Origin of the sequence: Halobacillus aidingensis, from assembly GCF_900104185.1 — a bacterium.
Taxonomy (GTDB): domain Bacteria; phylum Bacillota; class Bacilli; order Bacillales; family Halobacillaceae; genus Halobacillus; species Halobacillus aidingensis.
The window spans coordinates 1-57,671 of the sequence record NZ_FNIZ01000009.1 but is presented as its reverse complement, the minus strand read 5'-3'; the positions used below and the strand labels follow the sequence as shown (position 1 = coordinate 57,671).

Annotated in this window: 56 protein-coding genes (1 of these 56 running past the window's edge); 30 read left to right on the top strand and 26 right to left on the bottom strand. The window is 42.5% G+C overall.

Annotation, left to right across the window (positions count from 1 at the left end):
- The 4 genes from BLS23_RS10515 to BLS23_RS10500 form a co-directional block, all read left to right on the top strand.
- Nucleotides 1-933, top strand: partial view of an amidohydrolase gene (locus tag BLS23_RS10515; protein ID WP_089652516.1) — the 3' portion only. 663 nt of this gene lie to the left of the window's left edge; 933 of the gene's 1,596 nt are visible here — the last part of the coding sequence; its start codon lies beyond the left edge, outside the window; it ends in the stop codon at nucleotides 931-933.
- A gap of 82 nt (nucleotides 934-1,015) precedes the next feature.
- Nucleotides 1,016-1,564, top strand: coding sequence for a histidine phosphatase family protein (locus BLS23_RS10510; RefSeq protein WP_089652515.1), 549 nt, complete (start codon nucleotides 1,016-1,018; stop codon nucleotides 1,562-1,564).
- Nucleotides 1,565-1,733: 169 nt separating this feature from the next.
- Nucleotides 1,734-1,973, top strand: a complete 240-nt coding sequence (locus tag BLS23_RS10505; RefSeq protein WP_089652514.1) for an indolepyruvate ferredoxin oxidoreductase subunit alpha — start codon at nucleotides 1,734-1,736, stop codon at nucleotides 1,971-1,973.
- A 216-nt stretch (nucleotides 1,974-2,189) separates the two neighbouring features.
- Nucleotides 2,190-2,930, top strand: coding sequence for an SDR family oxidoreductase (locus BLS23_RS10500; protein ID WP_089652513.1), 741 nt, complete (start codon nucleotides 2,190-2,192; stop codon nucleotides 2,928-2,930).
- Between the two features lie 36 nt (nucleotides 2,931-2,966).
- On the opposite strand, the gene BLS23_RS10495 is transcribed toward BLS23_RS10500, so the two are convergent.
- A complete protein-coding gene (locus tag BLS23_RS10495; protein ID WP_089652512.1) occupies nucleotides 2,967-3,242 on the bottom strand; it encodes an acylphosphatase in 276 nt (91 codons plus the stop codon).
- A gap of 75 nt (nucleotides 3,243-3,317) precedes the next feature.
- On the opposite strand from BLS23_RS10495, the gene BLS23_RS10490 reads away from it, so the two are divergent.
- From BLS23_RS10490 to BLS23_RS10410, 16 genes are all read left to right on the top strand, one after another.
- Nucleotides 3,318-4,280, top strand: coding sequence for a P1 family peptidase (locus tag BLS23_RS10490; protein ID WP_089652511.1), 963 nt, complete (start codon nucleotides 3,318-3,320; stop codon nucleotides 4,278-4,280).
- A gap of 13 nt (nucleotides 4,281-4,293) precedes the next feature.
- On the top strand, nucleotides 4,294-5,175 hold the full coding sequence (locus BLS23_RS10485) for a gamma-glutamylcyclotransferase family protein (protein ID WP_167356068.1): 882 nt from the start codon (nucleotides 4,294-4,296) through the stop codon (nucleotides 5,173-5,175).
- The gene (locus BLS23_RS10480; RefSeq protein ID WP_089652509.1) at nucleotides 5,172-5,996 is read left to right on the top strand and encodes an alpha/beta hydrolase; all 825 of its coding nucleotides are present in this window, start codon (nucleotides 5,172-5,174) and stop codon (nucleotides 5,994-5,996) included. The genes BLS23_RS10485 and BLS23_RS10480 overlap by 4 nt, the downstream gene beginning before the upstream one ends.
- Nucleotides 5,993-7,042, top strand: coding sequence for a C45 family autoproteolytic acyltransferase/hydrolase (locus BLS23_RS10475; RefSeq protein ID WP_089652508.1), 1,050 nt, complete (start codon nucleotides 5,993-5,995; stop codon nucleotides 7,040-7,042). Before BLS23_RS10480 ends, BLS23_RS10475 begins: the two co-directional genes overlap by 4 nt.
- 75 nt (nucleotides 7,043-7,117) lie before the next feature.
- Nucleotides 7,118-10,705, top strand: a complete 3,588-nt coding sequence (locus BLS23_RS10470; RefSeq protein ID WP_089652507.1) for a dynamin family protein — start codon at nucleotides 7,118-7,120, stop codon at nucleotides 10,703-10,705.
- A gap of 157 nt (nucleotides 10,706-10,862) precedes the next feature.
- On the top strand, nucleotides 10,863-11,360 hold the full coding sequence (locus tag BLS23_RS10465; RefSeq protein ID WP_089652506.1) for a superoxide dismutase family protein: 498 nt from the start codon (nucleotides 10,863-10,865) through the stop codon (nucleotides 11,358-11,360).
- Nucleotides 11,361-11,610: 250 nt separating this feature from the next.
- A complete protein-coding gene (locus BLS23_RS10460) occupies nucleotides 11,611-11,811 on the top strand; it encodes a cold-shock protein (protein WP_027954344.1) in 201 nt (66 codons plus the stop codon).
- A gap of 76 nt (nucleotides 11,812-11,887) precedes the next feature.
- On the top strand, nucleotides 11,888-12,100 hold the full coding sequence (locus BLS23_RS10455; protein ID WP_089652505.1) for a cold-shock protein: 213 nt from the start codon (nucleotides 11,888-11,890) through the stop codon (nucleotides 12,098-12,100).
- A 60-nt stretch (nucleotides 12,101-12,160) separates the two neighbouring features.
- The gene (locus BLS23_RS10450) at nucleotides 12,161-13,501 is read left to right on the top strand and encodes a DUF2252 domain-containing protein (RefSeq protein ID WP_089652504.1); all 1,341 of its coding nucleotides are present in this window, start codon (nucleotides 12,161-12,163) and stop codon (nucleotides 13,499-13,501) included.
- Nucleotides 13,502-13,582: 81 nt separating this feature from the next.
- Nucleotides 13,583-15,199 carry an ABC-F family ATP-binding cassette domain-containing protein gene (locus BLS23_RS10445; protein WP_089652503.1) on the top strand — a complete coding sequence of 539 codons (1,617 nt, stop codon included), beginning with the start codon at nucleotides 13,583-13,585 and terminating at the stop codon, nucleotides 15,197-15,199.
- Nucleotides 15,200-15,528: 329 nt separating this feature from the next.
- Entirely contained in the window at nucleotides 15,529-16,347 is an 819-nt protein-coding gene (locus BLS23_RS10435; protein WP_089652501.1) for a 3D domain-containing protein, read from the top strand.
- A gap of 127 nt (nucleotides 16,348-16,474) precedes the next feature.
- A complete protein-coding gene (locus BLS23_RS10430) occupies nucleotides 16,475-17,470 on the top strand; it encodes a zinc-binding dehydrogenase (protein ID WP_089652500.1) in 996 nt (331 codons plus the stop codon).
- A gap of 142 nt (nucleotides 17,471-17,612) precedes the next feature.
- Nucleotides 17,613-17,999: a helix-turn-helix transcriptional regulator gene (locus BLS23_RS10425; protein ID WP_244157174.1), complete on the top strand. Its 387-nt coding sequence runs from the start codon at nucleotides 17,613-17,615 to the stop codon at nucleotides 17,997-17,999.
- 18 nt (nucleotides 18,000-18,017) lie between these two features.
- A complete protein-coding gene (locus BLS23_RS10420; RefSeq protein ID WP_089652498.1) occupies nucleotides 18,018-19,010 on the top strand; it encodes an LLM class flavin-dependent oxidoreductase in 993 nt (330 codons plus the stop codon).
- A gap of 255 nt (nucleotides 19,011-19,265) precedes the next feature.
- A complete protein-coding gene (locus BLS23_RS10415) occupies nucleotides 19,266-19,352 on the top strand; it encodes a YjcZ family sporulation protein (protein WP_008640034.1) in 87 nt (28 codons plus the stop codon).
- 116 nt (nucleotides 19,353-19,468) lie between these two features.
- Nucleotides 19,469-20,341, top strand: a complete 873-nt coding sequence (locus BLS23_RS10410; RefSeq protein ID WP_089652497.1) for a CvfB family protein — start codon at nucleotides 19,469-19,471, stop codon at nucleotides 20,339-20,341.
- Nucleotides 20,342-20,429: 88 nt separating this feature from the next.
- Here the strand turns inward: BLS23_RS10410 and BLS23_RS10405 are convergent, their stop codons facing one another.
- On the bottom strand, nucleotides 20,430-20,918 hold the full coding sequence (locus BLS23_RS10405) for a YusW family protein (RefSeq protein ID WP_167356067.1): 489 nt from the start codon (nucleotides 20,916-20,918) through the stop codon (nucleotides 20,430-20,432).
- 154 nt (nucleotides 20,919-21,072) lie between these two features.
- Here BLS23_RS10405 and msrB point away from each other — a divergent pair, with 154 nt between their 5' ends.
- From msrB to BLS23_RS10385, 4 genes are all read left to right on the top strand, one after another.
- On the top strand, nucleotides 21,073-21,657 hold the full coding sequence (gene msrB / locus BLS23_RS10400; RefSeq protein ID WP_089652495.1) for a peptide-methionine (R)-S-oxide reductase MsrB: 585 nt from the start codon (nucleotides 21,073-21,075) through the stop codon (nucleotides 21,655-21,657).
- A 118-nt stretch (nucleotides 21,658-21,775) separates the two neighbouring features.
- Nucleotides 21,776-22,747, top strand: coding sequence for an ABC transporter substrate-binding protein (locus tag BLS23_RS10395; protein WP_089652494.1), 972 nt, complete (start codon nucleotides 21,776-21,778; stop codon nucleotides 22,745-22,747).
- A gap of 158 nt (nucleotides 22,748-22,905) precedes the next feature.
- Entirely contained in the window at nucleotides 22,906-23,460 is a 555-nt protein-coding gene (locus tag BLS23_RS10390) for a nitroreductase family protein (RefSeq protein WP_089652493.1), read from the top strand.
- 319 nt (nucleotides 23,461-23,779) lie between these two features.
- A complete protein-coding gene (locus BLS23_RS10385; RefSeq protein WP_089652492.1) occupies nucleotides 23,780-24,715 on the top strand; it encodes an exonuclease domain-containing protein in 936 nt (311 codons plus the stop codon).
- Between the two features lie 13 nt (nucleotides 24,716-24,728).
- On the opposite strand, the gene BLS23_RS10380 is transcribed toward BLS23_RS10385, so the two are convergent.
- Entirely contained in the window at nucleotides 24,729-25,268 is a 540-nt protein-coding gene (locus BLS23_RS10380; protein WP_089652491.1) for a C40 family peptidase, read from the bottom strand.
- 139 nt (nucleotides 25,269-25,407) lie between these two features.
- Between BLS23_RS10380 and BLS23_RS10375 the strand changes: the two genes are divergently transcribed.
- A complete protein-coding gene (locus BLS23_RS10375) occupies nucleotides 25,408-26,391 on the top strand; it encodes an LAGLIDADG family homing endonuclease (RefSeq protein WP_089652490.1) in 984 nt (327 codons plus the stop codon).
- A gap of 883 nt (nucleotides 26,392-27,274) precedes the next feature.
- Here the strand turns inward: BLS23_RS10375 and BLS23_RS10370 are convergent.
- The 3 genes from BLS23_RS10370 to BLS23_RS10360 all read right to left on the bottom strand — a co-directional run bounded on the left by BLS23_RS10370 (nucleotide 27,275) and on the right by BLS23_RS10360 (nucleotide 31,389).
- Complete coding sequence (locus BLS23_RS10370; protein ID WP_089652489.1) at nucleotides 27,275-28,438, bottom strand: glycosyltransferase family 4 protein; 1,164 nt, start codon at nucleotides 28,436-28,438, stop codon at nucleotides 27,275-27,277.
- Nucleotides 28,439-28,451: 13 nt separating this feature from the next.
- Nucleotides 28,452-29,600, bottom strand: coding sequence for an NAD-dependent epimerase/dehydratase family protein (locus tag BLS23_RS10365; protein WP_089652488.1), 1,149 nt, complete (start codon nucleotides 29,598-29,600; stop codon nucleotides 28,452-28,454).
- Nucleotides 29,601-29,895: 295 nt separating this feature from the next.
- The gene (locus BLS23_RS10360) at nucleotides 29,896-31,389 is read right to left on the bottom strand and encodes a flotillin family protein (protein ID WP_089652487.1); all 1,494 of its coding nucleotides are present in this window, start codon (nucleotides 31,387-31,389) and stop codon (nucleotides 29,896-29,898) included.
- 200 nt (nucleotides 31,390-31,589) lie between these two features.
- On the opposite strand from BLS23_RS10360, the gene BLS23_RS10355 reads away from it, so the two are divergent.
- Entirely contained in the window at nucleotides 31,590-33,545 is a 1,956-nt protein-coding gene (locus BLS23_RS10355; protein ID WP_089652486.1) for an AMP-binding protein, read from the top strand.
- 122 nt (nucleotides 33,546-33,667) lie between these two features.
- Here the strand turns inward: BLS23_RS10355 and BLS23_RS10350 are convergent, their stop codons facing one another.
- The 13 genes from BLS23_RS10350 to BLS23_RS10290 all read right to left on the bottom strand — a co-directional run bounded on the left by BLS23_RS10350 (nucleotide 33,668) and on the right by BLS23_RS10290 (nucleotide 50,210).
- Nucleotides 33,668-35,197, bottom strand: a complete 1,530-nt coding sequence (locus BLS23_RS10350; RefSeq protein WP_089652599.1) for an acyl-CoA carboxylase subunit beta — start codon at nucleotides 35,195-35,197, stop codon at nucleotides 33,668-33,670.
- 15 nt (nucleotides 35,198-35,212) lie between these two features.
- Nucleotides 35,213-35,995, bottom strand: a complete 783-nt coding sequence (locus BLS23_RS10345; RefSeq protein ID WP_089652485.1) for an enoyl-CoA hydratase — start codon at nucleotides 35,993-35,995, stop codon at nucleotides 35,213-35,215.
- Nucleotides 35,996-35,998: 3 nt separating this feature from the next.
- Nucleotides 35,999-36,907, bottom strand: a complete 909-nt coding sequence (locus BLS23_RS10340) for a hydroxymethylglutaryl-CoA lyase (RefSeq protein WP_089652484.1) — start codon at nucleotides 36,905-36,907, stop codon at nucleotides 35,999-36,001.
- A 13-nt stretch (nucleotides 36,908-36,920) separates the two neighbouring features.
- Nucleotides 36,921-37,133: an acetyl-CoA carboxylase biotin carboxyl carrier protein subunit gene (locus BLS23_RS10335; protein WP_089652483.1), complete on the bottom strand. Its 213-nt coding sequence runs from the start codon at nucleotides 37,131-37,133 to the stop codon at nucleotides 36,921-36,923.
- A 12-nt stretch (nucleotides 37,134-37,145) separates the two neighbouring features.
- Entirely contained in the window at nucleotides 37,146-38,501 is a 1,356-nt protein-coding gene (locus tag BLS23_RS10330) for an acetyl-CoA carboxylase biotin carboxylase subunit (protein ID WP_089652482.1), read from the bottom strand.
- Nucleotides 38,502-38,518: 17 nt separating this feature from the next.
- Nucleotides 38,519-40,159 (bottom strand): AMP-binding protein, encoded by a 1,641-nt coding sequence (locus BLS23_RS10325; RefSeq protein ID WP_089652481.1) that lies wholly within the window; start codon nucleotides 40,157-40,159, stop codon nucleotides 38,519-38,521.
- A 22-nt stretch (nucleotides 40,160-40,181) separates the two neighbouring features.
- A complete protein-coding gene (locus BLS23_RS10320; RefSeq protein WP_089652480.1) occupies nucleotides 40,182-41,324 on the bottom strand; it encodes an acyl-CoA dehydrogenase in 1,143 nt (380 codons plus the stop codon).
- 69 nt (nucleotides 41,325-41,393) lie between these two features.
- Entirely contained in the window at nucleotides 41,394-42,026 is a 633-nt protein-coding gene (locus BLS23_RS10315; protein ID WP_089652479.1) for a TetR/AcrR family transcriptional regulator, read from the bottom strand.
- A 284-nt stretch (nucleotides 42,027-42,310) separates the two neighbouring features.
- Nucleotides 42,311-44,767 (bottom strand): DNA topoisomerase IV subunit A, encoded by a 2,457-nt coding sequence (gene parC, locus BLS23_RS10310; protein ID WP_089652478.1) that lies wholly within the window; start codon nucleotides 44,765-44,767, stop codon nucleotides 42,311-42,313.
- 15 nt (nucleotides 44,768-44,782) lie between these two features.
- Nucleotides 44,783-46,738: a DNA topoisomerase IV subunit B gene (parE, locus tag BLS23_RS10305; protein WP_089652477.1), complete on the bottom strand. Its 1,956-nt coding sequence runs from the start codon at nucleotides 46,736-46,738 to the stop codon at nucleotides 44,783-44,785.
- Between the two features lie 453 nt (nucleotides 46,739-47,191).
- The gene (locus tag BLS23_RS10300; protein ID WP_089652476.1) at nucleotides 47,192-47,605 is read right to left on the bottom strand and encodes a CoA-binding protein; all 414 of its coding nucleotides are present in this window, start codon (nucleotides 47,603-47,605) and stop codon (nucleotides 47,192-47,194) included.
- A gap of 11 nt (nucleotides 47,606-47,616) precedes the next feature.
- On the bottom strand, nucleotides 47,617-49,143 hold the full coding sequence (locus BLS23_RS10295; RefSeq protein WP_089652475.1) for an ABC transporter permease/substrate-binding protein: 1,527 nt from the start codon (nucleotides 49,141-49,143) through the stop codon (nucleotides 47,617-47,619).
- Complete coding sequence (locus BLS23_RS10290) at nucleotides 49,140-50,210, bottom strand: ABC transporter ATP-binding protein (protein ID WP_089652474.1); 1,071 nt, start codon at nucleotides 50,208-50,210, stop codon at nucleotides 49,140-49,142. The genes BLS23_RS10295 and BLS23_RS10290 overlap by 4 nt, the downstream gene beginning before the upstream one ends.
- 262 nt (nucleotides 50,211-50,472) lie before the next feature.
- Between BLS23_RS10290 and plsY the strand changes: the two genes are divergently transcribed.
- From plsY to BLS23_RS10270, 4 genes are all read left to right on the top strand, one after another.
- Nucleotides 50,473-51,054, top strand: coding sequence for a glycerol-3-phosphate 1-O-acyltransferase PlsY (gene plsY, locus BLS23_RS10285; RefSeq protein WP_089652473.1), 582 nt, complete (start codon nucleotides 50,473-50,475; stop codon nucleotides 51,052-51,054).
- A gap of 176 nt (nucleotides 51,055-51,230) precedes the next feature.
- Nucleotides 51,231-52,163, top strand: a complete 933-nt coding sequence (folE2, locus tag BLS23_RS10280) for a GTP cyclohydrolase FolE2 (protein ID WP_089652472.1) — start codon at nucleotides 51,231-51,233, stop codon at nucleotides 52,161-52,163.
- A gap of 8 nt (nucleotides 52,164-52,171) precedes the next feature.
- Nucleotides 52,172-52,426, top strand: a complete 255-nt coding sequence (yidD, locus tag BLS23_RS10275) for a membrane protein insertion efficiency factor YidD (RefSeq protein ID WP_089652471.1) — start codon at nucleotides 52,172-52,174, stop codon at nucleotides 52,424-52,426.
- 62 nt (nucleotides 52,427-52,488) lie between these two features.
- Nucleotides 52,489-52,779: a HesB/YadR/YfhF family protein gene (locus BLS23_RS10270; protein ID WP_089652470.1), complete on the top strand. Its 291-nt coding sequence runs from the start codon at nucleotides 52,489-52,491 to the stop codon at nucleotides 52,777-52,779.
- A gap of 7 nt (nucleotides 52,780-52,786) precedes the next feature.
- Here the strand turns inward: BLS23_RS10270 and BLS23_RS10265 are convergent, their stop codons facing one another.
- The 7 genes from BLS23_RS10265 to BLS23_RS10240 all read right to left on the bottom strand — a co-directional run.
- Nucleotides 52,787-53,104 (bottom strand): hypothetical protein, encoded by a 318-nt coding sequence (locus tag BLS23_RS10265; RefSeq protein WP_089652469.1) that lies wholly within the window; start codon nucleotides 53,102-53,104, stop codon nucleotides 52,787-52,789.
- On the bottom strand, nucleotides 53,104-53,529 hold the full coding sequence (locus BLS23_RS10260) for an acyl-CoA thioesterase (protein ID WP_089652468.1): 426 nt from the start codon (nucleotides 53,527-53,529) through the stop codon (nucleotides 53,104-53,106). Before BLS23_RS10260 ends, BLS23_RS10265 begins: the two co-directional genes overlap by 1 nt.
- On the bottom strand, nucleotides 53,529-55,793 hold the full coding sequence (locus BLS23_RS10255) for an AAA family ATPase (protein ID WP_089652467.1): 2,265 nt from the start codon (nucleotides 55,791-55,793) through the stop codon (nucleotides 53,529-53,531). Before BLS23_RS10255 ends, BLS23_RS10260 begins: the two co-directional genes overlap by 1 nt.
- Nucleotides 55,794-55,918: 125 nt before the next feature.
- Nucleotides 55,919-56,164, bottom strand: coding sequence for a small acid-soluble spore protein Tlp (tlp, locus tag BLS23_RS10250; protein ID WP_374189734.1), 246 nt, complete (start codon nucleotides 56,162-56,164; stop codon nucleotides 55,919-55,921).
- A gap of 143 nt (nucleotides 56,165-56,307) precedes the next feature.
- Nucleotides 56,308-56,451 carry an FbpB family small basic protein gene (locus BLS23_RS21390; RefSeq protein WP_160912244.1) on the bottom strand — a complete coding sequence of 48 codons (144 nt, stop codon included), beginning with the start codon at nucleotides 56,449-56,451 and terminating at the stop codon, nucleotides 56,308-56,310.
- Between the two features lie 51 nt (nucleotides 56,452-56,502).
- Nucleotides 56,503-57,075: a TlpA family protein disulfide reductase gene (locus tag BLS23_RS10245; protein ID WP_089652466.1), complete on the bottom strand. Its 573-nt coding sequence runs from the start codon at nucleotides 57,073-57,075 to the stop codon at nucleotides 56,503-56,505.
- Between the two features lie 314 nt (nucleotides 57,076-57,389).
- Nucleotides 57,390-57,671: transposase (locus BLS23_RS10240; protein WP_143015253.1), on the bottom strand; the 282-nt coding region annotated here is incomplete at its 5' end.

Sequence of the window (57,671 nt, the reverse complement as noted above, 5' to 3'; positions counted from 1 at the left end):
ATTAATTTTATCGGATCTTATGAACGGTTGTGGCAGGCTTACACAGAGCTTGAACAAGAAGGAGCATTACCTATCGATGCTCAGCTTCACCATTATGTATTCAATATCAATGACATGAAAAAGTATATTGAAGAAAATGATATTCGCACAGGACAAGGGACACCTCAAGTAACGGTAGGTTCTTTCAAAATCTTCTTAGACGGTACCCAACGGCTTTATACGGCGGCCATGAGGAACCCTTATCCTGTTGAGCCAAGTGCAGACGGCCGTTTGATTTATACACAAGAACAGCTCGATGAGATGGTCAAATATGCAAGCGACAATAATATGCAGGTTGCTATGCATGCGATCGGCGATCGAGCTGTTGAGCAGGCGATCACAGCGCTTGAGAAATCCAAGGAGGGTACGAAACGTTTACGACACCGGATCATCCATGCCCAGACGCTTGCCCCCGATCTGATTGCCAGGTTGAGAGAGTTGAAACCTTACATTGAAACACAACCTTCTTTCCTTCTGGATGAATGGAGTGAAAAAGGGAAATGGACACCGGAAAGCCTTCTGCCTTATTGTGATGCGTATCAAAGCCTTTTGAAAGAACATATTCCATTAACGTTGAGCTCTGACCTTCCCATCGGTGCGCTGAACCCTTTCACGACCATATTTACGGCTGTCAATCGGACAGACCTTAATGGAAACCCTGAAGGCGGCTGGATGCCGCAAGAAAGATTGAGCCTAGAGGATTCTTTCAAAGGATTCACACAAACTCCAGCTGAGCTCGAATATAAAGAAGAGGAAAAGGGTAAAATAGAACTTGGTTATCAAGCTGATTTTTTAATCCTAGACAAGCATCCCGAGGAAATAGAACCAGAAAAGTTGAAGGATATAAAAGTACTGGAAACGTGGCATAGAGGAAAGTGTGTCTATCGGAAGTGATGTCTTCTACAACTTTCCTTGTCAACACTCGTTCCATCAGCCATAATGGACATAAGTGATGGAAAGGGGAGGATGGGTAGCAATGGAGAAATTATTTTTAGTGCGTCACAGTGAAACAGAAGGTCAACATGAAGATTCCCCGCTGACAAAGACGGGCATCAGGCAGGCCCAAATGCTCGCGACTTTTTTAGAGAATTACGGGCACAGCATCGACCGCATCCTATCTAGTCCGTATTTGCGGGCGATTGAAACAATCAAGCCTTTTGCCAGAAAAAATAATGTAACCATCGAAATGGATGACCGCTTAGAGGAGCGTGTCCTCAGCCGTGAACCATTGGATGACTGGGAAGAAGTCCTTCATGATACATTCGTCGATCCTGAGCTGAAATTAACGGGAGGAGAATCCTCTACAGAAGCAAAAAAACGTGTCCTTTCTCTGATTGACGAACTTGAAAATGAAGATTGTGGGAACGTTCTCCTTGTTACTCATGGGAACTTGCTCGCCTTATTACTGCAAAAATATAACCGTGAAATCGGTTTTTATGAATGGAAGCGTCTCTCCCGTCCAGATGTTTTTCTTGTGCAAAAACAAGGCGGAGAATATACTGTCGAACGTATTTGGGAAGACTGACTTCATTCTTTCCCTTTTTTTCAGTTCGATGCGAAAATGGTCGAACGACTACAGGAATTGCGATTTTTTATCAAAATCGTTATAGTATATTGTGGTGTTTATCTTAGCCAATAAGGGTGAATAGTATTTTATAAGCACACGAAATTCTATAAAAGGAGGAGAAATAGATATGGCCTTTGTAATCACATCCCCTTGTAAAGATGAAAAAGCTGGAGAATGCGTGGATGTGTGCCCAGTTGATTGTATCGAAGAAGGGAAAGATATGTTCTATATCGACCCTGCGATTTGCATAGATTGTGGTGCGTGTGAAGCGGTGTGTCCAGTTGAAGCGATTTATATCGAGGACGAGGTACCAGAAGAAGAAACTCCATACATCGAGATTAACCGTAAGTTCTTTGAAGAACAATAAGTATCATAACCAGACCGTCTCTTTCCCAAAGAGACGGTCTTTTTCATACCACCCTTTACTTTCCTTCTTTCACTAAAGCTCCCGACTGTGGAAGACTCAGATTCGAGTTAACCGGGGTTCGTTTGCCGTATTTGGATTCAGTTGGTTCTTTGGTGAATAATTATTCTTTATGAAGGGTAGATAGAAAAGGAATGATTACAAGGGAGGACATAATTCATGACAAATCTAAAAAATCAGACAGCGATTATAACAGGTGCAAGCAGCGGAATCGGCAAAGCGATTGCCCATCATTTAGCAAATGAGGGTGCGAATGTCGTTTTAGCAGCTAGAAGAGCAGAAAAATTGAATGAACTGGCAGAGGAAATTACTGAACAATACAATGTCGAAGCAAAAGTTATAGAAACAGATGTGACGAAACGAGAAGATGTAGAGAAGCTCGTTTCCGAAACGAAATCAGCGTTTAATACGGTGGACCTTTTCATTAATAATGCTGGAGTCATGCTGCTCTCCTTCTTAAAGAATGACCATGTGGATGAATGGGAACAGATGGTTGATGTTAATATAAAAGGGGTTTTATACGGCATCCACGCAAGCTTGCCTACGATGATTGAACAGGAGTCCGGTCATATCGTCAATGTTTCTTCTGTTGCGGGTCATGAAGTTTTTCCATCCAGTACCGTTTACAGCGCGACAAAATATGCTGTGAAAGCTCTTTCGATGGGAATGGAAAAAGAACTTTCTAAATCGGGAGTCCGGGTGACGAACGTTTCACCTGGGGCGGTGGATACAGAGCTGACTGACCACATTACGGACGGAGATGTTATTGAAATGTTCAAAAACCGTAGTATGGATCCATTGGAAGCCGATGACATCGCCCGTGCAGTCGCCTATGCCGTGACTCAGCCGTCATACGTGAATGTAAATGAAGTCATCGTTCGTCCCATGCATCAAAAGTAAATGGAAAAAAAGATGACCGCAGGGGTGCGGTCATCTTCATTGTACGACTTTAAATTTTTTATAGTCATTGATCTGATCATTATTTTTAACGTCGAGAGCTTCCACTTTACTAAATGGCGTAGGGCCCTCATCGATTTTTTTTATGAACTCCTGTAATTTTCCATGTTCTCCTTCCGCTTCAATAAGAACGGTACCATCTGGCTGGTTTTTCACCCATCCTGAAACACCGATCTGTTCAGCGATCTGTTTGGTAGCAGCACGGAAACCGACTCCTTGAACGCGGCCGTGAACAGTTATTTGATTGTTCTCCATTCTTCCACCTCCTCATCTATCCTCTTGTTTCCCCATAAATAGAATTCGGCAAACCTTTAGAAGGAGTGGATTTATATGAAAGAGATCGATATCACGGAAATTGAGGGATTTGTTTTTGGTCAAAAAGAAAGTGAAGATCATCACACAGGGTGTACAGTCATCCTGAGTCAAGATGGCGCCACGGCAGGTGTGGATGTCCGGGGCGGGGCACCTGGTACGAGGGAGACCGATGCGTTGAAATCCGAAAATCTTGTTCAGCAGGTTCACGGCCTATTTTTGTCTGGAGGCAGTGCCTTTGGCCTGGATGTTGGAGCAGGAGTGATGAGATATTTGGAAAAGGCAGGAATCGGTTTTGATGTAGGGGTGACTCGAGTACCCGTCGTCCCAGGTGCCATTTTATTTGATTTAAGAGAAGGTGACCAAGGGATGCGCCCGGATGCTAAAATGGGGTTTAAAGCTGCAGCATCCGCCTTTGAGCATTCCCATTTGAAACAAGGGAATTATGGTGCTGGTGCAGGGGCAACTGTTGGAAAAGGAAAAGGGCCTTCTTTTAGTATGAAAGGCGGATTGGGGCACTATGCCATTCAGATCGGAGACGTGAAAGTGGGAGCTGTCATCGCCGTTAATTGTTTTGGTGACGTCATCAACCCTGAAACTGGCCAAATCATCGCCGGTTTGCAGAAAGACGGAAAGTTTTTAAATAGTGAAGAAGTCATGATGAGTCAAATTATGGAGGGGCAGACCAATCGCTTTCGTGGGAATACGACCATCGGGGCCGTTGTTACGAATGCGAAGGTAGATAAACCAGCAGCAAATAAACTTGCGGACATGTCGCATAACGGGCTCTCCCGCACCATCCGTCCTTCCCATACGTTCGTTGATGGAGATACGATGTTTTTTGCGGGAGCAGGAAAAGTAACATGTGACTACAACAGCCTGGGAGTCATGGCTGTAAGAGCTGTTGAAGGAGCGGTCCTAAATGCAGTGACTCATGCAAAATCAACAAAGAGTTTCTTATCAGCTAAAGATTTACAGTAGGAGGAACATTGAAATGAAGGTTTTTGTTTACGGTTCACTTTGCAAGAATCAGGAAAATCATTATTATATGAAAGAAGCGACGTTGCTTTCTGAACAGGCTTTTGTGAAAGGAACGTTATATACGGGTCACTCTTATTATCCCCTTCTGCTAAAAGATGCACAGGAGATCACCTATGGAGAATTGTACGATATTCCATCGTCTTTACTAGAGGAATTGGATGAATTAGAAGGCTATTCCAAAGAAACGGAGGACCCTTATTTCGTGCGAGAGACGTGCGAAGTTTCCACACCTCGTGGAGTAAAGGAAGCGTTTGTTTATTATTGGCCGCGTGAAGCACAGGGGGAAGTGGTCCACAATCACGATTGGAAAGTCCATCGGTACATTCAAAGCGACCATCTCTACTATTTTGCTTACGGGTCATGTATGGACAATTCCAGATTATGCGACCATGGAGTTGACCATTTATTTACTACAATTAAAGGGAAAGGAAAGCTCAGCGATTACAGGCTCGCTTTTTCCACTCATTTTGAAGACGGTTCGAGAGCCGACATTATCGAAGATCCCGGGGCTCACGTGGAAGGCGTTGTCTATGAAGTCGGAAAAGAGGCACGTGAGTATTTATATCAAAGGGAAGGGGTAGAAACGAAAGTCTACAGACCAACGATTGTCCATGTGGAAGGAGACGACGGAATCACCTTCCAGGCCCTTTCGTTTACGGTCATTGAAAAGCGTGCTGAAATCGCACCTCCTTTTCATTATGCTGAAGAAATTCATCGCGGAGGATCGAAATACCTGTCAGAAAATTATATGAAATCCATCGAATATAAATTTTTGGAAGAATGGAAAGTGCCTGAATTCAGAGCGTACCTGCAAAGAAAGGGATGGAAAGAATGACAGAGACCAAATGGTCCAGTTATATAGCCAGGGATTTTACTCGTTTGCAATATGCGGTTCTTAAGAAAAGAGCCTCCTCCAAGGAAGCGATTATTATCGTACACGGAATTACGGCCGAGTTTCATCATCATGAAGCGTTTGCTGATGAATGTCTACGCGACGCTGATATTTATTTCCCTGTGTTGAGAGGTTACGACAAGAGTCCCAAGAGAGGGGACATTGATTATATAGGGCAGTATGATGATGATTTATTCGATTTCATCCATTTCATTGAAAAGAAAGGATATGAAAAAGTTACCTTGGTTGGACACTCCATGGGATGTGCCAACCTATTGAGATTAATTCAAAAAAACAAGAGGGCTGCCAGCGAATACTTGTTTATTGCTCCCTTCTTTCATCCTGCTTTACCGGTGTACCATGAGGATGCGACAGAACAGTCCACTGATCGAACTGATGTGGATTATACAGTATTTGACAAAAAAGTCATGCTTCTCATGACTTTGTATAAGATGAATATCCATCGATTCAATGACAGGACAGTTGCGGAGATTCCGGACGAATTCAACAAAAGTGAAAAACTAACCTTGAGTTTCCGGCTCCTTGCCTCGAGGTTTCTCGAAAAAATTCCTCCAGAATTGCTGAGTGATATAAAAGATAGAGCATCCATTTATGTTGGGAGTAAGGATGAAGTTCTATTACATGACGAGTTCAAACGTTACGTGAAAGAGCACTGGAATGTTGAGGTCCACATCATTCAAGAAACAGATCACAACCATATCCTTCATCATCCTCAGTTACATGAGGAATGGGCGAGAAAATGAAACCTTTTTATTCCCAGTTGATCGCGTTTTGCGGTCGTTATGATGACTTTGGGTATGAACAAGGAGAACAATTAAAACGTACGCAGTTATATAAACATCATGAACAAAGACGGAAACGCTCGAGGCTTCGATACGATGTGGACATTCAAGTTGTTAAAGAACAAATGGACCTTTACTGCAAAGGCCTCTTCGATGAGCTTAGGGGTCTTGCTGAAGGATTACAATGGCCGCTTGATGAAGTCATTCATGAATACAGTGGGTATCAGCAGGATTGGGAAGGTTCAGGCTGTTCCATTTTAACGGGAAACGGGTACTTTGCCAGAAATTACGATTACCATCCCAAAACGTATGAGGGTCGTTTAGTTTTGTTTCAGCCCAAAGATGGCTATGCGAGCATTGGCCCATCCCAACGCATCATAGGACGCACAGACGGGATGAACGAACACGGACTTTGTATTGGATATAATTTCGTAAACAGAATTCACCCGGAAGACGGGTTTATTTGTTGTCTGCTGACTAGGATGGTCTTAGAAACATGCAAAACAACCAGCGAAGCGGTTCTCTTATTGAAGAAACTCCCTCATAGACATTCGTTTAACTATGTCGTTTTCGATGCAGAAGGCACATCAAAAATTATTGAGGGCTCTCCTCGCGGGGTCATCGTGAAAGAGGGGGTGGCTTGTACCAATCACTTCACAGAAATTGCCCAGGAAAACCGCAGGCATCTGTCCAATTCACAGGAAAGACTGGATGATCTGAAAAGTCGTCAAGCTTATATCCTTGATGAATTAGAGGCTTTTCATTTATTGAATGACTCATACGGTCCGATCTTTTCTCATGGGTATAAACAATGGACCGGTACGATTCATACAGCTTGTTACAGTCCTGAATCATTAACTCTTCATTTCGGACTCGGTGGAGATACAGTACCATCCGTGATTTCATTACGGGATTGGCTGAATGGAAGAACAGCTCTTCCAAATAGAGTTTATGGGGAATTGAACACGGATGCAGCGATTCCCTATATGGATGACCCATCGTTTTGAGTATCTCCCTCTTGAGGAAACATAGCTCTTAAGAGTAGAATGAGGGAGGACATTGTACGGTAAAGGAGACGAGACATGAGCCATTTGACGGATATAAGCATCGATAAAATTCAGAATTTATACGCTTTTTTAAAAGATCAAGGAGATGAAGAACAACAAGAGAAGGTATTGGATTTATATGAAAAGTTGATTCATGAAGAAATGATGATTGGCTTTGCTGGTCACTTTTCAGCTGGTAAGTCGACATTGATCAATACGTTATTAGATAATGACCTTCTCCCTTCAAGCCCCATTCCCACTAGTGCGAACATTGTCCGGTTGAAGACAGGCGATCCCTATACGCTTGTTCATTTCCAGGATGGAACGGTCGTCCGGTATGATGCGGATATCGATCTGGAAACGATTAAAGCGCTCTGTAAAGATGGGGAGAAAATTACAGGACTTGAAATCTCACAACCAGGGCAGTCTTTGCCTCCTCATGTATCGGTCGTCGATACACCCGGGGTGGATTCAACGAATGACGCCGACCGATTGATTACCGAATCATCTCTTCATTTGATGGATTACATGTATTATGTCATGGATTATAACCATGTCCAGTCTGAAGTGAATCTTATGTTTTTATTGGAAATGCAGCGGCGTAAGACACCTTTTTCAGTGGTCATTAACCAGGTGGATAAACATGTAGAAAGAGAGCTTTCTATTGAAAACTATCAAAAAACGGTAACGAACGCCTTTGAAAAGTGGGGCATTACCCCTGAAGAAATCTACTTCACATCCTTGAGAGATTATTCCCTTCCTTTCAATGAGATTCAAGCGTTGAAGGAAGACTTTCGTATTCTCCTTTCGAAACCCAAACTTGAGAGACAAGCGGAAACACAAGTGGGATGGATTGCCGATGAAGCGGTGATGCATTATTCGGATCTTCTCGAAGATGAGATGGCACAACTTCGAGAAGAAAAGGAAAAGTGGGAGGAAATAATCGAAGAAAGTCCTTTCCATTCCAAACAACTAGAAAACCAACAAGCTCTCCATGAAAAAGCAGAAGCAGATTTTCAGGAGAGAGTCAGTCAATTCATTTCGAACGCCTACCTTATGCCGAGCGCTCTTCGTGAATATGCAGAGGCTTATTTAGAGTCCGTACAACCGGACTTTAAAGTGGGAATTCTTTTTACACAAAAGAAAACAGAAGAAGAACGGTTGGCAAGAGAACAGGCGTTTCACACGAAGCTCACAGAGTCTGTGGAGAAAAACCTGTACTGGCCGCTTCGTGAACGAATGCTTCAGTTGATGGAACACTATTCTGTCAGTGACCAGAAGCTTCTTGAACACGTGCAAAAGGAGACCTTCCATTATCCGAGGGAGCGGTTATATGCGCTTGTCGAACGAGGGGCGTCTGTCACAGGTTCTTATGTTTTACGCTACACCGATGATGTATCCAAAGATATCCAAAAGGAAGCGCGGCGTTTCATACAAGAATGGAAGCGTTTATTCCTCGAAGCAATTGCAGCCAATCAACAAGAAATGGTCGAACAGCATAAAGAAGTTTTTGAAGCGGCTGATAAAAAGCAAGAAATGGATAAACAACTAGAAGTTTTAAATGAAAGGATCAAAGAATACCGTTACAGTCTAGAAGAATACCTGAAAGAAGAAACCACGGAAGAAAATACGTTATGGATCAGGGATGCATGGAAGAAGCGGAAAGAGAAGATGATCCGTAGGAGTGCGGATGAAATTCCTGCTGAACATTCGATCGTTGAAGAAGAGGAGATTGATCCTCGTCCTACGCCTTCTAAAAAGAGTGGATCTTCCATCGAACAGGCGCTCCACAGGGCGGATGAAACACTGAAAAACATCCATTCACTAGAAGGTACAAAGCGACTCTATGCTCAATTAGAGAAAAAACGGAACCGTCTGGATGACAGACATTATACCATCGCCCTATTCGGAGCATTCAGTGCGGGGAAATCCAGTTTTGCGAATGCTTTGCTTGGAGACCTGGTCCTGCCTGTTTCACCCAATCCGACCACGGCGACGATCAATAAAATATCTCCATCCAATGAGGAGAAACCGGATCGCTCGATTGATGCTTATGTGAAGATGGAAGCGGAGATGCTTGAAGACTTATCTCCTATTCTGGAGGACCTTGACCTCAGGGCTCATACACTTCAAGATGTACACACGAAAACTAAAAACTTGAAAGAAAAAGACTGGCAGGCGCTTGATCATAAGAAACATTCTTTTTTACGTGCCTTCATAGACGGTTATCCGAGTATGAAACCGAATCTAGGGAAACGTATCGATGTTTTATGGGATGATTTTTCTACGTATGTTTCTAAGGAAGAAAAATCCTGCTTTATCGAGTCTATGGAACTTTTCTATGACTGTCCGTGGACGGAAGCGGGAGTTACTCTCGTTGATACACCTGGAGCAGATTCCGTCAACGCGCGTCATACAGATGTGAGCTTTGAATACATCAAGGATTCTGATGCTGTTTTATTTGTCACCTATTATAACCACCCATTCTCACATGCTGATGAGACGTTCCTTAAACAACTAGGCCGTGTGAAGGACAGCTTTACTCTTGATAAAATGTTCTTCCTCATTAATGCAGCCGATTTAGCCTCATCTGATGAGGAACGGAAACAGGTGGAATCTTATGTGAGAGCGCAATTGAATGAATTCCAAATTCGTCATCCGAAACTTTTCTCTATTTCGAGTTTGCAAGCACTGGAAGAAAAGATGGAAGGCAAGGATATGGATTCAGGCATTCAAGCGTTTGAAGAAAGTTTTCACTCCTTCCTTCATGAAGATCTTGCACAGATGATGATTCATGCGATTGATGAGGATATTAAGAGTATAAGGCAAGTCGTCGAGAACTTCATCGCTGCAAGTCAGCTAAGTGAACAAGAACGCCTTGAAGAAATAGAGAAGAGTAAAGAAGAACAACATCACATTTCCGGAACCCTTGAGAAGAGCTTCGACCAGGGAGCGGAAGATGCCATCCATAACAAAGCAGGTAAACAGATTCACTACGTACATGAACGAATGATGTTGAATTTCAATGATTTGTTCAAGCGACATTTCAATCCAGCGACCATTCAAAACCATGGAGATGCCAAAGAGTCATTGAAGGCTGCTCAGATGCAGCTCCTCGATGAATTGAGTTTTGAAATGCTTCAGGAAGTCAAAGCAGTCTGTGTCCGTATGGAGCGCTTCATGGACCAGTTAGTGAATCAGACGAAAGAGCGGATCGAAAGTGATCTATATAAAATTCGTCCGACCCTTCAACTGTCAATGATCGAAGAAGGAACATTTCCTCTTCCAATCCTCAGTGGACATGTTGACATGGAGGAAAAAGAAAAAGCAAGCCTGCGAAAATTGTTCAGAAACCCTAAAGCGTTTTTTGAAAGAAATGAGAAAGAAGAGATGAAGGATTCCATGTCAGCCATCATTTCCAGAGAATTGAAAGCTCAATTGGAAACACTCGAATCATTAGTTGTCGATCATTATACAGAGTTATGGCGGAGAAGATACACGGAATGTATGAATATATGGAAAGAAGATGTATTGGATCATTTTACCCAGCTTCAGTCTCACCTTGAGAGACCAGAAAACACCCAGGACCTTGAACACATCCTTTCTCAAATTCCGAAGTTCTAATTCACTGAACCAACACATAAGGTAATACATCAGCATCCCCCTCTTCTAAGGATTTCTTCCTCCTCCTCGGAAAAGGGGGATTTGCTATGCACTGACTCCATTGGTCTAAGGGCGAAGCGGAGGTCATAAGAATAGACAGAAAGGAGGATGTTGTTTATTGTATATCCAAAACGGTCCGTATAGACAAACGTATGCTTCTGAAACGGCACAGGCAAAATTTTTAAGTAGTCCACTTGCTCCCAACTTGAAAGGGACCATGCAATTTTACCAAATGCCTTACGGAGTCGAAGTCTTTGTTCAGGTGGAAGGGCTGCCTGATTTCAAAAAGCCAAAAAACGGAAAGCAGGTCGGACCTCATGGGTTTCACATCCATGAAAAAGGAGTTTGCGAAATCGGGGACGGCAAAGATCCCTTCGCCTCTGCCGGGGGACACTGGAATCCAGACGAGCAGCCGCACGGGAATCATGCGGGAGACTTCCCTGTATTGTTTTCCAATCAAGGAAGAGCAAGAATGATATTTTTCACGGACCGCTTTAACGTGCGTGACATTATCGGGAAATCGGTGATTATCCATGAAGGGCCTGATGACTACGAGTCCCAGCCAAGCGGAAATGCAGGAAAACGAATCGCTTGTGCCATCATAGAAAGATCATAATTTAAAGGAATAATTCGCCTTCACACTGTATATACTAGTCGTGTAACGTTAATAGCGCGCTCTGCTTGACTTCACCGGTGAGTCATAGTATAGTGAATAAAAGGATAAAATTTACCAATATTCAGAAGTTCGCACTTCCAATCACCTATTATAAAGAGTGATCAATCTTATTGGTACTTTTTATAATATGTGATTTTTTCTTTATTGCAAAACGCATATTAATTTTTGAAACATTGGAGGATCCATCCCTATGAAAACAGGTACAGTGAAGTGGTTTAACGCGGAAAAAGGTTTTGGTTTTATCGAGGTTGAAGGTGAAGACGATGTATTTGTACACTTCAGCGCGATCAACGAAGAAGGCTTCAAGTCTCTAGAGGAAGGTCAAGCTGTAGAGTTTGAAGTGACAGAAGGAAATCGCGGACCACAAGCTGCAAACGTCACGAAACTATAATAAAAAATAGAAAGAGACTGGCTTTTGAAGGTCAGTCTCTTTTATATCATGACATTCTAAAGGGGGGGCTACGCCGATGGCTTTCGGAAAGAAAAATCAGGCTGAGATCAAAGAAGAAGATACGAAGATATGGGTTTGTACATCCGAAGATTGCAACTGTTGGATGAGAGACAACTTCAGAACCAATAATAACAAGAAGTGTCCAATGTGCGGAAGTGATATGGAAGAAGAAAACAAAGTGCTTCAAGTTGTAGAAAACAATAGTTTATACTATAAAGCAGAGTCATAATGAAAAAAGCGATTGCTTCTCAGGCAATCGCTTTTTCTTATATCTAAGGGAGGAGAGACGATGGACCAAAAAGTAAAGCAGATGCTTGAAACAAAACAAATGTTAAGAAAGAATTCGCTGTCTACTGTTTTAGACAAATTTGATGGGGATATAATGGCATTAACGGAGAAAGAGCGAAAGAAGAAATATAACAAAATGAAAGCCGATCCTTACAGCTTTTTCAGAGGAAGCGCCTACCTGTTCTTTCATGATACGACAGATCTGCCTTTTACCTTTCATACACCGAGGGACAGACCGACATGGATCATGGGAGATTTACATTTCAACAACTTCAGTGTTTTTCAAAACGAAAACAAGCAGATCGTCTTTGATGTGGACGACTTCGATGAAGGATACCTTGGTTCTTATCTTTACGATGTCTTACGCATGGTTGTTAGTATACGTCTGATGATGCATTCCCTTTCGTATGACGATGAGGCTAAAGAACAGATGGTCCATCGTTATTTGAAAACGTACTTAAAACAAATGCAAGCCTACCATGATCGAGAATTAAGTCCGGAAAAAGTCCAATTTACGAAAGAGTCAGCGAAAGGTCCTGTTAAAAAGGCGATAAACAAAGCGGAGCAAAGAAGTTTGTCACACGAACTGAAAAAGCAGACCATCATCAACCACGATTCCATTCGGTCTTTCGATATCGGGAAGGACAAGCTGTCTTCTGTTCCTAAACACGAAAAACGATTGTTAGAAAAAGCGTGGGAGGACTATTATCATTCTCTGGACGCAAAGAAAAAGAAGTCGAAGGACTATTACCGGATCAAAGATGTGGTCAAAAAGACAGGAGCGGGAATCGGTTCGACAGGTTTGAAAAGATATTACATTCTCATTGAAGGCGAGTGTCACGAAGACCATGAGGATGATATTATCCTTGAAGCGAAAGAAGCACGAACTCCAGTACCTGCTTACTTCTTTCCTTATGATGAGGCATTTTGGAACGATCACAAACACCAGGGAAGAAGAGTCATTCACACCCAGCAGGCGATGCACCACCTTTCCGATCCATTTCTCGGATATTTCACGATGGACGGTAAAGACTTTTACGTCCGGGAACGCTCGCCTTTTTCCAAGGATGTAAAAGAAAAACATTTAAGTGATCTTAAGTCTGTCAAACAGACGGTAAAGACGATGGCAAAAGTGAGTGCGAAAATCCACGCGAGGGCTGATGTGGATATTGACGAAGGAATGCTCGACTATCATAGTGAAGACAGCATTATGGAAGCGGTCGGGACTGAGAAAAAGAGGTTCCGACAGCAGCTCAGTTTATGGGCCGAGCATTATGAAAAAAAGGTATATGAAGATTATGATTTGTTTCTTGAGTGGGGAAGTGAGCGTGGATATTTTTAATATCTCAGGCGGCTATCATACAACGCTCAAGAATGATATAATTTCTATGTTATAGAAACAAGAGTACTGGAGGATTATCACATGTTAACAGTAAATAATGTAAGTCTTCGGTTCGGCGACCAAAAGTTGTTTGAAGACGTAAATATAAAATTCACTCCCGGCAATTGCTATGGGCTGATTGGTGCGAACGGTGCAGGGAAATCTACATTCTTAAAGATTTTGAGTGGTGAGATCGAGGCTCAAACGGGTGATGTAAGTTTGAAGAAGGATCAGCGTTTGGCCGTTTTGAAACAGAACCATTTCGAATATGACGAATATCAAGTACTTGAAACCGTCATTATGGGGCATACACGTCTATATGAGGTGATGAAAGAAAAAGATGCCATCTATATGAAAGGCGACTTTTCAGAAGAAGACGGCATGCGTGCAGCGGAACTTGAAGGAGAATTCGCTGAAATGAATGGATGGGAAGCGGATTCTGATGCGGCCCGTTTATTGAAAGGGTTAGGCATTGGCGAAGAGCTTCATGATAAGAAAATGAGTGAACTGCAAGGGTCTGAAAAAGTGAAGGTTCTTCTTGCACAAGCGCTGTTCGGTAATCCGGATGTTCTTCTTCTCGATGAGCCGACCAACCACCTCGATATTAAAGCGATCCAATGGTTGGAAGACTTTTTGATTGATTTTGAAAATACAGTCATTGTGGTTTCCCACGACCGTCACTTCTTGAACAATGTCTGTACTCATATCGCAGACCTTGACTTTGGAAAAATCCAGGTTTATGTCGGAAACTATGACTTCTGGTATGAGTCCAGTCAATTAGCGCAGAAAATGGCTTCAGAACAGAATAAGAAAAAAGAAGAAAAGATTAAGGATTTGAAAGAGTTCATTGCGCGTTTCAGTGCCAATGCCTCCAAATCCAAACAAGCGACGTCACGTAAAAAGCTACTAGATAAAATCACGCTGGATGATATCCAACCTTCTTCCAGAAAGTATCCTTACATTGCATTTAATGCGGACCGTGAAATCGGAAATGACTTGCTGACAGTTGAAAACCTTTCAAAGACGGTGGATGGAGAGAAAGTATTGGACAATGTCAGCTTTACCCTTAATAAAGACGATAAAGTGGCCCTTGTTGGTTCAAATGAAGTTGCCAAAACGACACTTTTCCAAATCCTTATGGGTGAGGTTGAACCGGATGAAGGTACCTATAAATGGGGGGTAACGACTTCTCAAAGTTACTTCCCTAAAGATAACTCGGAATTCTTCGAAGGTTCGAATTTGAACCTTGTCGAGTGGCTGCGTCAGTATTCACCAGAAGATGAAACAGAAACGTTCCTACGGAGCTTCCTTGGACGTATGCTGTTCTCAGGAGAAGAGGCGCTTAAGAAAGCGAATGTCCTTTCAGGTGGAGAGAAGGTGCGCTGCATGCTTTCTAAAATGATGCTTTCTGGTGCGAACGTTCTTCTTCTAGATGAACCGACGAACCACCTTGATCTAGAGTCCATCACTTCCTTGAACAAAGGATTGATTAATTTCAAAGGTTCTGTCATTTTTGCATCCCATGACCATGAGTTCATTCAGACGATTGCTAATCGTATTATAGAAATTACGCCTAATGGTAAGGTTGTCAATAAAGAGATGACATATGATGAGTTCTTGAACGACCCGGAAGTTCAAAAGCAAGTAGCAGCTAAATAAGAATGTGATAAAAGCACAGATCCTCTAAGGATCTGTGCTTTTTTTCGCTAAAATATGTTTTTTTCTATCATTTTCGGGTAAAAAATCTATGAATAATCAAATATTCCTTTTTGTAGAATGATGGCGAAATCAAGAAAAACACGGGCATTTTTGACCGTTTGACGGTACAAATGCTCCTTTTGTAATGGCTGTGAAATATGGATGTTATGTTTGCAAACAAACTGTTGCTTGTTTGTTCTTAATTTATCCTGAGATTCTGTTAATCTTGTAATTGTGAACGGATCACCTAAATACATAGGGATCGACCAATCAAGAGGAGGCAGAATTTCATGAAAAAAACTGTATTTTCTGTGGTAGCAACTGTCGCATTAACTGGAGCATTCGCCACAACGGTAAGTGCCCACGAAACGGAATATAAAATCGATAAAGGGGATACTCTTTGGGGAATCTCCCAGAAATATGACGTCAGCGTTCAAGACTTGAAGACATGGAATGGTTTAAATTCAAACCTTATTTACCCAAATCAAACATTAAAAGTAGCTAATGAGTCTAAATCCAGCACACCTTCATCTACTACGTCTTCCAACACATCCACTTACACAGTGAAGTCTGGAGACACGTTGTTCGCCATTTCTCAAAAATTCAATATTTCAGTCGATCAGCTGATGGCGTGGAACAACCTGACTTCCACCCTCATTCATCCTGGCGACCAGTTCAAAGTTGATGGACAAGCTGTACAAACGTCTGCTCCAAGTTCGAACAGCAGCTCAAGCAATAGTTCTAGCAGTAATTCAAGTGACAGCACATCAACAGCAACGCAAACAAGCACAAGCGAAGATACAAGCAATGATGTGGTGAAAGAGTTTACGGCTGAAGCTACGGCTTATACCGCTTACTGCACAGGATGCAGCGGTGTAACAGCTACTGGAATCGACTTGCGTGCTAATCCGGATCAAAAAGTCATTGCTGTAGATCCGAACGTCATTCCACTTGGATCTAAAGTATATGTCGAAGGTTACGGAACGGCAATCGCTGGAGATACTGGCGGTGCCATCAACGGCAACCGTATCGATATTTTCATGCCTTCCCGTGAAGAGGCACTTTCCTTTGGTAGACAATCAGTTAAAGTTCAAGTACTAGCAGACTAATTTCATATAGTATAGAAAAAACTCCTTTCTGTGGATTCAGAAAGGAGTTTTTTTATGCGACTTATTTTGATAACCAGGCACTTATTGGTAGACTGAAGACAATTGTAAAAGAAGGGAGAAGATATGAATGAGAGCAATTGTACATGAAGAAAAAGAAGGACTTGAAGGTTTGAAGGTAAAAGAGATGCCAGAACGTCAAATCAGTGACAACGAAGTGAGAGTAAAGGTACATACAGCAGGGATGAACCGTAGGGATTTAGCGGTCGTCACGAAGCGGCATAAAGCAGATGATCCTGCTTTGATACCTGGGTCAGATGCTTCCGGCATTGTAGAAACAGTAGGAGGAAATGTCACCAAGTTTCAACCAGGTGACGAAGTCATTGTCAATCCTGGACTCGGTTGGCAGGAAAACAGCGATGCACCTCCAGAAGGATTTGAAATCGTCGGCCTTCCGGATCACGGGACATTTGCAGAATATTACACATGTACAGAGGACCATCTTGAACGAAAACCTGAGCATTTGTCTTTTGAAGAAGCAGGCGTTCTTCCATTAGCCGCACTGACCGCCTATCGGGCCTTGTTTACAAGAGGGAATCTTGAAGCGGGTCAAACGGTCATGCTGCCGGGAATTGGCAGCGGAGTCCTTACCTTTTGCCTGAAGTATGCGAAAGCAATCGGGGCAAGAGTCATCGTAACTTCCCGATCAGAAAGCAAACAAAAGGAAGCCTTGAACCTAGGAGCTGATCTAGCCATTTCTACAGAAGAAGATTGGCAGGAGGCTCTAGCTTCTGAACAGGTGGACCTCCTCATCGAAACTATTGGTAATGCTACGTTTAATAAGTCATTGGGGGTTGTTCGTAAGGGAGGAACAATTGTCACTTTTGGGTCGACGACAGAAGATGAAGTGACATTTAATATCCGACAGTTCTTCTACGGGCAGTATAATTTGCTTGGTTCCACGATGGGAAGTGCCGAGGAATTGCGTGAGATGCTCGGTTTTATAAGCGACCACAAAATAAAACCTCAACTGGATAAGATTTTTACGATGGATCAGTATAAGGAAGCTTTCGAATACATTCAAGAATCCAAAAATTTCGGAAAAATTGCCATTAAAGTACGTTAACTCGTTCTACTTTAAACTTAGTAGCAACTCCGAAATTAAAGCAAAATCATAATATTTAAGCGAACGAATGTGCGTATAATTGGACAATTCATCCATCTTTTGTTGTAGAATGATAGAAAGACCATTTTATGACAAGGGGTGGATGATTTTGTCTCATAAAAACAATCCGAAACGATTTGCTTTAAACATGAGTGCCGCACAATTTACGAAGTTTTATATCATGCACCTGTTACAAGTTCATCAGCCGATGATCAGTGAACATTTCAAAGCAGAGTTCAAAAAACTTACGAAGAATTGGATTCCCGCACCTTCCACATTACTAGATACCCTACATGAAATGACAGAGCAAGGTTTATTATACCGTAAGGATGATTACAAATCACATGATAAGAAAAGACAAAAGGTTTACTGGTATTACCTTACGGATGATGGCAAAGAAGAATTCGATGTATTAAAGAAACGTTATAAGCTTTTATTCGAAGAACAGATGCAAATACTAAAACAAATTATGGATGACGTGTACAAATAAAAGAAAGGTGAGCTTGCATTGAAACTAAGTGTGCTTGATCAAAGCCCGATCTCCGAGGGGGACTCTGCTCAAAAAGCGTTACAACAATCAGTGGAATTGGCAAAATACACAGAGGAATTAGGATTTCACAGGTATTGGGTTGCTGAACATCACAATACCAATGGCCTTGCCAGTACGTCTCCTGAAATACTTATATCCATGATTGCCCAATCCACAACAACGATTCGAGTTGGATCAGGTGGTGTCTTACTTCCACAGTACAGCCCATTGAAAGTAGCTGAAAATTTCCGCATGCTTGAAGCTTTTTTTCCTGGAAGAGTCGACCTAGGTCTCGGCCGTTCCCCAGGAGGTGGGCCAAAGACAAGGCTTGCCCTAACTGATGGAATTGAGAAGCCCCTCAGTTCTTTTTCGAGGCAAGTGAAAGAGCTGAAACAGTTCTTACAAGGATCCACTCCTAAAGATGATCGATTCTTCGGTGTAAAAGCTCGGCCGGAAACCGAACATCAGCCTGAACTATGGGTTCTTGGATTGACAGAGCGAGGTGCCAAACATGCAGCTCTGAATGGGACAGGGTTCACTTTTGGTCATTTCATCAACCCTGATCATGGAAAGGCATCCATTGCCACCTATAGGGAGCGATTCAAAGGATCGGATATGAAAGAACCAAGCGTGAATGTGTGTATATTCGTCGTTTGCGGAGAAACAGAAGAAGAGGCAGAGGAGCTGGCCAAAAGCCAAGACCTCTGGTTGCTTCGGGTGGAAAAAGGGCTGGATACCCGTGTACCCTCTATAGATGTGGCCAGAGACTACCCTTATACAAAAGACCAGATGGAGAAAATAAGTAAAAATCGAAGACGCTGCATTATCGGAAACCCAGATCAAGTGAAAACTCAATTGGAAGAACTGTCTGAATACTACGGTACGGATGAGTTTTTAATCATTACGAATATATTCGACTTTGAAGAAAAGAAAAAATCCTACCACAGAATCGCTCAGTTGTTTCAGAATTAATTAAACCTCATTATAAATAAGCTCCCGATTGTGGAAACCTCAGTTTCGAGATGTTTTCGGGCTTCAATTGCTATAATGGGAGTCAGGGGTGGCTTGAAAGCGAGTCATTCCCCGCAGCCCCATCCACTCAAAAAACATCTCGAAAATGACTCTTTGGTTGATAGCATTTATACGCCTAATCCTCAGGTAGCTAAGCCTTTTACCCATACCGATTCTTACCCATCTTCATATAAAGAAGTAAAGGGGGGAATTGGAATGAGTAAAGGATATGGTGGAGGCTTTGCGCTAATCGTTGTTTTGTTTATTCTCCTAATTATTGTAGGAGCTTCTTGGTGGTATTAATCACATCAAAGCGTGGCAGATGCCACGCTTTTTCATTTATAATAAATCATCGTTTTAAAATGGATCGATGTAAGCTATAATAAGTACCATTACGTTACGAAAAAGGATGAAATTACATGAAAGATGTCAATATATTGGGAACAATCCAACAAGGAAAAATTAAAAAGAAAATCACAGAAGGCTTGATTGTTGATATTCAAAATGAAGAGTTTGTACTCCTGGACGAAGATGTAACCGAAGAGATTGAACTGGACGAAAGCAGAGACATGTTCATTTATGAAAATAAGAAAGGACAAGCTTCTGCGACAATGGAAATTCCGGAAGTTACCAAAGATACTTATGGATGGGCTGAAGTCGTAGAAGTTGTTCCGAATATGGGTGTATTCGTTGATATCGGCTTAAACAATAAGGATATTCTTGTTTCCTCCGATCATCTACCTCTTCTTAAATCCGTTTGGCCAAAAGAAGGTGATCATTTATTTGTCAGTTTAGAACTAGATAAAAAAGGTCGTCTTTTGGCAGAACCTATTTCTGAACAGGAAGTCATGGATGATCTGGAACCTGCCCCCAAAGAAGTTCTTGGACAAGAAGTGACCGCTCGTGTGTATCGAGCGACGAAAGCAGGTTCAACGGTATTATCTGGAGAGGGCTACCGAGGGTTCGTCCACCCAAGTGAAAGGAAAGAAGAACCAAGACTTGGAGAAACGATTACAGCTAGAATCATTGATGTAAAAGACGATGGGACAATCAATTTATCTCTTCGTCCTCTAAAACAAGAGGGGATGAAGGAAGATGCAGAGGTTATCTATGAATATTTACAAGAAAACGATGGTGTCATGTTCCTTCATGATAAAAGTGATCCAGAAGACATCCGAAAAACTTTTAAAATCAGTAAGTCAGCATTCAAACGAGCCCTTGGACAATTGATGAAAGAACGAAAAATTATTCAAGAAAATGGAAAAACAGTAATCAATCATGATCGCACTTAAAACTTAGTAGCAACTCCGAAACTAAATAAAATATAAAAAACAAGCATCTAAGTCATTTAACAAAGGTGCTTGTTTTAGTTTACATCCCTTAATCTTCGTATTCTGCCTCTAAGCCGTTGCTGTAAATAACCCTTAACTTAAATTCCTTATACGTTTCATCAAGACCGAAAACTTGTAAAACATCTTCAATCACTTCTTGTTCAGATGAATCTTCATCAAAACTGAGTTCCATGAAATGAGGAGTCAGTTGATCAAGCGCCTTTTCTCCTGAAATCTTTTCTTCCCCGATTTCGTGGATCACAGCACGGGTTTGAGATTCATTCGATACGTATTGGATTTCATAAGAGAGTGTATCTACATAATCAATTTCCAGATCAAATTGTTGAAACGGAAGAGCTTTTCTCGCATTATCCACCTTTTCATTCGTTTCGTAATTCATATCATTGAGTGAATCGGTGGTGGGGGAAGTAGATAATTGTTGTTGTTCATAATCCTTCATTTCTACTCCAGTGTTATCAGCCGTACATCCACTCATGACGATGAGGCCTATGGCCAATATTGAGGTTACAGTTTTCATTGAAGATCCCTCCATTTATATCCTTTTCTTAGGATGGACAAATATTACTGATTTCATAACTTTCGTTCATATATGATGAGCACTGAAATTTTTTGAACACTAGCTAGCATGGTAAGATTGAGATACAACACTTTAAAATTAGGGAGGAGAAGGAATGAAAAAGATGACAGCAGGAGCGATCATCATTCTATTACTATTGAGTGTCGGCGTCCTTTTCTTTTTCAATAAAAATTCTGGAGCTTCTACAACCAGTGAATCTGAAGACGCGAAGAGAGTAGAGTTATATAACGGTGAAGTGGTTGAGTATTCTGACCAAGACTTAAAAAAGAAGCTTACGGATATCCAATATGAAGTAACACAAGAAGACGGCACAGAAAAAGCTTTTGATAATGCCTACTGGGACAATAAGGAAGAGGGGATCTATGTAGACATCCTCTCAGGAGATCCGTTGTTCAGTTCGACAGATAAATATAAATCAGGCACAGGATGGCCGAGCTTCACGAAGCCAATCCTTGAGGAAAATATCACGACAAAGGATGATCCAGGGATTTTCGGAATGAGGACAGAAGTAAGAAGTAAACAAGGAGATAATCATCTTGGTCACGTATTTGAAGATGGCCCAGAACCAACAGGGTTGAGATACTGCATGAATAGTGCAGCCATGGAGTTTATTCCTAAGCAGGAGATGAAAAAGCGTGGATATAGAGAGTTTTTGTATTTGTTTGAAGAAGAAGGGTAATGCGCCTTTCTTCTTTTTTATTGAAAATGATTCTCATTGACGGAGTACGATCCTTCCTTTACAATAATATTGATAATGATAATCTTTATCAATTATTTAGATGAAAGGGAGTTTTTTTATGAAAATATGGCAGATACTATCATTATTATTGCTCGTTCTTTTCTTAGCCGCATGTGGAGAAGAGGGATCTAGTGATGAAACTGCTTCTTCTGAATCCTCAACGTCAGAAGAAACGAGAACGGTTGAAAGCAGCACAGGGGAAGTGGATATTGAAGGTACACCAGAAAGAGTTGTCGTTTTAGAGTGGTCCTATGTTGAGCATATGCTTCCCTTACATATTCAGCCCGTTGGAGTAGCAGATAAAGAGGGGTACAACAAGTGGGTCAATGTAGGTGAGCCGCTTGCAGATGAGGTGCAGGATGTCGGTACGCGTTCAGAACCGAATTTTGAAGCCATTTCACGCCTGGACCCTGACTTAATCATTGGTGCGAAGTACAGGCACGAAGGATTTGAAGACCAATTGAACGAGATTGCTCCTACTATTATGTTCGCACCTTATTCCGAAGAGGGAGCAAGTGATCAATATCAGCACTTAAAAAATGAATTCAAAAAGATGGGTGAACTATTCAAAAAAGAAAAAGAAGCTGAAAAATATCTAACCCAAATGGAACAAAGAATTTCTGCATTGGGTAAAGAAATTGGAGACGGCAGTAAAGTGGAGGCCGTTGTAACGCAAGCTTTCACCTCTCAAAACACACCTACGATGAGGTTGTTTACAGACAATTCTGTAGTAGCTGGTGTTTTGAATCAAATGGGCATCAACAACGCAGTAGAAACTGAACAACCTGAAATTTTTGGGTTTGTAAATTCTGATGTAGAGTCCCTTCAGAATTACCAGGATTCTCATTTCTTCTATCTTGTTCAGGACGACGATCCCATTTTTGATAACTTGGCCGACAATCCAGCATGGACGAATTTAAACTTTGTAGAAGAAAACCATACTTACAAGCTTCCAGGAGATATGGGTACCTTTGCCGGTCCTCTATCTGCGGAACGACTGGCTGAAGAAATCGCTGAAAATTTAGAATAATAGATGCAAAAAGCTACCTCAACATAGGTAGCTTTTCTTTTGTGTATGCATGGATCAACCTTTTCATGATTGATTATTTAAAGGAATAAACCTTGACAAAACCACTGAGAACGATTATCATTACCGTAAATAAAACTTTAGATACGTAGGTGAGAGGTATGGAACAAACAAAAACAGAATTAGCTAGAATCATTCGTGAACGTCGCTCCGTGAAGAGTGGATACTTAGATAAAGAAGTACCAACAGAACTTGTTACTGAACTGTTAGATGATGCAAGATGGGCACCAACACACGGCTTACGTGAACCTTGGAGATTCATTTTCATTCCTTCTCATGAAAAAGAAGAATTCGTGGAATCCCTTGTACAAACATTTCCTCGTGACATGCAGGAAAACCGCAGAAACTATTTCAGCCAGCCGGCTGCTTTCCTTATAGCGATTATGAATGAAGACCCCCGTCAAAAGCAGTGGGAGGAAAACTTTGGAGCGATCAGCAGCATGCTTCAAAATTTTCAATTACTAGCCTGGGAACGTGAATTAGGTGTATGCTGGAAAACAAATCCACAAATTCACGAGCCGAAAGTTCGTGAACTTTTAGGTGTTCGTCCTGGGGAAAAAATTGTAGGTTTCATCCATATGGGCTTCTTTGAGCAACAGCCAAAACAGAAAACCCGTACACCAATTGAAGAAAAGTTAACGATATATAAAAAGTAACGATTCACTGAAGATAAACGATGCCATTCAAAAAGACGCCGATACCGGCGTCTTTTATTTAATCTTTATACTTGGAATCGTAGGCGATCAAAACAACATTCAGTTGATTTTCAAGCTCTTTTACCCTTTGCAGCTTTTCTTTCGGCAGCTCTGCATAATCAAAAGCCATCCTCTAACGCCTCCTTGGGCTCTATCTTTTGCTTTTCACACAAGGAATATTCCGTCATTGGACTAATTTTATATGGCAAGCCTTTACAATAGACGCGCCTATGCTCGCCCATTTATTATTAAGATAACACTATAAATAAAGGAGATCGACATGAACTTTGTAGCTCTTGATTTTGAGACAGCTAATTCTTCAAGAGGATCTGTTTGTTCCATTGGTATGGTGGAATATGAACAGGGCTTTATAAAAAGAGAATATTACAGGTTAGTGAAACCAAAGAAAAACTATTTTTCACCCATTAATATCCGTGTACATGGAATAACTAAAGGCGATGTTGAAGATGCCGAGGAGTTTGATGTGTTATGGGAGCGCGAGATCAGGTCATGGCTTGAAGGAAAGTTTGTCGTTGCTCATAATGCTCAGTTTGATATGGGGGTTTTGCGTGCTGTATTGGATCAATACAACCTCAGCTATCCGATGCTTGCGTATAACTGCACCGTCAACATATCTAAGAAAACGTGGCAACTGCCGAAATACAAGTTAAATATCGTCTCCAGTTACCTTGGTTTTACGTTCAGTCACCACCATGCATTAGAAGATGCGAAAGCTTCTGCTCATATTCTTATGTCAGCTAAAGAAGAGCTTGGAGCGACTGATGCTAAAGACCTTGTAGACAAAACAGGTACAACAAACGGGATGATGTTTGATGGGGGCTATGAGCCGGCGAGAGTAAATAAAAAGAAACGGGCAAAAAAAGCACATCCATCTTCCTACGTGGCAGCAACCAATCAGTTCGATCCATCACATCCTTTTTATAACGCAGCTGTTGTGTTTACCGGAAAGTTAAAAGAAATGAAAAGAGATGAAGCCAGTCAAAAAGTCGTTGATTTTGGTGGAACACTTCACACGACGATTGAATCCAATACAAACTTTGTGGTCGTAGGCGAACAAACGTTTGAAGGGTATAAAAATGGCAAAAAAACAAGTAAACTCGAAAGAGCAGAAACACTGCTAAGCCAAGGTTATCCAATTGAAATTATTTCAGAATCTGATTTTCATCAATATTTAACAAGCTCATCCAATAAATAAGGATGAGCTTGTTTTATTTCTTAGATAGATATCTGCGATCTTTTAACCGCTCTGGGTGCACTGATTTAGCATGAGGAGAAATTTTGCCTAAATTGACACCTGCACCAAAATAATAAGATTGCCACACGATTTTTGTGCAATACTGTTCTTCGTTGATCCTGCTTATAGGCGTCCATATCTTATATTTGGCATGAGGATGCTTTTTTTGCAGTTTCACCACATAATCAGCAGCCTCGTCCCCTGATTTCCTATCCTGGGGGGAATAGATGCGTATATTGCTGAATTTGTTGAAATAGGCCTCCATTTGATCTTGCACGACTCCTGAAGGAATGGAATGAATAACTTTATTATCTTTCGTTACAATCCCTACATGACCTATATAACGCGATTCTTTTTTACCGATTGGAGAAAAAAGCAAATCCCCAGGTATAATGGATAGGTTTGTACCTGGATAAAGATGTTCATGTTCTTGAATCACTGGCGCAACAATTTTCTTAGGCTTTATGATCATTGCCATTAATACAGTACTCACGAAAAAGATCAGCTTTTTCATAAACACCTTCCTTTGGTTTCTTATATCTTCATCCTAGCTGATCAAATGTGAAATAACAAAGTGAAAGTGCTAAAAATTACCCCCAAGAACATATGTTCGGTATAATTGAAATGAACGAACATTTGGGAGGGGACCATAAATGAATAAACCATTGAGAAAAAGAACGATGTCCAAAGTAGAAATTGCTCAAATGTATAAGCGCGGTGAGAGTACAACTGTTATTGCTAAAAAGGCAAATGTTTCACCTGGTTATATCCGTATCGTACTAAAAGAACTAGAAGTTCCATTAAGACCTAGAGGCAGCTGGAAGAGGAAGTTTAAGGTCAACGAAGACTATTTCAAAACGTGGTCCAACAACATGGCGTATATTTTAGGGTTTATTGCAGCAGATGGAATGATTTCAGGTCATGCGCAGTTAATTAGCATCGCACAAAAGGAAAAAGAAATACTTCTGGATATTAAGCGAGAAATGGATTCCAGCCATCCGATAACAAAAAATGAACGGACAGGTGTACACATGCTTAATATCGGAAGTAAGATTCTCAAAGAGGATCTCATTCACATACATGGAATTAGACCAAATAAAACAAAACATCTATCTATGCCCAATATCCCTGATCTACACTTAAGTCATTATGTAAGAGGTTACTTTGATGGAGATGGAAGTATTAACTACCAGAAGAAGCAAATTGTGTTTGTAGGCGGCTCACATCAATTTTTTGAAGAATTAAACAAACTGATAAAAAGAAGAGGTATTAGAAGTTATCTTAAAGTATATCAAACGTACACAAGGTTGATCATTAGTGGAAGACAATCAATAAAAGGTTTTGGAGATTGGATTTATGCAGATAGCGACTTAAGATTAGACAGAAAATATGAAGAATATCTAAAAGAAAACCAAAATTATGATGACCTCGAGGATGGTAAACATGTGGTATCCAAGGCAGCTATTAAGGAAAGAAAAAACAAATTTCTTATGAAGTTCATTAAAAGTGGATGTATAACCAAATGCTGTGCTGAAATTAATATAGAGCCAACCACGTTTAAAAATTGGATGAAAAACGACTTGGAATTTCAACAAAGATGGAATGAACTTAACAAGATAAAAGAAAGAGGGGGATAACTCCTCTTTTTCTTTTTAGATTCTACTTTACATAATATTTATTATACTTACTCATTTTATAAATGTTCATTTTGTCTCATTACAAAAGTATACTCATGATATTGAGACAAAATAGAAATAAATAAGCTGAAATTCAACATCGGACTTAATCGATCTTATTTATGTTTAAGGATCATTTGTCTTTTAATATTTTTGGCATTGTGATTACTACAAAAAATCTGACTTAGTATTGTCCAGCTCCGATTAACTTAATGTGATCTTGTAACACCCATAACACTTCATAGCAATTTCATAAAGTTTGCTCTAAGATCTCAAGCAAACTGCTATATCATTATTAAATATATCAGTTTACATTTCAGCCTGATCATACTGGATTTTATACCATTCAACTTACGTACTGCCGGATATAAACCGCCGATTCACAAATTGATTGTAATTACATTAATCTTTGTATTTGTGACACACATTTTGACATTCATACTCTCGAAGCTATCATTTGGTTAACACTTGTATTAAGGTCATTAACCTAACAGCCATGATTCAACTTAAATAAGGGCGTATTCCACATGCTGATCTTCTCTTCAATAGAATCATTGCAAATCTGTGCACCTCCCTCCTTTCCTGCTCCGAAAATGTCGCGTTAGTTGCTATCCGTCTTTTGTAGGAAGTTTACATTGATACTTGTGGATTGGATTATTGATTGTTTTTTTTTTAATTTTTCGGAGTTGCTACTAAGTATGAGTAGAAAATATTTCAAGGAGGTGCTAATTTCACGGGGATCGGAACGTATGTTCTGTTATTGGGTGTTGTTTAATGTTTAATGTATTTGGAGTTACTACTAAGTTTTTGGTATGAACAAAGCAAAAGAAAAGTCACAGAGCGTTTACTCTGTGACTTTAACCTTTGATTTTTTTGACGTTGTTGCTGCCTGCTCTTCATACACCTTTAACGTCTTGTAATAATACTCAAGGATCTGCTCCGAAGGTTTTTGCCAGCTATATTTTTCAGCTTCTTGCCGTGCATTTTTGCAAAGTCTCTGATATAACTCTTCATCTTCCAACCTTTGTATCGCTTGAATCATACTGTCGGTGTTCTCATTTTCAAACAATAGACCAGTTTTGCCATCTTCTACTTGTTCCATGGTCGGACCACTCTTTGCCGCAATGACAGGCAAACCAGAAGCCATAGATTCCAATATGACGAGGCCCAGCGTTTCTGTAACCGATGGAAAAATCAGAGCATCAGAAGAAGCGAAAGCTTGAGCAAGCTCCTCTCCGTGCATAAGCCCAGTAAACACCGTATTGGTATCCTTGAAAGTTTCCTCTAATTCATCTTTCACCGGACCATCTCCAACGATGGCAAGAGAGATGTCGTCCCTCTTTTCCAATAATGGTTTGATTTTATGAATTTCTTTTTCAGGAGCCAGTCTACCGACAAAAACAAGCAGTTTGTTTTCTTTCCTGCCTGCGGACAATCGCTCCCTCATTTCTTCACTTTTATGTCGAGGATGGTAATGATCGACAGCGACTCCACGGTCCCATACACTCACATTATGGAAGTTTTTTTCATCCAGCTCCGCCTTAATGGCTCTTGAAGTACACAAGTTCACGTCTGCGTAGTTGTGTAACTTTCTGAAATACCACCAGACAAGAGGCTTAAACGGATATAATCGGTAATAATCCAAGTATTTAGGAACGTGAGTATGATAGGAAGCAATTAACGGATAGTTCAGTTTATCAGCATAATAGACGCCGGAAACCCCTACAAGAGCTGGATTGACCACATGGACGAGGTCAGGATCATGTTTTTGCAGCAAGTCCTTCACTCGTCGCTGAGGTAAACTGAATTCTCGATACCTGTAGAAAGGCATTCTTGTCGTTTTGACCCCTTCGACGATCGCCCCTTCATATTCCGTCACACCAAAGTCTGGAGCAATGACGACGACCTCATGATCTTGGTTTCGCAAGTATTTGATGGACTCTTTTAATCGTGTGACGACTCCATCTGTTGATGGTAGGAATGTTTCTGTAATGATGGCGATTTTCAAAGCGGAAAACTCCTTACTTCCAAGTGATTGACGGCAATACGTTCTCTTCAATGATACGGTTTTTATTTTCGACGGCTGTGCGCAAAATGTCACGAATGACATCGTCTGTCAACAAGTGAGGTTCTAGACCAAGGTCACGCAGTTTTGTATTAACAGCGTTGTAATAATGGTCTTCATTCTCGATCCGAGGATTCTCGATCTTTTTCACTTGTGTATCAAGGCCTTCTTCTTTGGCGATTTTTTGAACGCGTTCAGCAAGATCCTGAACAGAGAACCACTCAGTAAATTGGTTGAACACGCGGAATTCACCTTTGTCAGCTGGGTTCTCAGCCGCGATCTCTACACATCTTACTGTGTCTTCAATATTCAGGAACGCACGTGTCTGCCCCCCTGAACCATAAACCGTGATGTCATGGCCGATGGCTGCCTGATTGACGAAACGGTTCAGAGCCGTCCCGAATACGCCATCGTAGTCTACACGGTTTACAAGCATCGGATCAAGACGCGTTTCGGCTGTATGTAAACCGTATACGATTCCCTGATTCAAATCTGTGGCACGGATGCCCCAAATTTTACATGCAAACATAATATTATGGCTGTCATGAACTTTGGATAGGTGATAAAAGGAACCAGGTTGTTTTGGATATGGAAGGGTATCCTTCCGTCCCTTATGTTCAATTTCAATATATCCTTCTTCGATATCAATGTTAGGAGTTCCATATTCGCCCATTGTACCCAGTTTGATCAGGTGACATTCGGGAGCGAATTCTTTGATCGCATAAAGAACGTTCAAGTTCCCCATGACATTGTTCGTTTGTGTATAAACCGCATGTTCGCGGTCGATCATTGAATATGGAGCTGAACGTTGTTCAGCGAAGTGAACGAATGCTTCAGGTTCCGTTTGGCGGAAAACTTCGCTAAGGAAATCATAATGGTTCAAGTCACCAACGAAAGTTTTGATTTCTTTTCCTGAAACTTCTTTCCATTTAGCTACCCGGTCCTCTAGTGAGGCAATCGGTGTAACTGAATTCGAACGTAGTTCATCATCATACTTTCTGCGTACCAAATTATCTACGATGGTTACATCATGTCCTTGTTTGGATAGGTATAATGCTGTTGGCCAACCGCAAAAACCGTCTCCCCCTGCTACAATAATTCTCATAATCTACCTCCTAGTTACGTCTTGCATACTCGTATTCCATTATAGAATGACTCTAATGACTGTTCTATCTTCTTACCAATCGTCCTTCGCTTGAAGACGGAAAAAAAGTCAAGGTCTCTACGTTTTTGACTTTACCATTAATTTAATTTTGAAACAATTAATTCTTTGTTAAACCGTCGATTCTATGTAGAGATATGCACGTGAGACCTGAAACCTATTTACCCCAAATGAAGAACGCTTCAAACCTACTTTACAATAAAAGCCTGCAGAACAACAAGTTCTGCAGGCTCAGCAATCATTTTTCCTCTTCCGGATCTTTGGGAATGGAAGGTCCTTCTTCCTTATCCTCCTGATCTTCTTTTGTAGCAGCCGCTTCCTCCATTTCATCACCAGAAGCTCCTCCAAATTCATGGACAGCTCCTCTTGATACGTAACTTTCAAGCATCGCTTTCAAATCCATGCCTGTCGTTTCTTTTAATGATTCCTGAATGCCAAGCATTGTGGAAGTCACACTGTTTGCTACTTTCGCAGAACCACCGCGTGAATCGCTTCCTCCCATATCGATAACCTTCATGTCTTTAATTTGACTGATCGGTGCCGATACTTTTTCAGCATACTCAGGCAATACTTTAATGAGCATTTCCATAATGGCCGCTTCGCCGTAATGTTCCATCGCTTTCGCCATACGTTCTTTTGATTCAGCTTCAGCAATTCCTCGTTGACGAATAACTTCCGCTTCGGATTCCCCTTTAATTCGTTCATTATCAGCTTCTGCCTGTGCGCGTTTTGTCACTTCATAAGCTTCAGCATCAGCGATGGAGCGACGTCGTTTGTTCTCTTCTTCTTCTAATTCGACCGCTCTCTGTTTTTCAATGTACTGAACTTTCAACTCTTCTTCTTTGATTTGCTGGGCTAGTTTCTGTCTTTCCAATTCCCCTGCTTGATCTGCATTCGCTTTTGCACGGTTCGTTTCTGTCTGGAATTCCGCTTCTTTGATGTCTTTTTCCTTCGTCGATGCAGCAACGGCAGTCAAACGGCGGTTTTCTTCATCTTGTGCTTCCTGGTCGTTTTTCGCCTGGTAGATGCGAGTCTCTTTCGTTGCATCGGATTCTGCCATGTTCGCTTTCTTTTGCACCTCAGCAATATGAGGACGACCGAGCGCATCGATGTATCCATTTTCGACATCCACATCCTCAACATCATTCAATGCGAAAGAAGTGATTTCAAACCCCATGCCTTTCAAATCGGATTCAGCGATTTTTTTCACCTGAGTGTTGACTTCCTTAAAATCATTATAGATTTTTTCAATCGGAAGCGATGCGATGATTGAACGTAAATGACCATTGAGGACATCTTTCAACTCCGATTCTCTTTCTTTTTGTTTTTTCCCAAGGAACTTCTCAGCAAAATTGGCCATGATTTCAAGCTCACTGCCAATACTGATGACGGCAGTACTTGCAACTCTGACCGGTATCCCTTCCTTCGTATAAGCTTTGTCTGAATTGACTTGCAGCTGAAAGGATGTCAAATCAATTGGAGTCGCCGTCTGAAACATTCGCAGGCGGTACCCTCCACCACGAATAATTTTGACCGAGCGTCCATTATCATCCTCAAATACATTCTTTTCTTGTTCCGGATCCCCAAGCTTCGGCCCTGTAACAATCAATGCCTCATTCGAACTTGCTGTCTTATAACGCATACGGAAGACGATAAAGGTTATGATTCCTCCAACGAGAACAACAGCTCCAATCACACCTAAAATGACTAAAAGTAACGCACCTTCAAACAAATGATCACTCCTCTTTTCTTTCTCCCTATTTATGTAACAAAAGGGGTTATATTACATAACGATTACAACTCTATTAAAGTTTCAGGAAATTTTCAATGTTCGACTAATTTTTTGTTAAGGAAAAGAAATCCTTGAATCCATTCAAGAAGGAGATTCCGTTATAATAGTAATTAGAACATTCTGAAAAAGGAGGCGCATTTATGAGTACATTCTCCAATGCATGGACCCCTACAATAGAACAGAAAGAATCGACGCGATTATTCCAATGGATGAAAAAGCATGGCTACAGCTGCTATGATAACTTTCACTCTAAATCCATTGAGGATATTGAATGGTTTTGGGAAGAAGCAGTCAAAGAGTTGGACATTAAATGGTACACCCCTTACAAAAAGGTATTAAATCAATCCCATGGACCTATGTATCCTCAATGGTTTGAAGCAGGAGAGCTGAATGTCGCACACATAGCCCTTGACCGCTGGGCGGAACATCCGTCCAAAAAGAATGACACCGCTCTTTACTGGGAAGGAGATAACGGACAAACGGCCGCCTACTCCTTTAAAGACTTGCAAAAGGAAGTGGATGCTGTCGCTTATGGACTTGAGAATTATGGAATCACTGAAGGCGATATTGTTACATTGTATATGCCAATGCTCCCTGAAACGCTCATCGCTATGCTGGCCATTTCCAAAGTGGGTGCGATTTTCTCCCCTGCCTTCTCTGGTTACAAAGCAGATGCCGTCACCACAAGAATCCATGCAAGTAAGTCGAAAGCGTTGATTACAGCTGATGGTTTTTACCGTAGAGGAAAAATGATTCCTATGAAAGAAGAAGCAGATCTTGTTGCAGATCAATGCCCTTCTTTAGAACATGTTTTCGTCGTTGAACGTACAAGAGCGAAAGTAAACTGGAAAGAACCTCGTGATGTTCGCTGGACTGATTTGAGAAAAAAAGAGACCGATTACAACGCTAAAGTGAAACAAGCGAATGACCCTTTTATGCTCATTTACACCTCAGGCACGACAGGAACTCCGAAGGGAGCTGTCCATACGCACGCAGGATTCCCCATTAAGGCTGCCTTCGATGCTGGCCTATGCATGGATGTCACGAAAGAAGATACTTTATTCTGGTACACGGATATGGGATGGATGATGGGGCCTTTCCTCGTGTACGGAGGATTGGTGAATGGAGCATCCATCGTCATGTTTGAAGGTACCCCTGATTATCCAGAACCCAACCGTTTATGGGAGCTTGTGGAAAAATATCATGTGACCCATTTAGGAATATCCCCCACCCTTGTCCGCTCCATGATGAAGCATGGGGAATCTTGGCTCGAAAAACATGACCTTCAGTCCTTGAAACTTATTGGATCAACAGGAGAGCCGTGGAATCCGGAGCCGTGGCATTGGCTTTTCAAGCATGCGGGAGATTCGCGTATTCCGATTTTCAACTATTCAGGCGGAACAGAAATTTCAGGTGGAATCCTCGGGAACGTACTCGTCAAACCGATTCAACCGGTAACCTTCAACGCTGCTCTTCCGGGTATGGATGTCGATGTCTACAATGAAAAAGGGCAATCCCTTGTCAATGAAGTTGGCGAACTGGTTATCAAATCCCCATGGGTCGGAATGACGAAGAGCTTTTTTGAAGACGACGAGCGTTATGAACAAACGTATTGGAGCCGCTTCAAAGATACGTGGGTTCATGGCGATTGGGTGATCAAAGATCAAGATGGTTACTATACGATTACCGGACGGTCCGATGATGTCTTAAACGTGGCAGGTAAGCGTTTGGGGCCTGCTGAAGTTGAATCCATCCTCGTTGAGCATAGGGCTGTTATTGAAGCAGGAGTTATTGGAATTCCTCATGAAGTGAAGGGAGAAGAACCAGTCGCTTTTGTCGTCCTTCAAGATCACCGTCATTCCGAAGACCTTATTGAAGAATTAACGATGTACCTCTACCAAAAACTAGGCAAAGCGCTCGCACCCAAAAAGATATTCGTTGTCGATGATCTTCCAAAAACAAGGAACGCTAAAGTTATGAGACGCGCCATTAAGTCTGCATATTTGAACAAACCTTCTGGTGACTTGAGTGCACTCGTAAACCCAGAAAGCGTCAACCAGATCCGGAGCATTGGTCAAAATGTTTCTCCAACATGATAACAGTCAGAAGCTTGAGTGCGGTGTCGCTGGTATGGACAATTGATCTACAGCTTAGAATTAAATCATTCCCTATATAACCAAAAAAGTTCCTGGACTTTGATCGTCCAGGAACCTTTACGTTATACCGGATATACGCCGTGTTTTCTTTCTGTAAACAAAACATCTTTCGTTTCATAGGCATCATATCGAGTGGAAAGCTCTTCGCGCAGCTTATTCGGCTGAACGATATCATCGATGACCATTTCAGAAGCCAAACGATAGATGTCAATATTCTCTTTGTATTCTTCATGCTTTTCTTTAATGAAAGCTGGTCGTTCTTCTTCAGGCAGTGCGGCGATCTTATTGGCATACACCGCGTTTACAGCCGCTTCCGGCCCCATGACAGCAATTTGTGCGGTAGGTAAGGCAAGACATGCATCTGGCTCAAACGCCGGCCCTGCCATCGCATAGAGCCCTGCTCCATAGGCTTTGCGCACTACAACGGAAATTTTAGGAACGGTCGCTTCACTCATCGCAGAAAGCATCTTCGCCCCGTGACGGATGATACCAGCGCGCTCCACTTTTGTTCCAATCATGAACCCTGGAATATCGGCAAGGAAAAGCAGTGGAATATTAAAAGCATCACAGAGCTGGATAAATTTCGCAGCCTTATCTGCGGAATCAGGAAACAGAACGCCTCCTTTTGCTCTCGGCTGGTTGGCAATAATTCCGACAGGCCGTCCTTCAATTCTCGAAAGCCCTGTAATGAGCTCAGGCGCAAACTTTTTCTTAATTTCACAGAATGAATGATCATCAATAATACGATCAATCAACTGATACATATCAAACGGCGCATTTTGGTTTTTAGGAATCAATTCTTCCACACTTTTTTCGAATGGAGCAGGTTCTCTCGAATCCGCCTTTTTCGGAAGTTCCCTGTAGGATTGTGGGAAATAGCTCAAATATTTTCTGGCAAACGCAATCGCATCACTTTCGTCTTTCGCTAAAACATCTCCGCATCCAGAGACAGAACAATGCATGTTCGCGCCGCCCATTTCCTCAAGCGTCACTTTTTCACCAATGACTTTCTCTGCCATACGCGGAGATCCTAAATACATGGATGCATTTCCATCGACCATGACGACGATGTCGCAAAAGGCAGGTATGTAAGCCCCGCCCGCTGCGGATGGTCCGAATAGCAAACAGACTTGTGGCACACGGCCGGATAGTTTGATTTGATTATGGAAAATACGTCCTGCCCCGCGGCGGTTAGGAAACATTTCAACCTGATCGGTAATCCTTGCACCCGCAGAGTCGACAAGGTAAAGCATCGGTACATTCAGTTTTAATGCGGTTTCCTGGATCCGTATGATCTTCTCAACCGTCCGGGCGCCCCAGGAGCCTGCTTTTACGGTTGAATCGTTGGCCATTACGCATACTTTTTCCCCGTTGATTCGCCCGATACCTGTGACGACACCATCAGCAGGCAGGGAATCATCCTGGCAATTGGCAAAAAAAGCATCCTCGATATCGATGTTGTCATCAAACAAAAGCTGAAGACGTTCACGGACGAACATTTTCCCTTTTTCCGCGTTCTTACTATGGTATTTTTCAGCACCACCTGAAGTAATTTTCTTCGCTCGTTCTTCTAACGTTTCATTTGTAGGCATCGTTTTTTCCACCTTTTATTCTCCTTTGTATTCCGGTTTCCTTTTTTCCTTGAACGCTTGAAGTCCTTCCACCCGATCATCGGTTGGAATCGTCTTTTCATAACAGGCACGCTCAATCTCAAGGCCTGAAGACAAATCGGTATCATATCCTTGATTGATCGCTTTTTTCGCCTGCTTCATGGCGACCGGTCCATTCCGTGCGATGCATGCCGCCAGATCCTTCGCTTCTTCCATAAGGAATTGCGGTTCGTGAATATATTCGACAAGACCGAGGGAATAAGCGCGCTTCGCTTCCACTGGCTTCGCTGAATAGATTATCGCTTTGGCCTGACCGATTCCAATCAGCCTTGATAGACGTTGTGTTCCACCAGCCCCTGGTATGATGGCAAGCGATGTTTCCGTCAGACCCACTTTCGTCGATGTGCTCATCATACGTAAGTCGCAGGCAAGTGCGAGTTCTAATCCTCCGCCAAACGCGACCCCATTGATGACAGCAATCGTCGGTACATGAATGTCTTCGATCATTCGAACCGTATCTCCGATTTTTGTTACGGTTTGGACGACTTCTTCTTCACTCATTCCCCTTCGTTCTTTCAGGTCAGCACCTGCACAAAACGCTTTGTTTCCTTCCCCAGTCACAAGAACGACCCTGATCTCCTGACGACGGTTGATTTCGTGTGCTTTTTCCTGCAATTGATTCAGCAACTCAGAAGACAATGCGTTCGCTGCATCAGGCCGGTTCAATTTCAGTACATACACGTGAGGGGAAAGCTCTTCTAACGTGACAAGTTCCTCCATCCGTTACACCCTTTCTTTGTTTACCACCTGCATTTGATGACTCGGCAATGACTTATTCAGCACACGCTGGATATAAACAGCCGCTTCCTTCAGTTTTTCTTCATCGATCCCTGTTTCAATGCCCATTTGATGGAGCATGTGCACAAGGTCGTCTGTTGCTAAGTTTCCGGAAGCTCCCTTGGCATATGGACAGCCTCCGAGCCCTCCAAGGGATGCATCAAAAGTGGTGATGTTATGCTGCATGGAAACTAGGACGTTGGATAAGGCCATCCCTCTCGTATTATGAAAATGCATGGCAAGCTTATCGAAAGGCAGCCATTGCTTCCATTCGTGAAGGGCTTGATCGACTTGTCTTGGATTTGCGACACCGATCGTGTCTCCCAAAGATAGTTCATCAATGCCCATATCCAAAAGACGTTCACTGACCCTCGCGACCTGGTCTGTATCAATGGCTCCTTCATATGGGCAGCCAAAAACCGTAGATACATAACCTCTTACACTCTTTCCTTCTAATTTTGCTTCTTGGACGACTTCTTTGAGAACCGGATAGGTTTCTTCGATGGACTTGTTAATGTTTTTTTTGTTGTGCGTATCGGAAGCGGACATGAAGACAGAAACTTCATCCACGTCCGTATCAATCGCTGCTTCAAGCCCCTTCCGGTTGGGAACAAGGGCGGCATATGTGATCCCTTTTTTTCGTGAGATCATTGCTGCCACTTCTTTTGCATCTTTCAATTGTGGAATCCACTTCGGATGGACGAATGAACTGAATTCGATGTATGAATACCCTGCGTCAGACAAAAGATTGATCCAGGCAACCTTATCTTGAAGCGGTACTTCTACAGTTTCATTCTGCAGGCCATCACGCGGACCCACTTCTTTGATTGTGACTTTTTCAGGCCATTCCAACATAAGAACCTCCTGTTTATTCGATGATTGCGATAACGTCCCCTTCGTTGACGAAATCCCCTTCACTCACTTTCAACTCTTTGACCGTCCCGGATGTTTCTGCGGGGATCGGAATCTCCATTTTCATAGATTCCAGGATGGCGATGTCCTCCCCATCGTTTACTTGAGCTCCTTCGCTTGCAACAATTTTCCATACACTTCCTGCCATGGATGCTTTGATTTCTGTCATGATTGTTCCTCCTTAATGATTCGTCAATGTTGGTAGGTAATAGTTTTCTACAAATGTGGTTTTCGTTTCGCCTTCCTTGAACTTCTCATGGGTGACGACACGCTTCAGCATCGTCAAGTTGCATTTGATGCCTTCAATCTCGTATTCGTGAAGGGCTTTTGTAAGACGTTCTATGGCATCTTCTCTGTTCTCTCCATGAATGACGAGTTTCGCAATCATAGGATCATAGAATGGAGTCACTTGTGAATCTCCTTCGACCGCTAATTCATGCCGCACTCCTGGCCCTTCAGGCAGAACCATTTTCGTCAATTTTCCTGGAGAAGGGTAGAAGGTGTTCGGATCCTCCGCGTAAATTCTCACTTCGATTGCGTGTCCGTCGATGATCAAATCCTTTTGTTTGATGGATAAATGTTCTCCATCCGCTACCCGCAGCTGTTGTTCAACAAGATCGATCCCTGTGATTTGTTCTGTGACGGGATGCTCAACTTGTAAACGTGTATTCATCTCAAGAAAGTAAAAGTTCTCTTCATCATCCACGAGAAATTCAATTGTACCGGCATTGGAGTACCCTAGAGAAGCCACGGCCTTCAGTGCGCTTTCTCCCATTTTTTCTCGTGTTTCTTCAGAAAGAACCGGTGATGGAGCTTCTTCGACGACTTTTTGGTGCCTGCGTTGAATGGAGCACTCTCTTTCAAACAAATGAACGGCGTTTCCGTGACGATCAGCAAGCACTTGGATTTCGATATGACGCGGATGCTCGATCAATTTTTCGATGAACATTTTCCCGTCACCGAAAAAGGCCTGCGCCCGTTTGGAATTTCCTTCAAACGCTTTTTCAAGCTCTTCATCGTTATAGACCGCCTGCATGCCAATGCCACCGCCTCCAGCAGCCGCTTTCAGCATAACGGGATAACCGAATTCACCAGCAATTTTCTTGGCATCGTCTGTGTTCGCGACAGCATCTTCCGTTCCAGGGATAATCGGAACGCCAGCCGCTTTCATTTCCGCCCTTGCTGCAATTTTATCTCCCATTTTCGCAATGACATCCGCATCGGGGCCGATAAACGTGAGGCCGGCTTCTTCGGTTCTTTTTGCGAACTCAGCATTTTCACTCAAAAGACCGTATCCCGGGTGAATCGCTTCTGCTCCGGAATCTTTAGCTACTTGTAAAATTTTATCGACGTTCAAGTACGATTCATTCACGCGCGGCTTACCAATGAGATAACTTTCATCCGCCATTTGTACGTATGGAGCCTGTTGATCAGCTTCCGAATAGACAGCGACCGTCTCGATGTTCAGCCTTTGACACGTCCGAATGATTCTGGAAGCAATTTCTCCCCGGTTGGCAATTAGAATTTTTTGAAACAACAGTGATCACCTCTCTATTAGGATTTTAAGTTCATCATTTCAAGCGCATGTTCCCGGAGTCTGAACTTCTGAATTTTTCCGCTCGCCGTCATTGGGTACTCATCCGTGAAGCTTATATAACGAGGAATTTTATGTTTCGATATTTTCCCTTCGCTAAACGACTTGATATCGCTTTCATTTAATTGCTTGCCATCTTTCGGAATGATCCATGCCATGATCTCTTCCCCGTACTTCTCATCCGGAACTCCGACCACTTGCACGTCGAGAACATCTGGATGCTGATACAAAAATTCTTCTATTTCTCTCGGATAGACGTTTTCGCCTCCGCGGATAATCATATCCTTAATTCGACCGGTAATTTCAATGTATCCGTTTTCATCCATGACTGCAATATCCCCTGTATGAAGCCAGCCATCCGGATCAATCGCAGTCATCGTCGCTTCCTCATTTTTATAATACCCTTCCATGACGAGATACCCTCGAGTACAAAGTTCACCGGGGATCCCCGTTTCGACTTCTTCACCTGTTGCAGGTTCGATGATTTTTACTTCGACATTCGGATGGGCACGGCCGACGCTGCTTACTCTTAAATCGATAGGGTCATCGGCTTTTGTTTGTGTAATAACAGGGGACGATTCCGTCTGCCCATAGGCGATCGTGATTTCTTCCGCTCCCATATCCTCAATCACACTCTTCATGACTTCCATAGGACATGTGGATCCCGCCATGATTCCTGTTCGTAAAGTCGTCGGCTTCAAATCTTCATATTCCGGATGGTTCAATTCGGCAATGAACATAGTAGGCACTCCATGGAGGGCTGTACAGTTTTCCTCTTTCACAGCCTGCAGCACTTTTTTCGGATCAAATTGTTCCAAGATTACCATTGTCGTCCCCTTGGAAACGGCAGCCATCGTTCCTAGCACACATCCGAAACAGTGGAAAAATGGAACGGGAATACAAAGGCGATCCTCTTCTGTTAATCGCATACAATCCGCTACCTGGTTTCCATTGTTCACGATATTGTAGTGACTCAACATGACCCCTTTTGGAAAACCTGTCGTTCCAGAAGTGTACTGCATATTGATGACATCACGATGATGAAGGGTTTCTTTCCGTTCTTTTAGTTCCCCCTCACTCACGGTCATCCCCATATCAAGGATATCCTGCCATGAATAACAACCGCGATAGGACTTGTCACTCAAGACGACGACATTCTTTAAAAATGGCAGGCGATCGCTTTGAAGATCTCCTTTTTCAGAGGTTTCAAGCTCCGGACAAATTTCTTTCAAAATATCAATATAAGAAGTTCCTTTGAAATCCTCAGCAAGAATCAATGTGGACGCATCGGATTGTTTTAATAGATATTCGAGTTCCTGTGCACGATAGTTCGTGTTGACGGTGACAAGGACGCCACCCATTTTCCCAGAAGCAAATTGAGATTGAAGCCATTCCGGTTTGTTATCAGACCAAATGGCGACATGCTCTCCTTTTTCGATTCCAAGAGCCATGAATCCCTTAGCTACTTCATCGGTCACATCATTGAATTCGGCATAGGTTTTTCTAAGACCTAATTCAGGATAAACGAACGCCTCATGGTCGGGATAAGCTTCTGCCTGCTGTTCTAACAATTCACCAACCGTCTGCTCTAATAGGGACATAACATCTCCTCCTTTAAAAATTTTAACAGCCTAACTGACGGGCAATGACCAAGCGCTGGATTTCTGATGTACCTTCACCAATTTCAAGAAGTTTCGCATCACGTAGAAAACGCTCGACTTCGTATTCTCTCATGTATCCGTATCCACCATGAATTTGGATGGCCTGATTGGCAGAGCGGAAAGCCGTCTCTGAAGCAAAGAGTTTTGCATACGCCGATTCTTTCGTGAAATTCCTTCCCTGATCTTTCAACCATGCTGCTTTCAGGACCATATTACGTGCAAGCTCTACTTCCATAGCCATGTCGGCCAACTTAAACTGAATCGCCTGGAATTTTGTAATCGGCTGACCGAACTGTTTTCGTTCTTTGGCATAGGCGAGGGCGCGATCCAATGAAGCTTGTGCGATTCCTACCGCCAGGGCAGCAATGGAAATCCTTCCGCCATCAAGCGTATATAGGAATTGCTTGAACCCTTTTTCCGGATCGCCGAGAATATTTTCTTTCGGTACTTTTACATCCTCTAAAATAATTTCAGATGTGTTCGATCCACGGACGCCCATTTTGTCGTATGGACTCGTTATCGTCATGCCTGGTGTATCTTTTGGAACGATGAAAGCGGAGATAATGTTTTTCCCGTCTTCGCGTTTTCCTGAAACTGCCGTGACCGTGATGGACCTCGCATATTCAGCATTTGTAATCCAGCACTTTTCTCCATTGATAACATAGTGGTCACCTTTCAATTCGGCACGCGTCTTCGTTCCTCCTGCATCTGAACCGGCATTCGGTTCTGTCAATCCAAAAGAAGCCAACCCTTCTCCTTTAGCCAGAGGGGTTAAGAATTCTTGTTTTTGTTCTTCTGTCCCGAAATAATAGATAGGACTCGCTCCTAGAGAAACAGCCGCTGCGTAACTGAGGCCCGTAGAGCCACATACACGACCGATTTCTTCAACAGCCAGAGCATAACTGACCGTATCTCCACCTGATCCGCCATACTCCTCAGGGAATGGGATACCAAGAAGTCCAAGTTTGCCCATTTCATCGAAGATATCCTTCGGAAATTCACTGTTGATGTCGATATCCACCGCTCTTGGTGCAATCACATCCTCTGAAAAATCACGGACCATCTTCCTTGTCATTTCCTGCTCTTTCGTTAAGTCGAAGTTCATATGATTCCTCCTTAGGGAAGTAAAGACCGACTGGTTGGTCTGTTGTAATGATAAATATAATGAAAGCGGTTACTCGCTTTCATAAAAAAAAGGAACTTTTAACATATGACGGAAGTATTCACTGTCTTCTTTACCTGGAAGCAAAAAGTGCAGCACCAGATCAGTAAAAACTTCTGCGATTTGATCGATGGTGTAAGTCCCATCCCTCCGGTACCATTTATAGATCCAGTTGACCATACCTAAGATAGCCATGCCTGTGATCTCAAGGGGCAGTTCTCTGCGGAAATGGCCGGTTTTTTGACCTTCTTCAATGACATTGAACACCATGCGTTTGAATTTATCACGTTTTCCCTTGATCTCTTCCTCATACGCCGGTTTTAAATACAGGCTTTCCTGATAAAACACCGAAATATGCGGTTTGTACAAGTCAAAAACTTGGACAAACGATTGAATGATTGCCTGGACTTTCGGTATAGGGGAAGAATGAGTAACGTTAGCGGCCTGTGCTTCTTTCAATACATATGTAATAAACGTGTCGTGAATGACGAATAGAAGTTCATCCTTTGACTGAAAGTGATGATAAAAGCCGCCTTTCGATGTATTTGTTTCCTGGACAATTTGTTTTACTGTGACGCCGTGAAAACCATGGCGGTCGAACAGCTCTAAAGACGTCTGGATAATCTTTTCTCTCAAATCGCTCATACATCAACTCCCATCTGCTGAATATACACTCATTTTATCACATTTTTCTGAAAATACAACGGTCTAAAGAATGACATCATTCGTGTGCATTACTCCCCATTACAAAATCCCCCAGTTATCAGCATGAACTGATTTATCCTCTTTCCCTTTCACTACATAATGATCTTTTCACTCATGGAATAGAAAAAAAGATTTCCCCCGGGCAATGGAAAGTCGCTTACTCCTCCAACAGATCCTTTTTCACCTAAGTAAAAAAGCCCTCTGGATTCAGAGGGCTTTACTCATCATTCTGTATCAGATTCTGTTTCAAACGGTACACAGTAGACCGGCTTGATCCACGCTTCTTCCGCTTGTCCTTTTTCTTCGGTATCCAGGACATAAGAACCATTGCTGTAACGATCATTCGCTTTAAAGTCCATCGTGTTAACGACGATGGTCTCTTGTTTTTTCGTCATGATCATCACTTGATCATCTCTGTTTACAAGGTGCACATCCACCAATTGGTGCGGATTCTTTTTCAACTCTCTTAACATGAGCACCCCGCGTTTAGCACGTGTTGTTCGTTCAAACTCTTTCAACCGCATCCGCTTCACCGCGGCACGGTGGGTCGTTAGAAGGATCGATGGATCTTCGGACGCTCTGAACAATTGTCCAGACACAACTTCATCGTCTTCCTTCAAGTTGATCGCTTTTACCCCTGCCGCTCTTTGACCGACGGTGTTCACTTCCTCTTCATGATACCAAAGACCATAAGCTTTCTTTGTAGCAATAAACAAATCCGACTGCCCATCCGTTTTGTGGACATCCACCACTTCATCATCATTTTTCAGATTGATGGCAACGAGTGCTTTGGAATGGCGCTGGGCTTGATAGAGCTGTAAATCGCTCTTCTTAACCATTCCGTTCTTCGTGAAGAAAAGAAGGTATTCTTCAGATGTGAAGTCGCGAACAGGTATGGCCTCTACAATATATTCGTCCTTTTCCACCTGTACGATATTGGAAATGTACTGACCAAGGTCTTTCCAACGAATATCCGGCAGTTTGTGTACAGGCAAGAACAAATATTTTCCGCGGTTGGTAAAGAGTAAAATGGTATCCGTCGTATTGATTTCAAATAGACCTAACAGGTGATCGCCGTCTTTCATGGCGAAATCTTCCCCGTTTGATGCTGCATAGGAACGCAGGCTTGTCCGCTTGATATACCCATCTTTCGTCACGGACACGAGCACATCTTCACTCGCAACTGTCACTTCAAGGTCTACTTTCAACTCTTCTACCTTTTCTTCAATCTTCGTCAAACGATCATCATTGTATTGTTTTTTCATGGAACGAAGATCCGCTTTAATGACCTTCATCATTTCGTTTTCACTGGACAGCAGTTTTTCTAAATATTCGATTTGCTTTTTCAGTTCATCTGCTTCTTTTTGCAAGGCTGTAATATCTGTATTCGTCAAACGATACAGCTGCAAGGTAACGATCGCTTCTGATTGTTCTTCTGTGAAATCGTAACTTGCGATGAGCTGTTGCTTTGCATCCGCTTTGTCTTTGGAGCTGCGAATCGTTGCGATGACATCGTCCAAAATGGAAATCGCTTTGATCAGACCTTCCACAATGTGAGCACGAGACTTTGCTTTATTCAAGTCATAAATGGATTGTCTTGTGACTACTTCCTTCTGGTGCTTGATATAGGCGTCAAGCATCATCGGAAGACTCATAAGGCTGGGTGTCCGCTCATGAATGGCGACCATATTGAAGTTGTAAGAGATCTGAAGGTCCGTATGCTTGTAAAGGTAATTGAGAACTCCTTCACTGTTTGCATCCTTCTTTAGATCAATTACGACACGGAGGCCGGTACGATCCGTTTCATCACGGACTTCAGCGATTCCTTCAACTTTTTTATCGATTCTCAGTTCATCCATTCGTTTGACCATGCTTGCTTTATTCACTTCAAAAGGAATTTCGTCGATGACGATTTGTTCCCGTCCTCCACGCTGTTCTTGAATTTCTGCACGACCGCGCAAAACGATTTTTCCTCTTCCTGTTTCATAGGCTTTCTGGATCCCATCGATTCCCTGAAGAATCCCGCCTGTTGGGAAATCCGGACCTTTTAATTTCGTCATCAGTTCAGGTACAGTCGCTTCAGGTTTATCGACCCTCATGATCACCGCATCAATCACTTCCCCGAGATTGTGGGAAGGGATTTCTGTCGCATAACCTGCGGAAATCCCCGTAGAGCCGTTGACAAGAAGATTAGGAAACTTGGCCGGAAGCACGGTCGGTTCATCGATCGTGTCGTCAAAGTTCGGAATGAACTCCACCGTCTGCTTTTCAATGTCCCTGAGCAGTTCGGATGAAATAGCGGAAAGTCTTGCTTCTGTATAACGCATAGCGGCGGGCGGGTCACCATCGACACTTCCGTTATTTCCGTGCATTTCTACTAAGGACTTTCTCACTTTCCACGTTTGGCTTAAGCGGACCATCGCATCGTAAACGGATGTATCCCCGTGGGGGTGATAATTACCGATAACGGTACCGACCGTTTTCGCGGATTTCCGGTAAGCTTTGTCGTGCGTGTTCTTTTCCTGGTGCATCGCATAAAGGATACGCCGCTGTACAGGCTTCAACCCGTCCCTGGCATCAGGGAGGGCACGTTCCTGGATAATGTATTTACTATATCTCCCGAAGCGGTCTCCGAGAACCTCTTCTAATGGTAAATCTAAAAACTTCTCTGCCTCTGCCAACAGAAGGTCCCCCTTTTACGTCTGTATTTTATCGTTTTCCAGTATGCTCGCTTCATCTTCAAGACCAAAAGCGACATGGGATTCAATCCATTTTCGGCGAGGTTCAACCTTATCTCCCATCAACGTCGTCACCCTGCGTTCGGCGCGGGCGATGTCGTCAATCGTAACCCGAATCAGAGTACGTGATTCCGGGTTCATCGTCGTTTCCCAAAGCTGATCAGCGTTCATTTCACCTAAACCTTTATATCGTTGGATCGAATAGCCGTTTTTGAATTCCTTCAATATCTTCTGCATGCCTTCTTCATCCCACGCATATTCGACTTTTTCTTTCTTCCCTTTTCCTTTTGAAACTTTATAAAGGGGAGGAAGTGCGATGAAGACTTTCCCTGCTTCTACAAGTGGTCGCATGTATCGATAAAAGAAGGTTAGTAAAAGCACTTGAATGTGTGCCCCATCGGTATCGGCATCGGTCATAATGACGATTTTATCATAGTTACAGTCTTCCAGCGTAAAGTCCCCACCAACTCCAGCACCGATGGTATGAATGATCGTTGAGATCTCTTCATTTTTGAAGATATCCGCGATTTTCGCTTTCTCTGTATTGATTACTTTTCCTCGCAAAGGAAGAACGGCCTGGAATTTACGGTCACGGCCCTGCTTTGCTGATCCGCCCGCTGAGTCTCCCTCCACGAGGTACAACTCATTCTTTTTGGCATTTTTAGATTGAGCAGGGGTAAGCTTCCCGCTTAAAAGGGTATCCTTCCGTTTCTTCTTCTTCCCTGAACGAGCATCTTCTCTAGCTTTTCTGGCGGCTTCTCTCGCTTCTTTCGCTTTGATCGCTTTTTTAATGAGCATAGCAGCGACATCCGGATTCTCTTCGAGGAAATAGGATAACTGTTCAGCGACGATTCCATCAACGGCGGAGCGGGCTTCAGATGTTCCGAGTTTGCTCTTGGTTTGACCTTCAAATTGAAGGAGTTCTTCTGGAATTCGCACAGATATAACCGCGGTAAATCCTTCTCTGATATCGTTTCCTTCTAAATTCTTATCTTTATCCTTCAGAAGTTGTGCTCTTCTGGCATAATCATTGAACACTCTTGTGATGGCCGTTTTAGCTCCGGATTCATGGGTTCCTCCATCTTTCGTGCGTACATTATTGACGAAGGATAAGATGTTCTCTGCAAACCCGTCGTTGAATTGAAAAGCGAAATCCGCTTCAATTCCACTATGACTGCCCTCGAAAGAAACGACCGAATGGAGCGTATCTTTTTCTTCATTTAAATACTCGACGAATGAGACGAGTCCGTCATCATATTGATACTCTTCTTTGACCGTTTCTTTTCGTTCGTCCACAAGGATAATCCGGAATCCCTTCAGCAAGAAGGCTGCTTCTCTTAAACGTTCGGATAATGTTTCAAAATTAAACTTCGTCATTGAAAAAATGGAAGGATCCGGTTTGAAGCGGATCGTTGTTCCTGTTTTGCGGGTGGCTCCTTTATTTTCTAAAGAAGTGACAGGGACGCCCCCGTTCTCAAATCTCTGATAAAATTTCTCGCCATCTCTGCATATGTGAACTTCTAACCATTCGGATAAAGCATTCACCACAGAAGCACCAACACCATGCAGGCCCCCTGAGGATTTATAACCTCCTTGTCCGAACTTACCTCCGGCGTGAAGAACGGTCAAAATCACCTCAGGTGTCGGTTTTCCTGTTTTATGCATCCCTGTAGGCATCCCACGGGCTTCGTCCTGAACCGATACACTACCATCTTTATGGAGCGTGACAGTCATTTTTTCGCCGAATCCAGATAACGCCTCATCGATAGCGTTATCTACAATTTCGTGAACGAGATGGTGCAGACCTCTATGATCCGTGGATCCAATATACATCCCCGGTCTTTTCCGAACGGCCTCCAATCCCTCCAGCACTTGAATAGAATCATCTGAATACGTTTGATTTTGACTCGACAATTTACCATCGGCTCCTTTCTCTAACACACTGCTACATCAATAATAGAACAAACGTTCGATTATGTAAACGATGAGTGCAACTCCAGGTGCTTCAGCACTCACGACATAAGTCAATCAACGGTGTGGAGGATCTTCCACTCCATTGATTGGCTTATGATCCAGAAAAGGCTGAAGACCCATGCACAATGCTGGGATGAATAAAAGCATCCCTGCTGATTTCGCTTACATTTCTTATTCTTTCTTAGACAACCGCTCTGTTAAACCATAGCTCTCCTATTATTCTTTCTTAGAAAGGGACCTTTTCTGGTTTATTGAGCTGATCGATGTCCATAATAAAAAACGCCGCTTGTTATATTGTAGCGATTTTATAAGGTTTCGCAAACATAAATCTTCCAAAAAACATGAAAAAACCCCTGGATGAACAGGGATTTTTTCATTTTCATCGTTGTTTTATTAGCGGTAAATCGCATGGGCGACCTTAATGCAAGAGTCCATAATGACAAGCTTTGAATCATTATTCAAGATGCGATCTGCTTCTTCTGAATACACCCCTTGCTGAGCCCAAAAGGCTTTAGCCTCAATATTTTTCGATTCCTCTGCAATTTGCGGCAAATGTTCGGATCGTCGAAAGACATTGATAATGTCGATTGGTTCTTTGATATCTCGCAGGCTCGCCACTGCTTTTTCACCAAGGGACTCCGTGATTTGAGGGTTCACCGGGATGATTTTATACCCGGCGTTCTGCATCGCTTCACTCACTTGATAGGATGTGCGGTGCGGCTTATCCGAAAGGCCTACGACAGCAATCGTCTTCGATTGTGCCAATAGATCCCGGATCTCTGCCTGAGATGGATTCTCAAAACTCATCTTTAAACCTCCTATTCGTCGATTAATCCTTCATTGACCAGATACTCTCTTGCCACTTCTTCAGGAGCACGGTCTTCAAAATCAACCTGGTAATTCATTTCCCTCATTTTATCGCCAGTAATCTTTCCTCCCAATTGATTCAGGACATCTTCTAGTTCTGGATATTGGTCCAAGGTTTCCTGTCTCATCAATGGAGCGCCCTGGTATGGCGGAAATAGATTTTCCGGATCTTCTAATACTTTTAAGTTGAGGTCAACCATATAACTAGCAGTAGCGTAAGCGTCGATGATGTCAACTTCACCACCTTCAATAGCTCCCTGCCTCAAGCCAGGGTCCATCGTACGGACTTCCCCTAGGTTCAAGTTATATACTTCTTTCATACCCTGATACCCGTCTTGACGATCATTAAATTCCAGTGTAAAACCAGCGGTAATTTGATCTTCAACCGGCTTCAGATCCCCGATCGTTTCAAGATCGTATTGCTCTGCAAGCTCCTGGGTAGTCGCTACAGCGTAGGTATTGTTGAACTCCATTGGTTGTAAAAAGGACATATCATAGGTTTCTGCCATGCCTTCTTTCGCCTGTTCATATACTTCTTGTGGTTCATTGCTGTTTGCTTCCTCTTCTAGGAGAGATACGATGGCTGTTCCTGTAAATTCAGGATAAATATCGATACTTCCTTCCTGCAAGGCACTGAAAACCAAATCTGTTTTTCCTAAGTTCGGTTCAAGACCTACACTCAAGTCTGTTTCTTCTTCTATTAAAAGCTTATACATATTAATGAGAATGGCGGGCTCTGATCCAAGCTTAGCTCCCAATGTTAAGTCATTCTTCACTTTTCCACCGAACGCTAATGGACCAACAGCAATCAATGCTGCAATCACTAATAAACTGACGAGTGAACGGAAGCCGGATTTGGCTGAAGTTCGTTCAAATAGACGAAGAATAAGATCCAAAATAATTGCTAGTAACGCAGCCGGAATAGCTCCCAGCAAGATAAGATTGGCGTCTCCCCCTCTATCCAAACCAAGTAGGATTAAATCCCCGAGGCCTCCTGCACCAATAAGGGCAGCAATGGTAGTTGTCCCTACGATCAATACCATGGATGTGCGTATTCCAGCCATAATGACAGGCATGGCGATCGGTAGTTCAATCTTAGAAAGACGTCTGAATGATTTCATGCCCATCCCCGTCGCCGCTTCCTTTAAAGCGGGGTCAACTTCCTTGATTCCTGTGTACGTGTTTCTAAGGATAGGAAGGAGCCCGTAAGCAGCAAGGGCAATGATGGCTGGTGTTTGTCCAATACCGAAAAATGGAATAAGGAAAGCCAGCACAGCAAGGCTTGGAATCGTCTGCAAAACGGCCGTCATGCCGATAATCGGTTCCGCAACTCTCTGCTTTCTCGTCAGCCATAAGCCGAGGGGTACGGAAATTAAAGTAGCAATCACTAATGCAATAATGGATATTTGTAGGTGTTCCCATATTTTCTCTAATAGAATGCCCTGTCGTTGGTTAAAAACTTCTAGAAACTCGCTCATTTATTCTCTACCTCCTCTTCCTTTTTACGTGACTGTTCTTTAAGGTAGAGGACAATATCCCTATAGGATAAGGTTCCGATCAGTTGATCACCTTTGACGACTGGTAGAATGGAAGAGTGGTCTTCTTCAAAAATCCGAACAGCGTCTCTCAGAATCATATCATTGGATAATGGAGGTGCCTGCACCTGATTCCCATCCTCGATCATTCCTCGATACGTTCCGTCGTGACTTTTAAGGGCGAAAGGCCCGTCCAGGACAACATGACCTTCCTTGAATTCTTTTTCGGATAAGACACGCTTTTCGGCATGACTCATAATGACATCAACAGCTGTCTGCCATGGAGTTTTTCTTCCTCCGATGAAATCTTCAACAAACTCATTGGATGGATTCAGTATGAGGTTTTGTGGAGTATCCAACTGGACGATTTCTCCTGCTTTCATGAGACAGACACGATCGCCAAGCGCGAGAGCTTCGTCCATATCATGAGTGACAAAGACGATCGTTTTCTTAATTTCCTTCTGCAATTGACGGATGTCGGTTTGCAACTGATCTCTGCTGATGGGATCGAGTGCACTGAATGGTTCATCCATCAAAATAATATCCGGGTCTGCAGCTAAAGCCCGTATAACCCCTACTCTTTGCTGTTGTCCGCCGGAAAGTTCACTCGGCTTTCTTTTCCGGTGTTTTTCCGGATCCAGTCCCACCATATTCATCAACTCAACAATACGTTTTGACAGGTCTTTTTTCTTCCACTTTTTCATTTCCGGTACGACCGAAATGTTCTCTTCTACCGTCATATGTGGAAAAAGAGCAATTTCCTGCAGCACATAGCCGATATTCCAACGTAGTTCGTGAATGTTGTATTCTCTAATATCTTTGTTATGTATGGTTATGGTTCCTTCCGTCGGATGAATCAGACGGTTAATCATTTTCATCGTTGTTGTTTTCCCGCAGCCACTAGGACCTATAAGCGCAAGTAATTCTCCTTCTTGCACTTCCAAGTTGATGTTTCTCAACGCTGTAGTTCCATCCGGGTAAGTCTTCGTTACATCAGTGAACGTGATCATCGTTTTCCCCCTAAACAAAAAATAAAAGACCTATTTCTATAACCACATTTCCATAAGTTGAAACATTTTGCAATTCTCCTGCATTCTAATCATGCCCGAATCTCTAAAACGTCATCCGGCTGGTTCTCTTCCCCTCTCCTGTAAAACAACTTGATACCTGGTACTAAATTGATATAATAGAGAAGCTGCCTTATGAAATAAGAGTTCTTTATCTATCTAGCCCATGATAAAATAGTAGAAAGCGCAGAAGGAGTTGAACTTATTGGAATATGTACTCTATATCCTCATCGCCTATCTCCTTGGGTCCATCCCTTCAGGGTTAATTGTAGGTAAAATCGGTTACGGTACGGATATACGCGAACACGGAAGCGGAAACCTTGGAGGCACGAACACATTCCGAGTTTTAGGGATCAAAGCAGGTTTAATTGTTACGATCGCTGATATTTTGAAAGGGACTGCAGCCGCCGCTCTCCCTTACTTTATGGGAGCTGAGGTCATTCCTCTTGTGATTGGGATTTTTGCGGTAGTTGGTCACATGTATCCTGTATTTGCGGGCTTTAAAGGTGGAAAAGCAGTTGCTACATCCGGAGGCGTGATCCTTGGTGTCAACCCAATCATATTTGCCGTGCTCTTATTATCCTTTTTCATTGTCCTCTATTTAAGTAAATACGTCTCCTTATCTTCGATGATAAGCGGGATCGTTGGGATTGTCGCCACTTTGGTCGTGAAGGATTACGGCTTGACCATCATCATATCCTTGTTTACCATCTTTGTAATCTACCGCCACCGCGCAAACATCAAGAGGATCATCAATAAAACAGAGCCAAAAATCACATGGATGTAAAAACGATTCAAGTTTAAAAAGGGTAACGATTGCGGAGATAGTCTATCCCATGAAAGGATAGGCTTTCTTTTATGGTGTATTCTATAAATGCACACTCATCAAGCAATCCATTGTATATTCAGAAATACATATTGTATACTTTGACATAGAAAGAAGGCCTGAAAGGAGTCTTTGTTATGAATAAGACTGAATTGAACCAGAACAAACAATTGCCATCAAAAAAAGAACGCCATAAATTATTCGGCTCAGTAGAGCCGGGTCCTCGGACAAAGCCTATGGAAAAAGACCAGATGGCTGACCTTCAAAACTCGAAGAAAGACTTTTTATTTGATATCGATATGGTTGGGATTTCCAGTGTCAAACACCCCATTCGTATTCCAAGCACAATGACGCCTGAAATTCAAACAACGATTGGAACCTTTTCATTCGGATCCTCGATTGCTCAAGGAAGTAAAGGCACAAACATGAGCCGCTTCACAGAGCAGCTTGATAAATACCACAATGAAGGATTCGCCATGGACATTGCAACACTGAAACAATTCACCGAAGAGCTAGCCGGCCGCCTAAAGCAAACGGATGCGGAAGTGGAAGTGACATTTCCATGGTTCTTTGAACGAAAAGGCCCATACTCGGGTCTTGCAGGGATGAACCACGCGGATGCAACCATTCGCGTGGAATATGACAAGGAAACGGGACATGATGTCACCGTTACTCTTACTGGAAAAATTACGACGCTCTGCCCTTGTTCCAAGGAAATCAGTGAATATAGTGCGCACAACCAACGCGGAAACGTGACCATGAGTGTGAAATTGACAGATGACTTCAAGGAGCAGGAAATCGATTGGAAAGCGGCGCTTTTAGAAGCAGCAGAAAGCAATGCAAGTGCCCGCATTCACCCAGTATTGAAGCGTCCCGATGAAAAGATGGTGACAGAACAAGCCTATGAAAACCCTCGATTTGTCGAGGATATCGTACGACTTGTCGCTGCCGATCTTTATGAGTATTCATTTGTAGAAGCGTTCACAGTCAAGTGCCGCAACGAAGAATCCATTCACCTGCATGATGCAGTGGCGAGCCTCAGTTATGATAAGAAAAAGGAAGCTGAGTAAGTGACCCGATGAAGCAAATCATGATTGCATTGATTCAATTTTACCGCAAGGGCATCAGTCCTTTTTTTCCACCATCATGCAGGTTTCAGCCGACGTGTTCAGAATACGGCCTGGAGGCTTTTCGACGTTTTGGTTTTTTCAAAGGGAGCTATTTGACTGTCAAAAGAATTCTCAAGTGCCACCCATTCCATCCGGGAGGATTCGACCCTGTACCCATGAAGCAATCGAATCATAACTCTGATCCGTCTTCTCGTAAAAAATAGGTTTATGAAACGACGACAGAGGAAAGAGACAAACACGGAACCCCATTACAGGAGTTGATCTAATGAACTTAACAGTAACAGAAGAAGCAGCGAAATGGTATGAAGAGGAACTGGATATCGATGGAAACGTCGATTTAAGATTTTACGTCCGTTATGGCGGCGTCGGTGGTCTTCAACCTGGCTTTTCTCTTGCCATCAAACTGGAGGATCCTGAAGAACCAATTGCAGAAACGACGACCGGGCCAATTCATTTCTACATTGAAGCGGATGATGAGTGGTACTTCGATGATCATTCATTGGAAGTTACCTTAGACGAAAAATGGAATGAGCCATCCTTTGAATATAAAAAATAAGACGCCACTATGGCGTCTTATTTTTGTGTAATTGGAAACGATGGATGTGCTCCCAGTACCCTTCTTCTTCCAATATATGCAACTGCCGTTCTCCAAATAAATCAAAATGAGGAAACCGAGGATCTTTATGAATCCACTCCGGTTCTAAACCGTATTGTTCTCCCCATGCCTTCAATTTGTTGAGGTCACAGCAACCGACTTTTGTGACTGTATCGCAACCAGGAAAACGATCATCCAGCCAAAAATGAGTCAAAAAAGCAATCTCTCCTCGCTTTACTTTCGCTTTCCAATCCATGAGTTCCGACTTTTTCACACCGAAAGCCATTAGGATTGCGTCTCCATGGCAGCCAAATAAGCTTCGTGCCATTCAGGAAAACTCCGCCTGATCGATACTGGTTTGAAGTTATCTTTTTTGACGATGACGTGTTTCGTTACACCCGTGACCGCTATATCCCCGTTTTTAAACGCCACTTCGTAGCCGTAGGAAACACGAAGACCATCATAATTTTCCACCCATGTCCGTACATGGACAGGGTCTCCGTATTTTACAGGTTTTTTAAAACTCATTTGAGCATCAATGACAGGAGAAACGACGCCCTGTTTTTCGATTTCAGAATACATAAATCCAAGGTCTTCAATGAAGGATGTTCGTCCAATCTCAAACCAGACTAAATAGTTGGCATGGTAAACGACACCCATCATATCTGTTTCCTGATACCTTACTTGAATCGGTGTTTCGACAACTTTCATTAGGAAGACTCCCTTCGCACCATATTCCATGCTTTTTCTAAATCGACGAGTTCAAGTTCATTCATATCTTCCGCTTCATCCTCCATGATTCTAATCGCCTGGAATTGAATCGCTTCGTTCACAAGATTATTGATGAAGCGTCCGTTCCCCCTGACTTTGTGATCCGTGTATTTTTCTAAGAGGAATGACTCGGCCCACTCATTGAAATGATACCCGTATTGTTGTGCCTGATAGTGTGTCATAGCAATCAGCTCTTCCTCTGTATAATCCGGGAAGTGGAAATACTTTTTAAACCTTGAAGAAAGACCCGGATTGCTTTCCACCAACTGCTCCATTTCGCGTTGATAACCAGCAAGGACAACGACGAGGTTTTCATTGTGTTTCGTCATTTCGTCGACGAGGGTTTCAATGGCTTCTTTGCCAAAATCATCTCTGCCTCCGTTGTATAGCGAATAGGCTTCATCAATGAACAAGACACCGCCGAGTGCTTCCCGGATCTTCCGTTTTGTTTTGATGGCTGTCTGTCCTACATAGCCGGCGACAAGATCGCTTCTGGAGACGACCACGGTATGGCCCCTCTTTAACAACCCGCATTCTTTCAGGACATCTGCATAGATTTCTGCGACCGTTGTTTTTCCGGTCCCTGGATTTCCTGAGAATACAGAATGCAATTGGATAGGAACGACAGGATACCCTTTTTCTTTTCTCTTTTGTTGGGCTTGAACGAAGGATGACAGTTTTTTCACTTCTTCTTTGACATTAGACAATCCAATCAGTTCATCCAATCGTTGCATAGGAGAACGTTCGTCTTCATCCGTTTCCCTGTCCCATGCAAGGTCCTCGGCAGATATTCTCATATGATCCAGCCAATGATGTTTATCCTGTTCTGCTTCCTTCGCTCCTTTTTGGAATACAGTTTTTAATACTAAGTTTTTGACCGTGCGTGCATTACCGAAGGAGTCATCCACACGCTCTCGATCAATGAGTGAGGTGAATTCGTTTAATGCATGTGTTGTGAAAAAGAAATCATTGTCGGTTGCCGTCTGCTCAGCAATCGTCAACAGTTCATCCATGTGATAATCAGGAAGTTCGATATGATTTTGTTCAGGAAAACGACTCCGAAGGCCTGGATTTGACCATAAAAATTGGCGCATTTCTTCAGGATAACCAGCAAGAATGACAGCGAACTTGCCTCCGTATTCTTTGCTCGTCATCGCAGAAACAAGGGTGTCAATGACCGCTTGTCCATAATCATTTCCTGTTTGACCTTCCCTTTTCAGGCTGTAAGCTTCGTCAATGAACAAAACACCACCGATCGCCTGTTTGACGTAGTTCATCGTATTCTCTTCACTTTGCCCAACATAAGACCCGACAAGGTGGGACCGATTCACTTCCACGACTTCTTTCGTATCTAAAATTCCAAGCTCATGATAAATGTTAGCGAGCAGCCGGGCAATCGTCGTTTTTCCGGTTCCGGGGTTTCCAGTAATAATCATATGTAATCCAGGCTCATCGACCATGGAAAAACCATAGTTCTTTCTTTGCTGCTGGTATCTTAAGAAGTGATAATAACGCCGAATATACGTTTTCACATCATGCAGTCCTACCATTTGATCGAACGCTTCCAATGGATTTTGAAACGATTGATTTGTCAGAAAGCTTGGCAATCGTTTGTAAATCTCATCCTGATTATCGGAAAGACGTCTAGTACGCTCGTTGATTTCTTTCACAGGAACACGGATCCGTCTATTTTCTATAGAATTGATGGCTTCTTCCAACATCTCTTCCAAATCAGACAATTCCTCATAAACGTCTCGATACAAGGTCAACCGGCTGGAAGCATCGATGATTGTTTTTTGGGCTAGATCTTCGTCCCACTGCTCCTTCAAATCACAAACATCAGAGTATATAGCTTTCGCTTTTTTTGCTTTTGCAGAATCATGATCGGTTTCATGAAGAATCCACTGATCAAGTGGCGTTTTTTTCAATAATGTATAGGCCTGCATCAACTGTTGAGACTCATACAATTCCGCCACTAAAGGATGCGAGGGATTGAGAACCCGTGCCTCATCGATGAATTGCTCCGCAAGAGGGTCATCTCCCGGGTGTCTCTTAATCCGGTGGTAGGCAAGCGTGACATAAAGCAAAGCTTTTGCTTCTTTCTCCTGCTCCCCATCCGTTTGGTCCATATATCGTAAAGCCTCCACTTCGGAAATAGGAGGCTGTTGTTCTAAACTGTTCCACTGTTTCAGTTGTTCTAACATCTTCATCACTTCCTTTTCTATCGCCGATATCCATTTTATCATAGTCAAGATTTGATGTAGATGAAGATGCCTTCAATCTATAGACAAAAAACCGCTCCTCTTGAGAGAAGCGGTTGATCAGAACGTTAATATTGTTGATGACGAGCTTCGTCCTTAATTTCGTCACGCATAGCTTCTAACGATTGATTTCTTCGTTTGTTTTTCTTTTCGATATTTCTCTTTTCTTCTTCTGATGCAAACCGCATTGCATCATGGGATTCTTCGATGTTTTCAATCGTGTTCGTCACTTTTTCTTGGAGACGATCGACGTTATCTGCGCGATTGTCAGGATTTGGTTTTTGGTTCGCCATATGCTGTTGTTTATGGGACATGTTCGTTCCCCTCCTGTAAATTTCAATGGACCCTTGATGAGTCATCCCTTACTTTTCCCAGGAAGGAGACGAATTATGAAAAGAAAAAGGAAGGAGCATGCTCCTTCCCTCATGATTTACTCTATGTACAAAACAAACCCCACTTACGATGGGATTTGCTTCATACGCTCATTATGACGCTTCTCAATCCGTTCATCGATTTGATCCAACAGCTTTTGATCAGCTTTGATGGATCGGATATTTTCTTTCACACGTTCTTCAAAAGATATGCTTTTGTGTTTTCTCATGGATATCTCTCCTTTTATAGGTAGGATTTCCATGATTTGATAAAAATATTCCTATTCCAATGCATCTTTCTTCTTTTCCATCATTTCATAGGTCATCGGGCCAACAATTCTTGGTTCTTGAATGACGCCATCTGTACCGATGAAATAAGTGGTAGGGATGGATAGGATCTGGTATGTCTGATTAATCTCGAGCTCCTTGTCCAGTAGTATAGGAAATGTATACCCTCCGTTTTTGACAAAGCGGCCAACATCTTCCCTTTTTTTCTCTGTTCCGGTACCGTTAACAGCGAGCATGACCACTTCATCCCCATATTTTTCATGGAACTTCTGCATTTCAGGCATTTCTTCGCGGCAAGGTGGACACCAAGTGGCCCAATAATTAAGAAAAACTTTTTTTCCTCGAAAATCAGAAAGCTTAACAGTCTCTCCGTTCAACGTCTCTAAGGTGAAATCCGGAGCCTGCTCCCCTACTTGTAATCCGTCGGGTGCATTAGGTGCAACCATCCCTGTTTCCTGACTTGCCGAAGATTTTTGTTGTTCCACCTCATCTTTTTCAGAAAAGGTTGTAAAAATAATGAGACCTAAAAGGATAACTAGGAAAGCTGTTGCCAACCATTTTTTCATGATGATAGCCTCCGTCCATGATCCAAAACGTTTCTTTTTATGTATAAGAATAAAGAAAACCATTTATGCTTGTAAAGCTTTAATGGAAATTGTAAGAAAATCGTTATTGATTTTTTTGGTTTTTTCAATATATTTCGGAGTTGCTACTAAGTTTAAATAGAGACCGGTGCTTTCCGTATGAGTTTGTACTTTCTTCCTTCATCATTAATCGCACACATTTGCGGTTATCGAACGCCTGGTTTTGAGAAGAATAAAAGGATCGCCCTTTTTAGGTTCTACGTCAATTGTTGGGGTGGGAAGCCTGTTCCCACTCCTTATCCTACTTGAAAGTCTTTTAATTCTTTGAATTGATGATGCAGTAACACCTTAAATCGAAGGCGATCATATCTTCTAAATCCAAACGCATTCCGTTTAATGACTTTCGTTTGATTGTTCAATCCCTCAATAAAACCATTGCTGTAATTGAAGGAAAAGCTATTCAGCACTTCAACTTGCCAATTCTTCAGGGTCTGAACGGCCTGATTGAACTCCATTAAACCACTGGCTTTCACTTGTTCGTAATACTTATATAGCGATGCTTTTACTTCATGAATCGC

Coding starts and splice junctions, on each gene's coding strand:
- BLS23_RS10510 (WP_089652515.1), top strand. CDS start 1,016: ATGGAGAAATTATTTTTAGTGCGTCACAGTGAAACAGAAGGTCAACAT.
- BLS23_RS10505 (WP_089652514.1), top strand. CDS start 1,734: ATGGCCTTTGTAATCACATCCCCTTGTAAAGATGAAAAAGCTGGAGAA.
- BLS23_RS10500 (WP_089652513.1), top strand. CDS start 2,190: ATGACAAATCTAAAAAATCAGACAGCGATTATAACAGGTGCAAGCAGC.
- BLS23_RS10495 (WP_089652512.1), bottom strand. CDS start 3,242: ATGGAGAACAATCAAATAACTGTTCACGGCCGCGTTCAAGGAGTCGGT.
- BLS23_RS10490 (WP_089652511.1), top strand. CDS start 3,318: ATGAAAGAGATCGATATCACGGAAATTGAGGGATTTGTTTTTGGTCAA.
- BLS23_RS10485 (WP_167356068.1), top strand. CDS start 4,294: ATGAAGGTTTTTGTTTACGGTTCACTTTGCAAGAATCAGGAAAATCAT.
- BLS23_RS10480 (WP_089652509.1), top strand. CDS start 5,172: ATGACAGAGACCAAATGGTCCAGTTATATAGCCAGGGATTTTACTCGT.
- BLS23_RS10475 (WP_089652508.1), top strand. CDS start 5,993: ATGAAACCTTTTTATTCCCAGTTGATCGCGTTTTGCGGTCGTTATGAT.
- BLS23_RS10470 (WP_089652507.1), top strand. CDS start 7,118: ATGAGCCATTTGACGGATATAAGCATCGATAAAATTCAGAATTTATAC.
- BLS23_RS10460 (WP_027954344.1), top strand. CDS start 11,611: ATGAAAACAGGTACAGTGAAGTGGTTTAACGCGGAAAAAGGTTTTGGT.
- BLS23_RS10455 (WP_089652505.1), top strand. CDS start 11,888: ATGGCTTTCGGAAAGAAAAATCAGGCTGAGATCAAAGAAGAAGATACG.
- BLS23_RS10450 (WP_089652504.1), top strand. CDS start 12,161: ATGGACCAAAAAGTAAAGCAGATGCTTGAAACAAAACAAATGTTAAGA.
- BLS23_RS10445 (WP_089652503.1), top strand. CDS start 13,583: ATGTTAACAGTAAATAATGTAAGTCTTCGGTTCGGCGACCAAAAGTTG.
- BLS23_RS10435 (WP_089652501.1), top strand. CDS start 15,529: ATGAAAAAAACTGTATTTTCTGTGGTAGCAACTGTCGCATTAACTGGA.
- BLS23_RS10430 (WP_089652500.1), top strand. CDS start 16,475: ATGAGAGCAATTGTACATGAAGAAAAAGAAGGACTTGAAGGTTTGAAG.
- BLS23_RS10425 (WP_244157174.1), top strand. CDS start 17,613: ATGATTTTGTCTCATAAAAACAATCCGAAACGATTTGCTTTAAACATG.
- BLS23_RS10415 (WP_008640034.1), top strand. CDS start 19,266: ATGAGTAAAGGATATGGTGGAGGCTTTGCGCTAATCGTTGTTTTGTTT.
- BLS23_RS10410 (WP_089652497.1), top strand. CDS start 19,469: ATGAAAGATGTCAATATATTGGGAACAATCCAACAAGGAAAAATTAAA.
- BLS23_RS10405 (WP_167356067.1), bottom strand. CDS start 20,918: ATGAAAACTGTAACCTCAATATTGGCCATAGGCCTCATCGTCATGAGT.
- msrB (WP_089652495.1), top strand. CDS start 21,073: ATGAAAAAGATGACAGCAGGAGCGATCATCATTCTATTACTATTGAGT.
- BLS23_RS10395 (WP_089652494.1), top strand. CDS start 21,776: ATGAAAATATGGCAGATACTATCATTATTATTGCTCGTTCTTTTCTTA.
- BLS23_RS10390 (WP_089652493.1), top strand. CDS start 22,906: ATGGAACAAACAAAAACAGAATTAGCTAGAATCATTCGTGAACGTCGC.
- BLS23_RS10385 (WP_089652492.1), top strand. CDS start 23,780: ATGAACTTTGTAGCTCTTGATTTTGAGACAGCTAATTCTTCAAGAGGA.
- BLS23_RS10380 (WP_089652491.1), bottom strand. CDS start 25,268: ATGAAAAAGCTGATCTTTTTCGTGAGTACTGTATTAATGGCAATGATC.
- BLS23_RS10375 (WP_089652490.1), top strand. CDS start 25,408: ATGAATAAACCATTGAGAAAAAGAACGATGTCCAAAGTAGAAATTGCT.
- BLS23_RS10365 (WP_089652488.1), bottom strand. CDS start 29,600: ATGAGAATTATTGTAGCAGGGGGAGACGGTTTTTGCGGTTGGCCAACA.
- BLS23_RS10355 (WP_089652486.1), top strand. CDS start 31,590: ATGAGTACATTCTCCAATGCATGGACCCCTACAATAGAACAGAAAGAA.
- BLS23_RS10350 (WP_089652599.1), bottom strand. CDS start 35,197: ATGCCTACAAATGAAACGTTAGAAGAACGAGCGAAGAAAATTACTTCA.
- BLS23_RS10345 (WP_089652485.1), bottom strand. CDS start 35,995: ATGGAGGAACTTGTCACGTTAGAAGAGCTTTCCCCTCACGTGTATGTA.
- BLS23_RS10340 (WP_089652484.1), bottom strand. CDS start 36,907: ATGTTGGAATGGCCTGAAAAAGTCACAATCAAAGAAGTGGGTCCGCGT.
- BLS23_RS10335 (WP_089652483.1), bottom strand. CDS start 37,133: ATGACAGAAATCAAAGCATCCATGGCAGGAAGTGTATGGAAAATTGTT.
- BLS23_RS10325 (WP_089652481.1), bottom strand. CDS start 40,159: ATGTCCCTATTAGAGCAGACGGTTGGTGAATTGTTAGAACAGCAGGCA.
- BLS23_RS10320 (WP_089652480.1), bottom strand. CDS start 41,324: ATGAACTTCGACTTAACGAAAGAGCAGGAAATGACAAGGAAGATGGTC.
- BLS23_RS10315 (WP_089652479.1), bottom strand. CDS start 42,026: ATGAGCGATTTGAGAGAAAAGATTATCCAGACGTCTTTAGAGCTGTTC.
- BLS23_RS10300 (WP_089652476.1), bottom strand. CDS start 47,605: ATGAGTTTTGAGAATCCATCTCAGGCAGAGATCCGGGATCTATTGGCA.
- BLS23_RS10295 (WP_089652475.1), bottom strand. CDS start 49,143: ATGAGCGAGTTTCTAGAAGTTTTTAACCAACGACAGGGCATTCTATTA.
- BLS23_RS10290 (WP_089652474.1), bottom strand. CDS start 50,210: ATGATCACGTTCACTGATGTAACGAAGACTTACCCGGATGGAACTACA.
- folE2 (WP_089652472.1), top strand. CDS start 51,231: ATGAATAAGACTGAATTGAACCAGAACAAACAATTGCCATCAAAAAAA.
- yidD (WP_089652471.1), top strand. CDS start 52,172: ATGAAGCAAATCATGATTGCATTGATTCAATTTTACCGCAAGGGCATC.
- BLS23_RS10270 (WP_089652470.1), top strand. CDS start 52,489: ATGAACTTAACAGTAACAGAAGAAGCAGCGAAATGGTATGAAGAGGAA.
- BLS23_RS10265 (WP_089652469.1), bottom strand. CDS start 53,104: ATGGCTTTCGGTGTGAAAAAGTCGGAACTCATGGATTGGAAAGCGAAA.
- BLS23_RS10260 (WP_089652468.1), bottom strand. CDS start 53,529: ATGAAAGTTGTCGAAACACCGATTCAAGTAAGGTATCAGGAAACAGAT.
- BLS23_RS10255 (WP_089652467.1), bottom strand. CDS start 55,793: ATGTTAGAACAACTGAAACAGTGGAACAGTTTAGAACAACAGCCTCCT.
- tlp (WP_374189734.1), bottom strand. CDS start 56,164: ATGTCCCATAAACAACAGCATATGGCGAACCAAAAACCAAATCCTGAC.
- BLS23_RS21390 (WP_160912244.1), bottom strand. CDS start 56,451: ATGAGAAAACACAAAAGCATATCTTTTGAAGAACGTGTGAAAGAAAAT.
- BLS23_RS10245 (WP_089652466.1), bottom strand. CDS start 57,075: ATGAAAAAATGGTTGGCAACAGCTTTCCTAGTTATCCTTTTAGGTCTC.